We start from the raw sequence: 57671 nt of genomic DNA on the forward strand, positions 1-57671 counted from the left end.
TGTCCAGCGACGAATGGGCCAGCCTGTCGAATGCGCAGGTCGCAAGCCTCACGCCGGCTCAGGCCGGCACGCTCACCGTCACCGAGATCGCCGAGATCGCCCCGGCCCAGATCGCCAGCCTCGGCAGCGCCGACATCGCCGCCCTGACCACCAGCATCATCCGAGCCCTCGGCACCGCACAGATCCAGGCCCTTACCCAGGGCCAGGTCGGCACCCTCAGCGCCACCCAGCTCGCCGCCGTCAGCCTGGCGGATATCGCCGCCCTCGGCAGCGACCAGTCACGCGTGCTGACCAGCACGGCACTCGCCGGCCTCGGCTCGGCACAGCTCGTCGCCATGTCCTCCACCAGCGTCGAGGCACTCAACCAGATCCAGGTGCCGGGCCTCACCGTCGCCACCTTCGATGCCCTCACCACCACCGAACTCGCCGGCCTGGTGAACAACCAGATGCCCTCGGTGACGGTGGCGCAGATCGCCTCGCTCTCCACCGCCCAGGTCCAGGCCCTCGGCACCGGACAGCTGCTCGCACTCAGCACCGCACAGCTCGCCGCGCTGACTACCGCACAGATCGCAACACTGACCACCACACAGGTCGCAGGGCTCGGCAGCACCCAGTTCAAAGCGCTCACGAACCAGCAGATAGCAGCCCTCAACACGACCGATACCGCCACCCTGCTACCGGCCCAGATCGGCTTCCTGTCCAGCAGCCAGGTCGGCGCCCTCGGCTCGGCACAGGTTTCCGCCCTGCTGCCCGGCACAGTCGACTCGCTGACACCTGCCCAGCTCGCCAGCCTCGGCACCTCTGCGATCGCAGTACTGACGTCGACCGAGGTCAGTGCTCTGACGACGGGCTGCATCGCCGCGATTTCAACGCTGCAGGTGGCGGCGCTGACGACTGCCGAACTGGCGGGTCTCACGACGGCGCAGGTCCCGTTCCTGTCCAGCGCTCAGATCGGAGCCCTGTCCGCGGTGGATGTCGCCAGCCTGACCACCACACAACTCGGCGCCTTCACCTACCCGCAGGCGATGGACTTCTCGCTGAACCAGCTGCACGCCCTGAGCCAATCCCAGTTCCGGGCACTCTGACCGGCGATAGCGCTGGTTCCGCGCTACCGCCAACGACATCCGGCGCGGGGAGAACCCCCGCGCCGGATGCGTCCGTATCAGGCTGCCGGATCTTCAGCCGCCAGTCGGACCGATCGCCTTCAGCTCGCCGACATGCCGCTCGACGATGCGGTGCGTCTCGGCAGCAAACGCCCGCAGCTTCGGGTCCGTGCCATGGTGGGCCTCGGCCGCGAAGGCAGCGCCGTCCTTGGCGTGGATATCCTCCATCGCCTGCAGGTAGCTGCGGTCGAACGCCACGCCGGACAGCGACTTGAGCTTGTCCAGCCGTCCCTGGAACTGCTCGTTCAGGGTATCGGGGAAGGTGATGCCGATACCGTTCGCGATCGACTTCAGCTTGTCGCCGACCAGCGTGTGGTCGTGCATCTCGGTATTGCCCTGGTCGCGGATATCCTGGGTCGCACCCTGGTCGGCCGCCACCTGGCCGAGCTTCACCTCGAACATGCCGCCCTGGCTGACCTTGGCCACGAAGGCTTCATCGGTCGGCGATGCGGCAAAGGCGGCGGGTGCGAGCAGGGCGACGCCAAGGGCGGTGGCCAGGGTAACGCGTGCAAGCAACATCGACGGCAATCCTCATGATGACGGCGATGCAACGGCGCCAGGCGATGCGGAGTTTAGTGACGAAAGGAAGTCGGCAGCCTGCGAGCGCATTGCCTCGACCCTGCCCGGATCCATCTTCGAAAGCGTGCGCACCGGCATCGCCATGCGGTGATTGGCTTCCAGACGCTGCCGGTGGCGCGCGATGAAGTCCCAGTAGAGGAAGTTGAACGGGCAGGCACCATCCCCGGTGGCCCGCTTCACGTCGTAGGCGCAGCCTGCGCAATAATCGCTCATGCGGTTGATGTAGGCGCCCGACGCGGCATATGGCTTTGACCCCATCACACCGCCATCGGCGAACAGCGCCATGCCGCGCACGTTCGGCATCTCGACCCACTGGTACGCATCGGCATAGACGATCATGTACCACTCATCGACCTGGTCGGGATCGAGGCCGGCCAGCAGGGCAAAATTCCCGGTGATCATCAGCCGCTGGATATGGTGCGCATACGCGTTCTTGCGCGTGTCGCCGATCGCCTGCGCCATGCAATTCATCTTCGTCTCGGCCGACCAGTAGAACCATGGGAGGGCACGACGCGCCTCCAGCGCATTGCCCTCGCCATACTCCGGCATGCGCAGCCAGTAGATGCCACGTACATATTCGCGCCAGCCAAGGATCTGCCGGATGAATCCCTCGACCGCATTCAGCGGCGCGCCACCGTCGGCCCAGGCCTGTTCGGCGGCGCGGCACGCCACCAGCGGATCGAGCAGCCCGCAATTCATCGACGTCGAGATCAGGGCGTGGAACAGCACCGGATCGCCGGTGCGCATGAAATCCTGCCAGTCTCCGAACGAAGCCAGCCGCTCCGAAACGAAATGATCGAGTGCCAGCATCGCCTGTTCATGCGTGACCGGCAGATCGAAATGCGCGGTGGTTCCGAAGTGCGAGCCGAACTCGCGTTCCACCAGCTGGATGACCGACGCGGTGATCGCATCGGGCTGGAACTGCGGCGGCAACGGCGGCTGCATGTCACGCGGCATGCGCTTGCGATTTTCCGCGTCGAAGTTCCAGCGACCGCCGGCCGGCGCATCACCCTCCATCAGCACGCCATGCCGCCGGCGCATCTCGCGATAGAAGAATTCCATGCGCAATTCCCGGCGTCCCTCGGCCCAGTGCCGGAACTGGCCATGCGAGCAGAGGAACCGCGTATCGCCGACGATCTCGACCGGCAATCCGGCCGCCTCCTGCCAACCGATCATGTCCTGCATCAGCCGCCACTCGCCGGCCTCGGTGACCACGATCCGCTTCGGCTTCAGGCGCCGCACCGCGCGCAGCATCTCGCCGCGCAGCGAGTGGGTGTTGCCGGCGTCGTCGAAGGCGACATACTCCACCGTGACGCCGCGCGCGCGCAGCCGGTCGGCGAAATGCCGCATCGCGGACAGCACCAGCACGATCTTCTTCTTGTGGTGCCGAACATAGGTGCATTCGTCGCGCACTTCGGCCATCAGCACGCGATCATGCGCCGGATCGAGGTCGTCCAGGGCGGCGATCGAGTCGGTGAGCTGATCGCCGAGGATCATCCGGAGCGTCTGCATGAGCGTCGTGTCTATGCCTGTCTGAGGAGAGCAGCCTGACGCTGCGCTACCGGAGCTTGTTCTCCCGGCGACGCAGCAACACCCGTACCGATCCGGGGTTGCCCGGATGCGGATGCACCGCCGCCAGCACCAGGTGTCGCAGGTCCTGGCGGCTGAGCCAGAACGGCAGCTCGCGGCGCAGGATGCCGCCTTCCTGGCCCGATCCGACGCCGGTGATGATCTCGACGCAGCGCAGCCGGTCCCGCTGGGCGCGCAGCAGGAACCCGTGCAGGGCGACGAAGGCTGCCTGGGCGGTGCGGCCATGCAGGTCGAGCCGGCGTTCGGCGCGCAGGCGGCCGTTCGAGAGGTGTCGCCAGCTGGTATCGTCCAGGCCGGGCTGCCGGCGTCCGACCTCCACCATCTGGGTCGGCGCCACGGTCTGCGGACGCCGCTTAGGCGCCTTCGTCGCAATCGGCACGGGGGGTGCCGGCGCGGTGGGGGCCGGTGGGGGCGCCGGCGGCTCCGGCCGCCGCGGCGGAGCACGACCCTTCAATGGCCGGATCTCGCGGCTGAACACGTCCCAGAGCTGGCGCTCGCTCTCCCTCAGACCACGCGCCATGCCATTCCGTTCCCTGCCCGCTGCCTGCTCATGGTCTCATGCGACCGCTCCCGCGTGCAAAGCCGTGCCTGGAGAGACCGGGCGTGCAACCCTGGTGGACCATGGGGCGGGGCCGCCCTACAGAAGCCCGCGTGCGCCAGCCCCTCCTCGCCCTTCTCGCCATCCTCGCGGTGCTGTCCCTGCTGTGGCCGCGCGCGACGGTGATGCCACTCTCGAGCTACGACCAGCGCTTCTATCTCGGCATCGCCTACGACCTGCGCCAGCACGGCACCTTCACCGACGGCTTCTCCTATGCCGGCGGCGGCCCGGCGACGCTGCGGCCGCCCGGCATGCGCTTCACGCCGCTCTATCCGGCATTCCTTGCAACCGCGGCCAGCTTCGATCCCGGGCTGCGCCGCGGCATCGCCTGCGTCGAGGCGACGGCGGGACGCGACCCCGGTTGCCCCCTAGCCGCGCCGGTCGCACGAGGCGCGCAGTTCCTGATGCTCCTGGCCTTCTACTGGCTGCTCTGGATCGCCATCGCCGGCGCCATGGGGTCACGGCGCGCCGGCTGGATCGGACTCGGCACCGGCCTGCTCGCCGCGCCGCTGCTACTGCTGTCGGTCAACACGCTGATGACCGAGACCCTTACCCTGGTGCTCTCCGCTGCCGCCTGCACCCTGGCGGCGAGCGCGGTCCGGCAGCCGGCAGCCACAGCCTGGCGGACCTGGCTGGCGACCGGGATCGCACTCGGCCTCGCCATCCTCAGCCGCCCTGCCTTCCTCTACCTGCTCTATGCGTCCCTGGGCTGCGCAAGCCTCCTGCTGATCCGGCGCCCCGCGAACCGGCCGGCAATCGCCCGCGGCGTGGCCGCCTTCGCCACCGGCGCCGCCATGCCGGTGCTGCCCTGGGTGTTGCGCAACGCCATCGTCCTGCATCGTGCGGCGCTCAGCTTCGGCTATGCGTCGCACACCCTGGTGCAGCGCATCGCCTTCGACGCCATGACGCCACGCGAATACGGGCTGAGCTTCGTCTGCTGGCTGCCGGACGGTTCCGGTCTCGGCCGCCTGATCGCCGGGCGCCATGCCTGCGACCGTTTCGGCTGGGACGAGCATGCCGACAGCTTCTATTCGATCGGCAACGGCGCGCTGATGCGGCAGACCCTCGCCGCTGCCGGCGGCTGGCCGCATCACATGAACTATCTCGTGCACCACTACCTGCTCGCCGAGCCGCTGCGGCACCTGCTGGTGACGATCCCCCTGGCGCTGCGCGGCCTGTATGTCGACCACTGGTGGGGCGCACTCCTGGCGCCGTTCAGCCTGTGGGCGATGCTGCGCGCCTGGCGCGACCGCTCCTCCGCGGCTTCGGCGTGGCCGGTGCTGCTGCTGAGCATGCCGCCCTGGTTCCTGCTCGTGTTCAACGCCGCGGTCGCGGTCAACCAGCCGCGCTACAACCTGCTGCTGGTGCTGCCGTTCGCGCTTGCGGCGGCACTGGCGGTCGAACGCCGGCTGCCGCGACACGGAGGGGCAACCTTGCCGCCAGCCGTGTCGTAACGACTGCACCGCCGCCACGTCGGCGGCGTCCGCTTCAGGAGAAGCCACGTCCATGAGCATTTTCGGCACGATCATGTCCAAGATCTTCAGCCACCCCGCCGCCGCCGCGGCACCCGAGGCATCGGCCAGCCAGACCGACAGCCCCAGCGGTGCGGCCCCGACCCCCGGCGCGGTTGCCCCGGCGGCTGCCCCGGACGGCGTTCCGGCGTCACCGACCACCGCCAGCCAGACCACCGCCGCCGCCTCGCCGGCGCCGGTCGATGTCGGGGCCGTGCTGACCGAGATGGCCTCGAAGAACCCGCAGCAGCTGAACTGGCAGAGCTCGATCGTCGACCTTATGAAGCTGCTCGACCTCGACAGCAGCCTGAAGGCGCGCACCGACCTCGCCCACGAACTGAGCTATTCCGGCGACACCAACGACAGCGCCTCGATGAACATCTGGCTGCACAAGGAGGTCATGACCAAGCTCGAGCAGAATGGCGGCAAGGTGCCGGCAGATCTCAAGGGCTGACCGTCAGCTCAGTTCGAGCGCGTGCTCCCGGGCGCTTCCGGGAGCATGCTGGCGCGGCACGTGCCGGCCGGCGATCAGCATGTAGACCGCCGGCAGCACGAACAACGTGAACAGCGTGCCGATCGACAGTCCGGACGCGATCACCAGGCCCATGACGTAGCGCGACGCCGCTCCCGCCCCGGTCGCGAACACCAGCGGCAGCACGCCCAGCACCATCGCCGCGGTCGTCATCAGGATCGGGCGCAGCCGCAGCAGGCAGGCGCGCTCGATCGCCTCGCGCTTGGACAGGCCCAGCGCCCGCTGTTCGTTGGCGACCTCGACGATCAGGATGCCGTGCTTGCTGATCAGACCCATCAGGGTCACCAGCCCGACCTCGGTGAACAGGTTCAGGCTCGCCCCGCCGACGCCGAGCCAGACGAACAGCAGGGCGCCGGCGATCGACATCGGCACCGACACCAGGATGATCAGCGGGTCGAGCAGGCTCTCGAACAGGGCCGCCAGCGCCAGGTACGTCACCACGATGGCCAGTGCGAAGGTGGTGGCGAAGCCGCCGCTCTCCTGCACGAACTGGCGCAGCGGACCGACCGTGTCGATACCGTAACCGCTTGGCAGCGTCTGGCGAGCTAGCTGCTGCAGGAAGGCGTAGGCCTGCGCCTGGGTGACGCCGGGCATCGGCACGGCGCTGACCGTGGTCGCACCGAGCTGTTGGAAGTGCGCGATCGACTCCGGCACCACCGAGCGGCGGATGCTGGCGACCGATGACAGCGGCACCGAGATGCCGTTCACCGTGGTGATCGGATAGTCGAGGATCTGCGACGGGTTGAGCCGGAACTGCCGCCCGACCAGCGGCTCCACCTTGTATGAGCGCTCGCCGCTCGAGAAGAAGCCCACATAGTTGCCGCCGAGCATGGCGTTCAGCGTGTTGCCGACGTCGCTCATGGTGATGCCCAGGGTGGAGAGCTTGTCGCGGTCGATGACGATGGTCGCCTGCGGCTGGTCGATCTTGAGGTCCTTCTCCGCATAGGCGAACAGCCCGCTCGAGCGCACCTGGGCCAGGAAGGCATCGGACACCGTGTTCAGCGCGGCGACATTACCGGTGCCCTCGATCACGAAGCTCACCGGCAGTCCCCAGGACCCCGGCAGGTAGGGCGGCACGTAGACCGCCATCTCCGACCCGGCGACGTGCGACAGCGCCCGCTGCACTTCGGCGGCGACGACCGCGGTGGTGCGATGACGCTCGGACCACCGTTTCAACACCAGCCCGTCATCGAACGAAGGCGGCGACATCGTGTGCCAGTAGCCGCGACCTTCCTTCGGCGCTCTCAGGATGCCGAGGATCTGACTGTTGTAGAGCTGCATCTGGTCGAGCGTGGCATTGGCGTTGACCTGCCCGCTGATCACCATGACGCCCTGGTCCTCCGGCGGCGACAGTTCCGCCTTCGATCCGGTGTACAGGAACCAGATGCTGACAAGCACCGCGACGCCGAACGCCAGGACCAGTGGCCGCAGGTCCAGCGACACCCGCAGCACCGCCATGTAGGCGCCCTGCACACGTTCCAGCACCGCATCCGCAATTCCCTGCAGGCGGTCGGGGCGGCTGCTGCGCGGCCTGAGCAGCCGCGAGCACATCATCGGCGACAGCGTCAGCGCCAGCAGCGCCGAGACGGTCACCGAGCCGGCCAGCGTGAAGGCGAACTCGGTGAACAGCGCGCCGGTCAGGCCGCCCTGCAGCCCGACCGGAACGTAGGCGGCGATCAGCACCACGGTCATCGCCACGATCGGCAACGCCAGCTCGCGCGAGGCCAGCACGGCGGCGGGCAGCGGCCTCATGCCGCCGGCGACATGGCGGTTCACGTTCTCCACCACGATGATCGCATCGTCGACCACCAGCCCGGTCGCCAGCACCAGCGCCAGCAGGGTCAGCAGGTTGATGGAGAAACCCATCATCGACATCATCGCAAAGGTGCCGATCAGCGAGAGCGGGATCGTGATGACCGGGATCAGCACCGAGCGCGGCGAGCCCAGGAAGGCGAACACCACCAGCGCCACGATCAGCAGGGCCTCTGCGAGCGTCACCACCACCTCGTGCACCGAGCTGCGGATGAACTCGCCGGAATCGTGCAGGATCTCGAGCCTGATGGCCGGCGGCATCTGCGCCTGGATCTCGGCGACGCGCGTCCGCAGCGCGGTGGCGAGCGTCAGGGCGTTGGCGGACGGCGTCGGCTTCACGTCGATGTAGATCCCGTCGTGGCCGTTCGCGATCACCGCGAAATTGTCCGGATCGGAACCGAACGCGACCCGCGCCACGTCACCCAGCCGGATGATGCGGTTGCCCCTCTGGCGCACCACCAGGGAACGGAACTCGTCCGCGCTGTGCAGGCCGGAGTTGATGTCGAGCGTCACCTCGGTCATGCCGCCCAGCGTGTTGCCGGCGCCGGAGACGAAGTTGTTGGCGGCCAGCGCATTCTGCACGTCGAGACCGGTCAGGCCGTAGGCCGCCAGCTTCTGCGGATCGAGCCACGCGCGCATCACCACGTTCGGACTGCCCTGGACCTCGACCTGCTGCACGCCGGGAACCGCCTGCAGCCGTGGCGCAACCAGCCGGTGGATGTAGTCGCCCACCTGCGCCGGGGTCAGGACGTCGCTGCTGGCGTCGAGGTCCATCACCTCGCCGCCGCCGGCGGACAGCGTGATCGAGGACGCCTGCACACCCGCCGGCAGCTGCGAGGTCACCGAGGTGACATAGGACTGCACCTCGGCGAGTGCACGCGCCGGATCATAGTTCAGCAGCAGATGGATGGTGATGTCGCTCAGGCTGGTGGTGCTCGACGACGTCATGTAGTCGATGCCCTGGGTCTGCGCGATCGCACCCTCCAGCGGCGTGGTGATGAAGCCCGCGATGGTGGCCGGATCGGCGCCATAGTCCGCAGTCTGGATCTCGATCGTTCCCGACACCGTATGCGGGAATTGCCGCACCGGCAGCGACTGCTCGGCGCGCAGGCCGAAGACCAGCACCAGCGCCGAGATCACGCAGGCCAGCACCGGCCGGCGGATGAACAATTCGGTCAGGTGCATCGGCTCAGCCCCCTGGCTGCGAAAGCATCATTCGTCCACCGGCTGCGGCGCCGGCTCGCTGCCAGGCTGCACGACGTTGTTCACCACCGCCTGGATGCCGTCGCGCAGCTTGACCTGCCCGGCGGTGACCACGATCTCGCCCGCCTGCAGGCCGCGCAGGATCGCGACCTGATCGCCACGGGTGGCGCCCGCCTGCACCACGCGCGTCCGCACGGTGAAGCGGCCGGCAAAACGGTCGCTCCCGGCCGCGACGGTCGCATGCGGATCCGGCTGCAGCACATAGACGAAGTCGCCATAGGGATTATAGCTGATCGCCGCCTGCGGCAGCGTCAGCAGCGGACGCGGCGTGCCGGTCCGGATCTCGACCACCGCGAACATTCCCGGCAGCAGCGCATGGTCGTGGTTGTCGAGCTGGGCGCGGACCATGACCATGCGGCTGGCGCTGTCCACCCGGCTGTTGATCGAATTGATATGCGCCTGGAACACCCGTCCGGGCCAGGCATCGACATGCACGTCCGCCAGCAAACCAGGCTGCAGCTGCGAGAGCGCCTGCTGCTGGATGTTGAAATCGACATAGATCGGATCGAGCGCCTGCAGCGTCACGATCGGCGTCCCCGCTGTCAGGTATTGCCCGACATCGACCAGGCGCACGCCGATGCGGCCCGCGAACGGGGCGCGCACGATCTTCTCGACGGTGACCGCCTTGAAAGCCGCCACCTGAGCCTGGTCCGACCGCAACGTGCTCTCGTCGGCGTCGAGGGTGGCCCGGCTGATCGCCTGTGCGTCGAACTGCCTGCGGTCGCGGGCCAGGTTGGCGTTGGCCAGGTCGGCCGCCGCCTGCAGCTGTGCCAGATGCGCCTCGTCGTCGTTGGCGCGAAGGCGCAGCAGCACGGTGCCGGCGCCGACGTCCTGACCTGAAGTGAAGGAGATGCTGTCCACGATGCCGCTGACCTCGGCGGACATGTCGGCGCCCTGCACCGCCCGCACCTCTCCGGTTGCCCGCAGCGTGGTCTGCCACGGCTGCGTCTGCGCCACCGTGGCGGCAACGGTCTCGGGAGCGGCGGCCCCGGCCCCCGCTCCGGCCTCGGGCCGGCCGCTGGCCAATCCGTGCCGCTGCCAGTAGAGCCCGCCGCCGGCCAGCAGCAGGACGAGCGGCAGCGTGTAGAGCAGCTTCCTCAGCATGGGCGGGTCGGTCTCCGGCGGGGCGTGTCGGCAATCGGCGTCATGGCAGTCGTCTTCGAGGTGTCCGGTGTCGAGGCGTCCGGCCTCAGGGCAGGGGCGAGCTCAGCAGCCCGGGCGGCGGTGGCGGCACGTCGCTGCGGTGCCACCAGCCGCCGCCCAGGGCCTGGAACAGGGCGATGGTGTCGGTGTAGCGCAACGCGCGCGCCCGGAGCAGCGACAGGCTGGCATTCTGGTAGCTCTGCTGCGCCGTCAGCACCGAGAGATACGATACGCCACCCAGCTTGTATTGCAGGCTGGCGAGCGACAGGCTGCGCGCCGAGGCACGCTCGGCATCGACCGAGGCGCGGAGCGAGAGGGCGTCGTTCTGCAGCGCCACCAGCACGTCGGCGACATTCTGGTATGCTGTGACCACGGTGTTGCGCCAGGCATAGCCGGCGGCATCGAGTGCAGCCCGCTGGGCGCGCTGGGCGTGCAGCAGCTGGCCGGCATCGAAGATCGGCTGCGCCGCCTGGTTGACCAGCGACCACAGGCCATTGGTCGGCGAGAAGAGCTGGTGGAAGTCGGGCGACTGCGACCCGACGCTGGCGGTCAGGGTGACCTGGGGAAGCCGGTTGGAGATCGCGACCCCGAGATCGGCGGTCTCCTGATGCAACGTCGCCTCGGCCGCACGGATGTCGGGCCGCTGGTCCAGCAGCGCCGATGGCACGCTCACCGGCAGCATATCGGGCAGCACGATGGCGTCGAGATCCAGCGCCGGGATCGACACCTCGGACGGCGCACGCCCGAGGTAGGCGGCGAGCTGGTCGCGGGTCTGGGCGAGCTGGGTCTGCAGCGGTACCAGCACGGTCTGGGCAGTCGCCACCTGCGCTTCCTGGGTCGCGACATCGGTGCCGGTGGCGCCGCCCAGCTCGAACTGCCGTCGCACGGTCTGCAGCTGGCGCTGTTCGAAGCCGATCAGGTCCTGCTGCACCTTGATCTGGGCAGCCAGCGACGCGGCGGTCACGGCACTGGTGGCGACGCCGGCGGACAGCGCGAGGTCGATCGCCTCCAGCTCGTAGCGCTGGTAGTCGACATGCGCGCCGGCCGCCTCGACCGCGCGTCGCAGGCCGCCCCAGACATCAATCGTGTACGACAGGTTGAGCTGGGCATCGACGTCGCTGAACAGCAGGGACGGCGTCCGTACGCCCTCGAAGCTGAGCGGTTCCTCCTGGCGCGCGTGGGCGAGCACGCCGGTGATGTCGGGGAACAGCGTGCCTTCCTGCTGCAGCCGGAGTTCCCGTGCCTGCCGCAGGCTCGCCTGCGCCGACGCGACGTTCGGGTTCTGCGCCAGCGCCGCCCGCACCAGCGCGGTGATCGCCGGCGACCGGAACAGCGCCCACCACTCCCCCGGGATGTCGCCGCCGACGACGGTCGACTGCGATCCGCCGCCGGGCACCGGTTCGGACTGCGTGCTCCCCGCCAGCGCCGTCTCGGTATAGCGGGTAAGCGGCGCCGTCGCCGGGCGGCGATAGTCAGGCCCGACCGCACACGCGGACAGCACGGCCACGGAGCATACCGCCGGCAGCGCACGGCTGCGCAGGGCGCCCGACATGGCGGCCAGCCATCCTGGAGGGGACGCTGCGGGGCAGGCACTCGGCAAAGACATCAGGTTCCAGTCGCTCGCAGCCACTGGAGGGAATACAGCAGGTTCCGTGCCAGTCTCAATTGGCGTGAAACAGCCGGAAATCTTTAAGTAAACAGCTGTGGCATGGTGCGACGAGCCATCAAGTGGCCGGGCATGCCAATCTACCCCGGCTCGAAGCTGCGCCCGGAGCTAGGCCGCCTGGGAGGAGCGGAAGCTCGACAGCAATCGGTTTCGCGCCACCGACACGTAGGCGGCATCGACATCGATCCCGATGCCACGCCCGCCCTCCTCCTCGGCGGCGATCAGGCTGGTGCCGCTGCCCATGAATGGATCGAGCACCGTCGGCGCGGCCTTGCCATGCAGCCGGATGCACATGCGCGGCAGCATCACCGGGAAGGAAGCCGGATGGTTGAACTTCTGCGCCCGCGCCTGCACCGTCGAGTAAGGAATGAACCAGGTGTCGCCACGGCAGCGCAGGTCCTGCTGGTGGTTGCGGCGCGCGATGTTGCTCTTGTCCTTGTACGGCACGCCAACCGCCAGGCGCTTGATCGCGACGTTGCCGGTCTGCGTCAGATGAAAGATGTGCTCGTGGTTGCGGTGCAGGAAGCGGTCGGACCGGATCGGCTTGAAGTGGCCGAGGCTGTCCTCGCCCACCGAGATCGACTTCACCCAGGTGATGTGGTTCTGCAACTGGAACAGGCCACGCAACCGGACCATCAACTCGAACGGCAGCCAGGGCCTGGAGCTCGATCCGGTGATGTTGAGAAAGAACGAGGCATCCGGGGCCATCGTCCGCCGCACCTCGGTGGCGCAGGCGAGCATCCAGTCCAGGTAGTCGCCCTCGTCGCGCTGGTCCTGGTAGGTGCCGTAGTTCAACCCGAGGTTGTAAGGCGGCGAGGTCACCACGACGTCGATCTGACCCTCCGGCAGCGAGCGCAGCACCTTCAGGCAGTCGCCACGATAGAGGGTGTGCCGGCCGACCCCGTAGCGCAGCGTGCGGGCCGGAAGACGCTTGATGGACTGGTCCATCCGCAGGATGGCGGGTTTCGACGTATGCGACTCGGGACGCACCAGAAGACTCGAACTCATGCCCGCAGTATCGCCGTCCGGGCGATCCCGCCGCCAGTACCCAGCACCGCCGCAACGGCGAAATATCCCTATGTATTGCCCGCCCGGGCCGTCGCGCGAGTCGCGGGGCCCGCCGCCGCCGGAGTCGCCAAGGGGCGGGGCAGCAGGATTATGAGGCGCCCGCTCGCATGCATGGCGCCGGCCTGCTGCGCCGCCTCCTCGCCCCAGCCGAAGAACACATCAGCGCGAGCGGGACCGGTGATGTCGGTGCCGAGATCCTGTGCGAGCATCAGGCGCTGCAATTTCGTTCCGGATGGCGTCGTGCTGTCTATCCAGAGCAGCGATCCGAGCGGCACGAAACTACGGTCGATCGCCGCCGAGCGCAGCGGCGAGAGGTCGAGGCCCAGCGCGCCGGGCGGCCCCTGGTCGGGTCGCAGGTCGCCCATCACCCGGAAGAACACGTAGTTGGCGTCGGCTTCCATCACCGACTGCGCCTGCTCCGGATGCGCGCCCAGCCAGGCGCGGATCGTCTGCATGCTGATGCCATCAGCGGGCAAGTCGCCGCGCTCGAGCAGCAGCCGGCCGAGCGGCGTGTACCGGGCGCCGTTCCGGCCCGCATATCCGAGCCTCACGATCTGGCCGCCGGGCAGCCGCACGCGACCGGAGCCCTGCACCTGCAGGAAGAACAGATCGACCGGATCGGCGAGCCAGAGGATTTCCAGGCCGCGCCCTTCGAGCGCGCCATGATCGATCTGGGCGCGCGTGAAATACGGCACGACATGCCCGTCCTGTACCCGGCCGGTCACTGCGGCGCCTTGCGCATCATGTACTGTCAGGAGATCCGGGGGGCGCCGATAGACAGGCACCCGGTACGTCGCGTCGCGGGTCAGGGAGCCGTGGAACTCCGGTTCGAAATAGCCGGTGAACAAGGCGTCCTCGCGTCCGGCGTCTCCCACCGCATAGGGCTGCAGCCAGAGCGCGATGACCCGCCGCAGCGACGCCGCATCGCCTGCCGGCACCGACTGGATCGCCTGGCAGAAGCCCGCCCAATCGCCTGCCTTGCCACCTTCCGCGGCGGCCGCCCCGGCTCCACCGAGGGCAGTATCTGGCGGCAGCAGGGCAAGCCGGTGGCACTGGTCGAGCAGCGCCGGCAGTACGGTCGCGACCTGGTCGGACGACCATCCCGTCAGGGTGTCATAGCCGACCGGGCGCAAGGAGAGTGCGGGAGGGCCGGAGGGCTGCGCGGCGCATCCGGCCAGGCCGGCGAGCAGGGGCGCTGCACGCATGAGGTGTGGAATGCGACGGAACGCACGCCAGGCCGCCGAACCCGGAACGAGCACAACGCGCCCGGCGCCAGGCCGGGCCGACGCAGCCATTGCCTTCAGGCGCTGCGAGCGTTGGCCAGCCGCCAGTTCGGACCTGCGGCGCTACCGGCGGCATCGAGCAGCCGTTCGAACGTCCACAGATCGGCAAGCTCGGTGGTCGCATCCGCACCGGACACCGGTTGGCCGTCACGACCGATCACCAGGCTGACCTGGTCGGAGACGAACTTCACGTCGATGGCGGCCAGCCAGAGGCCGCCGCGCTCGTTCAGCGAGGCGTCGACGATGTCGGCATGCAGGATGTTGCGGATCTCGGCACGCTGCGTCTCACCGGCCTGTTCGCGGGAGGTGATCGCGGCGTCGAAGGCGTTGTACGCAGTCTCGGTGAGGTTGGAGCGCAAGGTGGTGCGGTCGCCTTCCGCGAAGGCCTGCACGATCTTGCGGAACGCCGCCTCGGCGCCGCGCACGAAGCCGGCCGCATCGAAACCGCGGTCGCGCTCGCGTATGCGCGCCAGCTTCAGGCCGACAGGACCCGTCGGGTCCGGCAGCGGACGCTCCGACGCCGCGGCGGCCTCGACACGGCCGTCGATCACCGGCCCGCCAGCCTTCCGGCCCCCGATATTGGGCACCGTCTGTCCGCCGGTGGGACGCTGCAGGCCGGTCTGCTTGCCCAGGATGCCGCGCAGGCGCACCACGAGGAAGGCAGCGATCAGGCCCAGCAGCACGAGGTCGACCGGAAAGTGACCTGCAGTGAAATCCATGATCGTGCCCATTCTCTCCTGCGAAACCGGTGCCACCATGTTCGCGTGATGGAGATAGGCTGTCGCTCCTTGCGAGACAACCTGTTCGCATAGACACGGCCGGTCCGCTTCCCGAAGCAAGCTCGAAGGCTCGGAAAACGGCAGTTGCGGTGGCCGGTGCGGGGGCGTATCGGCCGGTGATGATCGTGCTGCGGCATTGCCAGAGCGAGTTCAACCTGCATTTCACGCGCACGAAGTGTGATCCGGGCATCGTCGACCCGGTGCTCACGCCGCTCGGCGAGGAGCAGGCGGCACAGGCGGCGGCAGCGCTCGCCGGCCAGCGGATCGACCGCATCCTGGTGTCGCCCTACACCCGTGCCCTGCAGACCGCAGCACCCATCGCCCGCGAACGCGGGGTCGCTCCGGTGGTGACGCCGCTGATCGGCGAGCGCTGCGCCTTCGTCTGCGACATCGGCACCCCTGCCAGCCAGCTCGCCCGACGTTGGCCGGATATCGATTTCAGCCATCTCGAGGAAGTCTGGTGGCCGCAGGCGACCGAGCAGGAGGAGCATGTGGTGGCCCGCGCCGAGCAGTTCCGCCGCGAGGCGGTGGCACTGCCACAACTCGCGATGACCCTCGTGGTGTCGCATTGGGGCTTCCTGCTGGCGCTGTCCGGCTCGAGCCTGCAGAACGGCGCCTTCCTGCGCATCGATGCGCAGCAGCGCCCGCCCTCGCCGCTGGTCTGGCGCCACTGACGCGGCGGGATTAGCCGCCTTCGGACGTGGCCAGGGTGTATGGTCGGCCTGCTGGCCTCGGGCCGCCCGGCATGCTACCCGCCCGCTCCGAAGCCGAACCCTGCTTCTAAGTCTGCCTCCACTCCGCAGAATGCTCCGGGAGACCCTGATGTCCGCCACCAATGCAGCCTCCGCTCCGCCGGCCCTGCCGCTGACGATGAACCTGCAATACACCAAGGACCTCTCCTTCGAGGTGCCGGCGGGAGCCGAGATCTTCGCGACGCTGCGCTCGAACCCGCAGATCTCGGTCAACATCGACGTGCAGGCGAACCGGCTGCAGCAGGACCAGGCGGTGTTCGAGATCGTGCTGGCGATCAAGACCGAGGCGACCGAGCCCGCAGGCGAGACCGGCGCCGCCCCGCGCGTGGTGTTCATCGCCGAGCTCGCCTACGCCGCGGTGGTGACGCTGAACGAGGTGCCCGACAACATGATCGAGCCGCTGCTGCTGGTCGAGGTGCCGCGGCTGATCTTCCCTTACGCGCGCAACATCATCAGCGAAGTCACCCGCGACGGCGGCTTCCCGCCGGTGGTGCTGCAGCCGATCGACTTCGTCGGGCTGTGGCAGGCCAAGCGCGGCCAGAACAATGCGGCGCAAGTCAGCACCCAGACCGGCCACGCCTGAAACACGGTTGAGGCTGCACTACGCCGGCGGTCCGAGGCGTCTCTCGTCCGCTCCGGTGCTCACGGCCAGGAGGCCGCTCCGCTCCGGTGCTCGCAGAGCCGCCCCGGGCGTGCCGCTTTGCGGCACTCCCACTCGGCGTAGCGCAGCCTCAGCCGTGTTTCCTCGTTTCCGGGAAGGTGTCTAGCTCCTCGGGTCGGCGTGCAGCTTGAACAGCATGCCTTGCGCCTTGACCCCTAGCTCCCCGTTCATCGGGCCCTGGGCCGGGCCTCGGAGGGTCACGTGTTCGCTCGCGGCGTTGGTGGCGAGGCCGCTGCTGGTAGTGGCGTCCAGGCGGCAGCCGGCACCGGTCTCGCAGCGGAAATTGCCATCCAGGCCGGTGCTGCCGAGCCTGGAGATGCCCAGCCAGCTGTCGACCAGCGCGCCATCCTGGTCGGTCAGCAGCGACAGCCTGCCATCCAGGGCCTGGTTGTCCATGGTGAGCGTGACGGGAACGTCGTAGGAGGCGACCGGCAGCAGGTTGGGCACGTTGAGGTCCGCACCCATGCCACCCAGGGTGGCCGCCATGCCGTGCAGCGCCTGCGTCCAGAAGCCACGTGCCTGCTCTCCGAAGGCGGGGTCGCCATCGACATCGGCACCGACGCCATACGCGTAGAACACGCTCCGGCGGAGGTAGGTGCCCAGCTTCTGGCCGAGGCCGCCGAGATCGGGGCTCGCCTCCGGCGCGGCACCCGGCTTCGGGATGACCTCGCCGAGATCGCTGTCCTCGGACATGTCGGAATAGACGATCGCGCGCAGCGTGACCCGGCTGGCCGCGAAACGGCCCTCGTCGGAGGCCAGCGCACGGATGATGTCCTTGTGCGGCGGATCGCCGGCATTGATCCGGACCACATCGGCGGGGCGCTTTGACTGCTGGTAGATCGTGGTCAGTGCGGCGCCCATCGCGCCCAGGAAGAATTTCTGCTGGTCGCCGATGCCCGACAGCGGGTTGCGGCTGAACAGGAAGCTCTGGCCGGCGATGTCGGCCTTCTGCGCGGCGGTATAGGCCGGCCAGCACGCGGTCCAGATCTCGCTGCTCTGGCCATTGGCGGGCGACAGCCGTACCACGGTGACCCGCTCTCCCGGCGAGAGCGTTGCGCGCAGCTTGACGGCGAGCTTGCGGGCCCAGTCGGTCTGGCCGTCGACCATCATCATGTCGTCGACATAGACCACCGTCTGGCGCACGCTCGGTGTCTTGCAGAACGCCGGATCGAGCCCGTCCGGGCCGAACAATGCGGCACGCGCCGGCACCGGCGCAAAAGCCGGGGCGAGCAACGGCAACAGGGCCAGCAGCCAACCGCCGCGCATCTCAGGACTCCAGTTCGGACAGCAGGCCGCGATCGACGGTGAGACGCGCGGGCTCCGGCGGCCGCTCGCCGGGCACCGTCAGCGCGCCCCCGGTGGCGGCTGCCGTGGCGGTGCCGGTCGCTGCCTGGGCCGTCGCCAGCGCCGCCCGGTACTGCTCGGCGTTGCTGCGTACGGCGGCGGTGATGGCGTCGCGCAAGGCACGGTCACGTGCCTCGACCTGGTCGAGCAGCGCCTTCGCCGGCAGAGCCGCATCGATGCGGCTGCGCGACGCCAGTTCGGTCTCGCGCAGTTCCTTGGCGGTGCGGCTCTCGATCTGCAGGATGCGGGCATCGGCGGGCTTGCGCAGCCGGTGGTAGCGACGCCAGGCGACGCGCCGCTGGCCGGTCGCGTCCATGTAGTCGGGATCGCTGTCGTGCGAGACATAGGCGAGGAAGATGCCGACCAGCCACGCCGCCAGGTTGGCCAGCAGCGACAGCAGCACGTCGATGCCGGGATCGCTCTGTACCGCGACGTCGCTGCCCAGGATGTTCGGGCCGCCCTGCTCGCGGATGACGTGCAGCGCCGCCATGTAGCGCGAGCCGCCGGCCGCCCCGAGCACGACCACCAGCGCCAGGGTGGAGAGCCCGAGGAAGCGCCAGTCCGCGATCCGCCTGGTGCGCTCGGCATGGTGGCCGAAGCGGTGCGTCCACTGCTTGAGGATGGCGCCGTGGCCGTGCGAGGCGAAGGCCAGCAGGCAGGCCAGGATCAGGGTGGTGCCGGCGGCGATCGCCGGAACGCCGAAGAACAGGAAGAAGGTGGTGTAGTTGATCAGCCACTCGGTCAGCCCGACGCAGAACAACGCCAGCAGATAGACCGGCTGGCGGGCGATCATCACCGCGCCACGGTTGCCGTTGGCGTCGCTGTAGCGGCGGAACCGGGCGTCGGCCTCCTCGAAGCGGGTGCGGCGCTCGCGGTAGCGATGGTTCTGCTCCATCTCGCGCTCGACCTGCGCCATGTCCTCGTCGCGCCGGCGGCCCAGGTCGGCAAGCTCCTGCTGCAGCCGCGACGCGCCGTCCAGGGCGTCGCGATGCGGCCCGAGCCTGGCGTCGAAACCCGCGCGCACCTGCTTCCACTCAGACAGCAGCGCCCGCGCCGGCTCCAGCACGGCGCCGCGCATGCCGGGGGTGAAACCACGCGCATCGGCCTGCACCGGCGAGCCTCCTTGGCGGACCTCTCGCTGCGCCGCCTCGGCAAGCAGCGCCGGCGGCACCAGCAGGCGCCCGGCCCGGTCGGGCCCGAACGCCATCGCCTCTTGGAAGGCAGCCTGCAGCGGGTCCGGATGGCCGGGCTTGCCGGGAAAGCCGATCGCCATGCTCAGTCTCCGGATCGGTTCAGTAGGAGACCGGCGCGCCGAGCGGAGCCCGGCTGACGCCGTCGGGAACGCGTGGCTGCACCCGCACCACTTGCAGGCGGTTTGGATGCAGGCCGAGCGGCGACGGATGACGCGCCGCCAGCACGCCGTCGATGGCATGACGGCTCGCCCCGATCAGCACCTCGACGCGCCGGTTGCGGGCGCGGGCGTCGGCATCGTCCTGGCCGCCCGGCAACGGCTCGCGCAGCCCGACGCCGATCGCCTGCAGCCCGGAGGCCGGCAGCCCGGCGGCCACCAGTTCGCGGACGATCTCGCGGGAGCGGCGCCGCGACAGCGCGAGGTTGTAGGCATCGCTGCCGACATCGTCGGTGTGGCCGACAACGGCGATCTGCCTGGCGTTCGGGCCGGCAGCGCGGAGGCGGGAAGCCAGCGCGGCGAGCACCGGAGCGGCATCCGGACGCGGATGGTCGCGGTTGGTATCGAAGAACACGCGGGAGTCGTAGGTCAGGCTGGTGACCCGCGTGGTGCCGCCTCCGGCCGCCGGCACGGTCAGCTCTGCCACGACCGGCTCGAACGGCTGGCCGGGCGCGGCAGCGGCTGCAGCGGCCGGTGCAGGACGTCCGGCCTGCGCCACCGGCGTGGATGGACCGGGCGAATTGCAGCCGACGCAGCACGCGCACAGCAGGACAGGGAGAAGGATGCGCGCGGCACGGCTCATGCCCCGAATATGCGGATCGAGCCCAAAGACTCCAAGCGTCGCGAAGGGTTCGTTTCGATAATAGAACGTACCTGTGTCAGCTGCAAGCAGCGTCAGAGCGCTCAGCTCGCCAGCGAGGCGGCGATATTGACGCCGAGCGCAATGATCGCGGTGTTGAACAGGTAGGCCACGAGCGAGTGCGCCAGCACCAGCTTGCGAATGCCGGCGCTCTGCGTGGTGACGTCGCTGACCTGGCTCGCCACCGCCATGCAGAAGGAGAAATAGAGGAATTCCGGATAATCCGGGCGGTCGTTGCCTGGGAACAGCAGCCCCTTCGCGTCCCGCCAGAACTCGTGCGCGTAGTGGGTCGCGAAGATCGTGTGGATGAAGAACCACGACAGCAGCACGGTACCGCCGGCCAATGCCTCGCTGTACGGCGCATGCGGCTTGCCATGCGACTGCGCCAATTCGACGACGATGGCACCGAGGGAGGCCACCGCCGCCACGATGGTGCCCAGCAGCACACCCCAGTTGCCCTCGTCGAGGAGGTCCGCGATGCGTGCCAGCCCCTCGGTGGTGGAGCGTCGTACCACCACCACGAAGGCGACCCCGTAGGCCAGCACCCCGAGGTTCCAGCCGATCAGGCCCGATGTGATCGGCCGCAGGTGGGGTGCCGCGAGTGCGGCCGCCAGCAGGCCGACCGCAAGGCCGATCAGCAGCGCGGGACGGTAGCGAAGATGGCGCAGCATGAGCCGGATCCGGAGCCTTCTGACCTGGGAAGCCGGAGCAATAGAGGCTTCGCGCCGGGGGCGGTAGCTGCCAGGGCATGATCCGATCGATGATGCGCTGCCTGTCTCGTGGTAAAGCTGCTCAGGCCGATTGCCGGGCCGGCGCCTCCTCTTCCTCGAGCGTCAGGGTGTGCAGGATCTCGAACAGGTCGTTGGCGGTCAGCGTCACGGGGTCGAACCCGGTGCTGCCGGCGATGCCTCCATAGCGGGCGGCGCCGGCCGTGGACCGGCCGACATAGGCCATGGACCAGTTGTCGAAGGCACGCGCCGTGACCGGCTCGCAGGCCAGCAGCAGGACGTCGCCATGGTTCGGGTCCTGCTGGATCCGCTCGAAGGTCTGCTCGACCGCCACCGTCGGGCCTTCGAGCACCTGGGCAAAGCAGCCGTCGTTGAACATCAGCGCACCGGTCACCCCGACCCGCTCGTTGTTGCGCCGGCTCACCTCCAGGATGTGTGCGATGATCACGTCGATCTGTTCCGGCGGACCGGCGATCCGGTTCCGGCTGTAATACACCAGGCGATGCAGGACGTCGTTCAAGCTGCGAACTCCTTTTGCGACGCAAGGTGCAAGGCTGGCGAGTCGTCGGGACCTGCCGGTTCGAGCAGGATGCCGGCCGCCGCCGCGGCGCTCATCGGCCTGCCGGTCAGGTAGCCCTGCACCTCGCTGCAGCCCTCCGCGCGCATGCGGGCCAGCTGCTGGTGGGTCTCGATGCCCTCCGCGGTGGTGCGCATGCCGAGGCTGGCGCCAAGTGCCGCCACCGCCCGCACGATGGCGACGGCGTGCGCATCCTCGGAACCACTGACGAAGGACTGGTCGATCTTGATCTTGTCGAACGGGAACCGCCGCAGGTAGCTCAGCGAGGAATAGCCGGTGCCGAAATCGTCCATCGAGATGCGCACCCCGAGCGCCTTGAGCGCGTGCAGGATCTCCAGGGTGCGATCGGTGTCGTTCAGGAGCACGCCCTCGGTGATCTCGAGTTCCAGCCGGGACGGCTTCAGGCCGGTGGCGTCCAGTACCGATCTGACCGTCGCCAGCAGCGAGGCGTCGCTGCGGAACTGCATGGCGGAGACGTTCACCGCGATCGAGACCTCACGTGGCCAGCCGGCAGCCTCGCGGCACGCGGTGCGCAGCGTCCACTCGCCGATCGAGGTGATGAGGCCGATCTCCTCGGCAAGCGGCACGAACTCCCCGGGGGAGACCAGGCCGCGAACGGGATGGTTCCAGCGCAGCAGCGCCTCGAAGCCCACCAGCGTGTTGTGCTCGAGATCGAACTGCGGCTGGTAGACCATCTCGAACTGCTTCAGCGCGACCGCGCGGCGCAGATCGAGCTCCAGGGTGCGTCTCGCCTCCATCGCCTCGTTCATGCCGGCGCTGAAGAAGCGGTAGCGGCCGCGGCCGCCGCTCTTGGCGCGGTAGAGCGCGAGATCCGCGTGCCGGAGCAGTTTTTCCGCCTCCTCGCCGTCTTCGGGGATCAGCGCGATGCCGATGCTGACGCCGATATTGGCCATGTGGCCGGCGACCACATAGGAGCGCCCGATCAGGTCGACGAGCCGCGCCGCCAGCGCCTCGACCGCCGCCGGCTGCGGCCGTTCGGGCAGCAGGACGGCGAACTCGTCGCCGCCGAGGCGCGCCAGCACGTCGCCCTGTCGCACCGCACTGCGAAGACGCTCCGTCACCTTGACCAGGAGCGCGTCGCCGACCGGATGGCCGAGCGTGTCGTTCACCGCCTTGAAGCGATCCAGGTCCAGCACAAGGAGTGCCGCGCTGCCGGGGTCCCGACGGTGCACCGACAGCAGCGCCTCGATCCGCTCGCTCATCTCGAGGCGATTTGCGAGGCCGGTGAGAGGGTCGCGCGACGCCCGCTGGGTCTCGTGCACGTAGCGCGTCACGTCGATCAGCGTTATCGCCTGGCCGCCGCACGACGCGGGCCTGCTGCGCGCCTCCAGGACGCGGCCGTCGAGCAGGCGAATGCGCGCGCCGTCAGCCTCGACAGCCTCCGCCAGCGACTCCGGATCGGCAACGCCAGCGAGGCTGAACAGCGTGCGCAGCCTCAGCCCTACCGGGTCGACGGGCGAGAAGAAGCCAGCCGCGCACGGGTTGGCGAGGACGATCGCGCCGCCCGGATCGACGGCGATCACGCCGGCCGCAAGATCGGCCAGAGCCCTTGCGACGGGATCGGCGCCGCCGTCCGAGAAGTTGTCTTTGTCCATCCTGCAGCCTCGCCCCTGATACGGTCAGGGCGTCCAGGTGTCAGCCAATACGCTCAAGTCGTTAACGTAATGTTAGAGCGCGCAGGATGGAACCAAAAACGTCAGGCCGAGACGGCCTCCGAGGTGGCCGAGCCACGCCACAGATCGATGCCGCTCTCGACCGCGTGGCTGTCGATCTCGCGCAGTTCCTCGTCGCTGAAGCCGAGCGTGCGCAGGGCGTCGAGGCTGTCGTCGAGCTGCTTGACCGAACGGGCGCCGATCAGCGCCGAGGTGACGCGGCGGTCGCGCAGAACCCAGGCGATCGCCATCTGCGCCAGGCTCTGGCCACGCCGCTTCGCGATCGCATCCAGCGCCCGCACCCGCGCGAGCAGGTCGTCGCTCAGCAGGTTCCTGGAGAACGAGCTGCCCTTGGCGGCGCGGGCGTCCTCCGGCACGCCGTTGAGGTACTTGCTGGTGAGCAGTCCCTGGCCGAGCGGCGAGAAGGCGATGCAGCCGGCACCGATCTCGTCCAGCGTGGACAGCAGCCCGTCCTCGATCCAGCGGTTCACCATCGAATAGGACGGCTGGTGGATCAGCAGCGGGGTGCCGAGGCCGCGCAGGATGGCATGCGCCTTGCGCGTCATCTCCGGCGAGTAGGACGAGATGCCGACGTAGAGGGCCTTGCCCTGGCGCACGATGTGGTCGAGCGCCCCCATGGTCTCCTCGAGCGGCGTGCTGGTGTCGAGCCGGTGCGAATAGAAGATGTCGACATAGTCGAGCCCCATGCGGGCAAGGCTCTCGTCGAGGCTGCTCACCAGGTACTTGCGCGAGCCGCCGACGCCGTACGGACCGGGCCACATGTCCCAGCCGGCCTTGCTCGAAATCACCAGCTCATTGCGGTGCGACTTGAGGTCGGTGGCCAGCATGCGGCCGAAATTCTCCTCGGCGGAGCCGTACGGAGGACCGTAGTTGTTGGCGAGGTCGAAATGGGTGACGCCGCGATCGAAGGCGCGGCGGACCACGGCGCGACCTGTCTCGTAGACGTCGGTGCCGCCGAAATTGTGCCACAGGCCAAGCGAGATCGGCGGAAGGTCGAGCCCGCTGCGCCCGCAGCGACGGTATCGGGCCTCGGCGTAGCGTTCGGGATTGGCGAGATAGGTCATGACTGCCTCCTGGCTGTTGGACCGGTCCGCCGAAGGAGTGCCACCACCGCATCGGCGTCCGGACGATCGGCAACCTGTATGCCCCGCCATGGTAGCGCTCCCAAGACCCCGGCGGCGCCCTGGCCTATCACCATTGCGTCGACGGTGGCCAGGACCGGCAGCAGGGCGGCCGGATACCGGCGTACGAAGCTGTCGGCGGTTTCGGCGGACAGGAACAGGCAGGCCGTGACCGCGCCGGCCGCAAGCGCCGCTCGTGCCTCCGCCGCGAGCGCCGGCGCCGGCCTTGCCGCATACACCACCCGCCGGTGCACGGTGAGGCCATCCTGGCGCAGCCGCGCGGCGAGGGCGTCACCCTGCCGGGCGCCACTGGCCAGCAGGATGGCGGCGCCCGGCGGCAGGCTCGCCCTCACCAGCGCCGCCAGCGTTGCGGCGTCGCCTTGTGCGCTGTCCACGCTGGTGAAGCCGGCATCGCGGGCGCGCCGCGCGGTGCGATCGCCGACGGCGAGCAACCGTGTCGCAAGCCAGGCCGGCTCGGTCCGGGCGGCGCCGGCCAGCGCGTCGACCGCTTGGCCGCTGGTCAGCACGATGGCGTCCAGGCGTCGGGGCGACGGCAGGCGGGGTCGGCGCATCACGATGCGGAGCATCGGGCAGGCGACCGGGCGGTAGCCGAGGCCGGCAACCGCCTGCATGGTCTCGCGCAGGCCGGGCTCGGGGCGGGTGACCAGCACCGCACCACCGCAAGCTGCGGCCGGGTTATTCGGCAAAGATGTCGGGCGGGCTGTCGAGGCGCAGGCTGTGGCCGAGTTCGCGGCCGAGCCGCTCGGCATCCGCCGGCGCGCCGCTGATCGCGCGCTTCAGCAGGAACGAGCCGTCCGCGCGTGCCACCAGGCCGGTCAGATGCAGCTCCGGCGTGCCGCCGGCCACCACCGGGATCAGCCTGGCATAGCCACCGATCGGGGTGCGGCAGGAGCCGTCGAGCTCGGCAAGCAGGGCGCGCTCGGCGGTGGCGACCGCCCTCGCCTCGTAATCCTCGATCGCCGACAGCAGCTCGCGCAGCTCGGTATCATCTTCACGAACCGTCACGCCGACGATGCCCTGGCCGGCGGATGGCACCATCACCTCGGGATCGAGAACGAGGTCGGCACGATCCTCCATGCCGAGGCGCCTGAGGCCGGCGAGCGCCAGCAGGCTGGCATCGCAGCGGCGCGAGGCCAGCTTGTCGAGCCGGCTCTGCACGTTGCCGCGCAGCATGGTGATGCGAAGATCCGGCCGCGCATGCAGCAGCTGCGACTGCCGGCGCACCGACGAGGTGCCGATCAGCGCGCCCTGCGGCAGGCTGCTGAACGGGTCGGTGGAATCCGGCAGCACGCAGTCCTGGCCCAGGATCAGCACGTCGCGGGCATCCTCGCGGCGCAGCGTGCAGGCCAGCACCAGGCCGGGCGGCAGCGTGGTCTCCAGGTCCTTCAGGCTGTGCACCGCGAAATCGATGCGGCCGTCCAGCAGCGCCTCGTGGATCTCCTTGGCGAACAGGCCCTTGCCGCCGATCTCGGCCAGCAGCCGGTCCTGCACGCGGTCGCCGGTGGTGCTGATCGGGTGTTCCTGGAAGGCGCCCATGTCGCGCAGCACCGGACAGAACCGGGTGAGCATGGTCAGGAAGGCACGCGTCTGCACCATCGCCAGCGGCGAGCCGCGGGTGCCGACGCGCAACGGAAGCAGGCGCCGGTGCGAGGCGGCCGCCGGCGCCTGGATGGACAGGCCGCGCGCGGCGGCGGCGGCGGCGGCCTTCTGGAGCGCCGATGAAGGCTGTGCGGGACCCATTTGCATGTCCTATTACCGGCCCGAGGTTAAAGAAAGACTGACCGCTGGAGCAGAGCCCGCTGCCGAACCATCCTGGCGGATACGTCTTCGCCATCGAAAGTTCCTGCGACGAGACCGCTTGCGCGGTGCTCGACGGCAACGGGCGCGTGCTGGCCGAGGCGGTGCTCAGCCAGGCCGGCCATGCCGAGTTCGGCGGCGTGGTGCCCGAGATCGCCGCCCGCGCCCACCTGCTGCACCTGCCGGAGCTGGCGCGACGCGTGCTGGCGGAGGCCGCCATCGCCGAACCCGGCTTCGTGCCGGCCGATCTCGTGGCGGTCGCCGCCAGTACCGGTCCCGGACTGATCGGCGGCCTGATCGTCGGCAGCGGGCTGGGCCGCGGGCTGGCGCTGTCACTCGGTGTTCCATTCGTGCCGGTCAACCATATCGAGGCGCACGCCCTCACCGCGCGCCTGCCCGGGCTGGTGCCGGGGGGCGCCGAATTCCCCTACCTGCTGCTGCTGGTGTCGGGCGGCCACTGCCAATGCATCGCCGTCGACGGGCTGGGGTCGTACCGCCGGCTCGGCGGCACCATCGACGATGCCGCGGGCGAGGCGTTCGACAAGGTCGCCAAGCTGCTCGGGCTCGGCTGGCCCGGTGGCCCGGCGCTGGAGCGCCTCGCGCTGGAGGGCGATCCCGCCGCGATACCGTTGCCGCGCCCGCTGCTCGGGCGTGCCGGCTGCGACTTCTCGTTCAGCGGCCTGAAGACCGCGGTGGCGCAGCGTCTTGCCGGCAGGCCGGCGGACCAGGCGCTTGACCGTCGCGAGGCGGCCGACCTGGCGGCGAGCTTCCAGGCGGCGGTGGCCGACGTGATGGCCGACCGGGTGCGCCACGCGCTGGGCATGATGCCGGAGGCGACCCTGCTGGTTGCGGCCGGCGGCGTCGCGGCCAACGCCACCTTGCGGTCCCGGCTCGCAGCGGTCGCATCGGCGCAAGGAGTACGGTTCGCGGCGCCGCCGCTGCGGCTGTGCACCGACAATGCGGTGATGGTCGCCTGGACCGCGATCGAGCGACTGCGGGCCGGGGCCGTGGAAGGCGGCGTCTCCGGCGACCTGCTGACACCGGCGCGGCCGCGCTGGCCGTTGCAGGAGATGGCGGCGACGCCAGGGTCGCCAGGATGAACTACCGTCACGCCTACCACGCCGGCAATTTCGCCGACTGCATGAAGCACGCCCTGCTGGTCTGGCTGCTGCGCGCCCTCGCCCGCAAGCCGGCGGCCTTCGGTGTGCTCGACACCCATGCCGGCGCCGGCGGCTACGATCTGCAGGCAGACGAGGCGACCAGGACCGGCGAGTGGCAGCAGGGCATCGGCCGGCTGCTCGCGTCTCCCCCCGACGAGGCGCTGGCGGACTATCTCGGCCTGGTGCGGGCGGCGGGCGCGCCGGCGTACTATCCGGGCTCGCCGCGGCTGGTGCGCGCGTTGCTGCGGCCGCAGGACCGGCTGGTCTGCTGCGAGATGCACGGCGAGGATCATGCAGGCCTGCGCCGGCTGTTCGCGCGTGATCCGATGGTGGCGGTGCATGCCCGGGACGGCTGGACGGCGATCGAGGCGCTGCTGCCGCCCCGCACTGCGCGTCGTGGCCTCACCCTGATCGACCCGCCGTTCGAGCAGCCCGGCGAGTTCGACCGCATCGTGGCGGCGATCGGCGCGGCGCGGCGCCGGTTCGCCGCCGGGGTGGTGGCAGCGTGGTATCCGATCAAGCATCGCGCCCCGGTCCGCGACATGCAGGACCGGCTGCGCGCCGGCGGCGAGCCGGACCTGATCTGCGCCGAGCTACTGCTGCGGCCACCGCTCGATCCGTCGCGCCTGAATGGCTGCGGGCTGCTGGTGGCGTCGCCGCCCTGGGGCTTCGAGGCGGCGGCGGCGGCGATCCTCGATGCCATCGCCGACCGGCTCGGCCGCGACGAGAGTGCCGCGCATGGCAGCGTGACCCGGCTCACCCCGGAGCTGCCGGAAGCCCCGATGAGGACCCGGGGTTGAGCGAGGCGATCGCGGTGGTCGGCGCCGGCGCCTGGGGCATCGGCCTCGCCATCCAGGCTGCCCGCACCGGCCATCCGGTGACCCTGTGGGGCCGCTCGCCGCAGCGACGCGGCGCGGATGGTGCCCTGCCGCGGCTGCCCGGCATCGCCGTGCCGGACAGCGTGGCGCTCTCCGACCGGCTGCCGGCCTCGGCGCGGCTCGTGCTCCTCGCGGTGCCGGTGCAGAACCTGCGCGCGGTCGCCACCGGCATCGGCTCGCGGGCGCCGATGATCGCCTGCTGCAAGGGGATCGAGCGCGGCACCCACCGGATGCCGCTGGAGATCCTGGCCGAGCTGCATCCCGGCGTGCCGCTCGGCGTGCTGTCCGGCCCGAACTTCGCGCACGAGGTGGCGTCCGGCCTGCCGGCGGCGGCCGTGCTGGCCTGCGCGGACGCGTTGCTTGGCGCCCACCTGGCCCGGATGGTGGCGAGCGAGAATTTCCGCGTGTATCCCAGCGACGACGTGGTCGGCGTGCAGCTCGGCGGCGCCGCCAAGAACGTGATCGCAATCGCCGCGGGGGCCGCGTCCGGCAACGGTCTCGGCGAGAATGCGCGGGCGGCGATCATCACCCGCGGCATCGCCGAGATCTCCCGCCTGATCGTGGCGCTCGGGGGGCGCGCCGCGACCGCCGCCGGCCTGTCCGGCCTGGGCGACCTGGTGCTGACCTGCACCGGCGCCACCTCTCGCAACTACAGCCTCGGCGTGGCGCTCGGGCGGGGCGAGAGCCTGACCTCGATCCTGTCGTCGCGCAGCACGGTGGCGGAGGGGGTCGAGACGGCGCCGGCGCTGGCGTCGCGCGCGGCGCTGCTTGGCGTCGGGGTGCCGGTGATCGAGGTGGTGGCGTTGCTGCTGGCCGGCAGCCTGACGCTGGACGAGGCGCGCGCGCTGCTACTCGCGCGCCCGATCGGACCGGAGTGAATCGCATGAATTGCAAGATGCGCGGCGTGTGGGCCGCCCTCGCCGTGCTGCCCGGCATCGCGGCGGCCGCTCCGGCGCCGACCCCGGTCGAGATCGTCGCCGCCGCGCCGGCCGGCGCCTGGAGCACGATCCCCGCCGGCCAGCTGATGCTGGTCGATCTCGGTGGCGCATCGCATCGCCGGGTGACGATCCAGCTGGCACCCGACTTCGCGCCGGTTCATGTCGCCAACATCCGCCGCCTGATCGCCGCACGCGCCTTCGAACACACCGGCGTCGCGCGGGTGCAGGACGACTACGTCGTGCAGTGGGGCGATGCGACCCGGCCGCCGCCGGCGGGGCTGGTGGCGCATCCGCCCGCCGAGTACGAGCGCACGCTGCGGGGCCTGGCGGTGACGCCGCTTCCGATGCCCGACGCCTACGCGCCCGCGGTCGGCTTCGCGCTGGGCTGGCCGGTCGGCATCGATCGCGCCGCCGGCTCCGCCTGGCTGGCGCATTGCTATGGCATGGTCGGCGTCGGCCGCGACATGCCGCCGGATACCGGCTCGGGCGCCGAGCTGTATGCTGTGATCGGTCAGGCGCCGCGTCAGCTCGACCGCAACATCGCGCTGGTCGGGCGCATCATCGACGGCATCGACGCGCTGGATACGCTGCCGCGCGGCAGCGCGGCGCTCGGCTTCTATGCGCAGGCCAGCGAGCGCACGCCGATCCTGCGCGTCCGCCTCGCGAGCGAACTGCCGCCGGGCGAGCGTCCGCAGTGGCAGGTGATGCGGACAGGCACGCCAGCTTTTTCTGCCTATGTTCAGGCCCGTGCCAATCGGCGCGACCCCTTCTATGTCCGGCCAGCGGGCGGCGTTGACCTCTGCAACGTTCCGCTGCCGGTGCGCAGGATGAATTTCTAGAGCTTTATCCGTTCGAGTGGTAGATCGATCGGATGATGCTCTGATCGATGACGGCAGCTCGGATTATCCCGATCCAGCGCCCTCGGCCGGATCATCGGATCCGGCGCAGCAGGCTCTCGAGCCGCCGGCGCAGCAGCGGCGTCGCGTGGTCGATGAAGGCACGCACGACGCCGTCCTGCCTGATGCCTCCATCGAAAAGAAGATGTACCGGAAGCGGATCGATTTCATGTCCGGGCAGAAGACGGACCAGGCGCCCCGAGGTGACATCATCGGCAACCTGGTATGCCATGTAGCGTCCGATCCCGCGCCCCGAACGCGCGACATCGCGTGACGTCACCAGGCTGTTCAGCCAGAGACGTGACGGAACGGCAATCGAGCGGACGCGGGCGCGCCCGGCGGTCTCGAAGCGGAACGGCCACGTATCGCGGTCGCCAGCCACGTCGCGGCCGATGCAGGCATGGTGTCGCAGGTCGGCGGGAACCTGCGGGGTGCCGTGGCGCCGCAGGTAGTCGGGAGACGCGCACAACATCTGTCGCATCGTGCCCAGCTTCACCGCGCTCAGCCCGGAATCCGGAAGCACCGCGATGCGGATCGCAACATCGGTGCCATCGTCGACGAGATTGGTGATCTCGTTGTGCAGGACCATCCTGATCGAGGCGCCCGGATGCGCGTCGAGGAAACTCTCGATTACCGGCAGCACCTCCAACCGGCCGAACATCTCGGACGCGGCAACTCGCACGGTTCCACGTAGCTGCTTCTGCGGCGCCTGATCGCGGCCGAGGCTGTCCAGGTCGGACAGGATGTGGCGGAACACGGCCAGGTGCCGCTCCCCCGCATCGGTCAGCTTCATCCCTCTCGCCGACCGGTGCAGCAGCCGCTCGCCGGCGATCGTCTCCAGCCCGGAAATCGCCCGCGAGACCGAGGCCGGAGAATGCGACAGCCGGTGACCGCCCTTGGCCAGCGACCCTTCCTCCACCACGGCGACGAACAGCCGCATCGCGTCGATTCGGTCCATGCTTCCCCGTCCTGCAATCACAGCTGCCAGGATAGCCGGCTACTGCCGGCAGATGGGTGTCACATATTGACTGTCAGGATGCTCCTGGAGATTGCCATGAAAAATACCTTCCATACGACGCAGGTCGGCGACGTCGAGATCTTCCACCGCGAGGCTGGCCCCAGTGATGCGCCGGTGATCCTGCTGCTGCACGGCTTCCCGACCGCCGGGCACATGTTCCGCGAGTTGATGCCGAAGCTTTCGGACCGCTACCGCGTCATCGCCCCCGACCTGCCCGGGTTCGGCAACACCAGGGCGCCCGCGCGTGGCAGCTTCGACTACAGCTTCGAGCAGCTCGCGGCGGTCATCGAAAAGTTCGTCGATGCGATCGGCCTTGCGCGATATGCGCTCTACATCTTCGACTATGGCGCCCCAATCGGACTGCGGCTGGCGATGCGTCATCCCGAGCGGGTGACCGCGATCGTGACGCAGAACGGCAACGCCTATGCCGAGGGGCTCAGCGATGCGTGGGGCCCGTGGCAGGCGTATTGGCGCACACCCTCGCCGGCCACCCGCCAGGCTTGTCGCGCGTCACTGGACGATGCCGCGATCCGCATGCAGTACTTGCAAGGCGCGCCGCCAGGCCTGGTCGCGCCAGACGGCTACCTGCTCGACAGCTTCTACATGCACCGGCCGGAAGCCTACGAGATCCAGCTGGACCTCGTGCTCAGCTATCGGACCAACGTCGCGCTCTATCCGGATTTCCAGCGCTATTTCCGTGAGCACCGGCCGCCCCTGCTGGCGGTGTGGGGCAGGCACGATCCATTCTTCCTGCCGGCCGGAGCTGAAGCCTACCGCCGTGACCTGCCGGACGCGGAGGTGCATCTCCTAGAGACCGGTCATTTCGCGCTCGAGACGCACCATGCGGAGATCGCGGCGCTGATGCGCACGTTCCTGGCCCGGGTCTGACGTCAGGGCCGCCGAGCCAGGAACGAGGTCATGCCGCATTGCGCGACCGGACCGAACACCCTGGCGTCCGACCGCTGGTAGGTCGTGCTGTGCAGCAGCGCCTCGCGCACCGCGCCCAGCCCGGCATCCGGGTCCGCGATGCCGTTGCGGTAGTCGGACTTCTCCGGCGTATCGAGCACCATCACCAGATCGGCACCGGCACGGGCGGGATCGGCCCGGTCCGGGCGCGACAGGTCGATCGATGCCACGTCGGCGAGGATGCCCTGGCGCAGGAAGGCAGCCTGGATCTGGACATGGTTGATCGCCGCGGTGATGCCGTAGAACCGCACCTGCGGCCGCGCCACGTGCGCAGCCACGGCGCGGATCGGCCCGGTGAAGTCGCAGGTCGGGTTGTTGCGCCACGAGTTGGTCAGCAGCGTGGTGCCGTAGAGCGTGTCGGAGCCGTCCACCGCATAGGGACCGGTGGCGATGAAAACGAGCATGATCGCCGCCTGCACCGAGGCCACGCCGGCCATCGCGAGGCCCAGAAACGGCCCGCTCCCGGCGGCCAGCAACAGCGCCAGCACGGGCAGTGCGCCCAGCATGTAGCGGGCATTCTGGTTATGGCCGAAGATGTGCGGCAGCACGGTCAGCACCAGCATTGCGCCGCACGCGATGGCGATGAACCGGCGGGGCGATGGGCGGTGCGCATCGGCGGTCGATCTTGTTGGCAGCAGGTTGCGAACTACCAGAACAAGCGCCACCGGCAGCAGGATCAGGGCGGGCAGGCCGACAGCGCTGAGCGCAAGTTCCTCCAGGTAGTTGCGGACATAGTCGAACCCCTACCCCTGCATCTCGTCGAGCGGCCAGAGCACCGCGAAGCGGCCGTAGGCGGCATAGCGCAGCCCGTTATAGGCATAGAAAGGCCAGGCCAGCAGCGACGAGACCAGCAGCGTGACGAGGCAGCCGTGCCAGCTGCGGCGTTTCCATGACGCGACTGCCAGCATCAGCAGGAACACCGCCGCCAGCGGGGCGAAGCTGAACTTCGCGAGCATGCCGAAGCCGAGCGCCACTCCCATCGTCACCGACAGGACGCGTGGCGGGTGGGGCCCGGCATCGCGCACCAGGCACCACAGGGCCAGGGCCAGCGCCGGGATCAACGCGGTCTCCGACATGAACTCCTCGCTGCCGCGCACCCAGATCGGTGCGACCGCGACCATGGCGGCAGCACCGGCCGCGGCGGCGATGCCGGACATCCGGCGGCCGGCATCGAACACGAGCAGGATCGAGACCACGAAGAGGAGCAGCGAAAGCAGTCGGAAGGCGGCGTTGCTGTCATGGTGCAGCGAGACCAGCGGCAGGCCAAGGAAGCGCGTGCCCGGCGGCATCCAGCGATAGTCGTTGAACAGGGAGTCAGGCAGCGCGCCGGCACCGTCTAGGCGCCTGGTCAGGCCGTCCTTGAGCGAAATGTCGATATACTGGACTTGGTCCCAGCCGGAAACGCCGGGATGCAGCAGGATCCAGCGTAGCGCCACTGCACTGATCGTCGCCACGACGAACGCGAACGACAGGAACGCTAGGCCATCGGTGACAGCCAGACCGAGTTGTGCGAGCGGCCCCGCGGGGCGCTTCTTTGTTGTCGTCAAGCCCGCCATCCATCCGCTGCGGAATATCTGCAGCGGGGATGGCAGACGGGCTAGCCTATCGCAACCGAGGCGTGACCCTGCTGCCCGGCTGCCGGCCGGCCCGACGCGGGCAACCGCTCAGCGCTTCGTTCCGGTTGCGATATCCAGCCAGACCGCGAGCAGCAGGATCACGCCCTTCACGATCATCTGCCAGAAGGTGTCGACGCTGAGCATCGACATGCCGTTGTCCAGGCTCGCCATGATCAGCGCGCCGATCAGCGCCCCGAACACGGTGCCGGAGCCGCCGCGCAGCGAGGTGCCGCCGATCACGCACGACGCGATGGCGTCGAGTTCCTGCAGGCTGCCGGCCGAAGGCGAGCCGGCGGCGAGGCGCGCGGTGGTGGTGATGCCGGCGAACGCCGCCATCAGGCCCATCAGGGCGAACACCAGCAGCTTGACCCGCTGCACGTTCACGCCCGAAAGCCGGGTCGCCTCCAGGTTGCCGCCGATGGCGTAGATGCGCCGGCCGAACACCGTGCGGCGCGCCATCAGGGTGAACACGCCGAGCAGCACCAGCAGCACCAGCACCGGGGTCGGCATGCCGCGATAGGAGTTCACCGCATAGACGAAACCGCCGATCGCCGCAGCCGCGACGAACAGCTTCAGTCCGTCGAGCCAAAGCGCCGGCACCTCCAGCTGGTGATGCTGGCGACGGTTGCGCCCCTGTGCCGAGACGAACACCAGCAACCCCAGCACCGCGGCCGCCATCACGTAGGTCACGAGGTCCGGCAGGTAGCTTTGCCCGATGGCGATCAGCGGCGCACTGGTCGGAGAGATGGTGACGCCGCCGGTGATGCCGAGCAGGATACCGCGGAACACCAGCATTCCAGCCAGCGTCACGATGAAGGACGGCACCCGCAGGTAGGCGACCCAGTAGCCGTTGAACATGCCCGCCGCGATGCCGAGGATCATCACCACGAGCAGCGTGACCGGCAACGGCATGTGGTAGGTGACGTCGAGGATTGCGGCGACGCCACCGAGCAGGCCGAGCAGCGATCCGATCGAGAGGTCGATCTCGCCCGAGACGATGACGAACACCATGCCGGCTGCCAGCATGCCGGTGATCGACATCTGGCGCAGCAGGTTCGAGAAGTTGCGCGCGGTGAGGAAGTCGCCGTCGGTGAGCTGCCAGAACAGCGCCCAGATGACCGCGATCGCCAGCAGCAGGGCCAGGATCTTGTAGCGCGAGAAGGCGCCTTTCACGTGGTCGAGCTTCACGCCGAAGCCGGGGTTCCTGGCGGCTCCCGAGGGCGCGGTGGCGGTCGCGGTGCTGGCGAGGGCAGGCTTGTTCATGGTGGTAACTCGGTCCCTCAGATCAGGCAGTCAAAATCACTCGGCGGCGTGCTTGTGGGCGGGCAGGATCGCGGCCGACAGCACCTGCTCCTGGGTCAGCCCCTGGTTCGCGAAATTGCCTCGCAGCTCGCCCTCGCCGATCACCAGCACGCGGTCGCTGATGCCGAGCACCTCGGGCATCTCGGACGACACCATGATCACCGCGGTGCCGGTGCGGGCGAGCGCGAAGATGAGCTTGTAGATCTCGTACTTGGCGCCGACATCGACGCCGCGGGTCGGCTCGTCGAGGATCAGCACCTTGGGCGCCGGCGCCAGCATCTTGGCGATCACCGCCTTCTGTTGGTTGCCGCCGGAGAGGTTCGAGATCGGCAGGATCGGCGAAGCGGTCTTGATCCGCATGCGGGCGATGTCGCGGCCGATGGCGTTCATCTCGGCGGCCTCGTTGATCAATCCGCCCGGCGCGAACGAGTTCAGCACCGCCATCGTCATGTTCTGGCCGACGCCCATATCGGGGACGATGCCGTGGGCCTTGCGGTCCTCCGGAACCATGCAGATACCGGCCCTCACGGCATCGCTCGGCGAGCGGATGCGGAGCGGCTTGCCGTCGAGGATGACGCTGCCCTCGCTGGTGCCGCGCCAGGCGCCGAAGATTGCGCTGACCAGTTCGGTGCGTCCCGCGCCGACCAGGCCGGCGATGCCGAGGATCTCGCCGCGCCGGACCGAAAAGGAGATATCGTCGACCCGCTTGCGCTGGCGGTTCTCGGGGTCCCAGACGGTGAAGTTGCGGGCCTCGAACACCACCTCGCCGATCTCGTGCTCCTCGCGAGGGAACAGGTTGTTCATCTCGCGGCCGACCATCATGCGTATGATGTCGGACTGCTTCAACTCGGCCATCGGCGCCGAGCCGACGAAGGCGCCGTCGCGGATCACGGTGACGCTGTCGGCGATCGCCTCGATCTCGTCGAGCTTGTGCGAGATGTAGACGCACGCGGTGCCACGCCGCTTGAGGTCGCGCACCAGGTCGAGCAGCACGTCTATCTCGCGCCTGGTCAGCGAGGAGGTCGGCTCGTCGAGGATCAGCAGGCGGGCATTCTTGCTCAGCGCCTTGGCGATCTCGATCAGCTGCTGCTCGCCGCCGCCATAGTTCGACACCGGCTTGGCCGCGTTGATGTGCGGCATACGCAGGTCGTTCAGCATCGCGGTGGCGCGCGCGAACATGGCGTCGAAATCGATCAGGCCGCTGCGGGTCTTCGGCTCCCGGCCGAGGAATATGTTCTCGGCGACCGAGAGCTGCGGCACCAGCATCAGCTCCTGGTGGATGATGACGATACCGGCATCCTCGGTCGCGCGCACGCCGCTCGCCTGCAGCGGTTGCCCGTCCCACAGGATCTCGCCCTGCCAGGTGCCGTACGGATAGACCGCCGACAGCACCTTCATCATGGTCGACTTGCCGGCTCCGTTCTCGCCGCAGAGCCCGACGCATTCGCCGGGCTTCACCGCGAGATCGATACCGTTGAGCGCGCGGACCCCCGAGAACTCCTTGATGATGCCACGCATCTCGAGAAGATACTCGCTCATCCGCACGCCCTCGCCATCAGCAGACTATGTTACTCGCCGATCTGGGACTGCGTGTAGAAGCCGTCCTTGACCAGCAGGTTGACGTTCGACTTGGTGACCAGGATCGGCGTCAGCAGGATGGTCGGCACATCCTTCTTGCCGTTGTTGATCGAGGAGTTGTAGGGCGGCTTCTGACCCTTGGCGAGCTCGACCGCCACCTTCGCCGCGGTCGAGGCGATCAGCTTCAGCGGCTTGTAGACGTCGCTGCTCTGGGTGCCGGCAACCACGCGCTTGATCGCCGAGAGATCCGCATCCTGGCCGGATACGCCGACCTTGCCCGCGAGACCCTGCGCGTTGAGCGCCTGGATGGCGCCGCCGGCGACCGCGTCGTTGGAGGCGACGATGCCCTGGATATTGTTCTTGTTGGCGGTGAGCGCGTTCTCGGTGATCGACAGCGCCTCGGTCGCCGACCATTCCGGGACCCACTGCGAGCCGGCGATCTTGATGTCGCCCTTGTCGACCAGCGGCTGCAGCACCTTCATCTGGCCTTCGCGCAGCAGCTTGGCGTTGTTGTCGGTGGGCGCTCCGCCGAGCAGGTAGTAGTTGCCCTTCGGCACGGTGTCGACCACGCCCTGCGCCTGCATCTCGCCGACGCGTACGTTGTCGAACGAGATGTAGGCGTCGATGTCGGCATCCAGGATCAGGCGGTCGTAGGAGATGACCTTGATGCCGGCCTGCTTGGCCTCGTTGACGACGTTGCCGAGAACCTTGCCGTTGAACGGCACGATGACGATCACGTCGACGCCGCGCGAGATCATGTTCTCGATCTGCGAGATCTGCGTGGCCTCGGAGGCATTCGCGGAGGTCACGGTGACGGTGGCGCCGAGCGACTTGGCGGCGGCGGTGAAATAGTCGCGGTCGCGCGACCAGCGCTCGATGCGCAGGTCGTCGATGGAGAAGCCGATCTTGGGATGGGCGGGGCTGGCATGCGCGGGCGCGGACAGCAGCGCGGGGGCCGAGGCGCTGGCCAGCAGCGAGGCGAGGGCGGCAGCGACGGCGCGGCGACGGTTCAGCATTGGCAACAGACGCAAGGGATCCTCCTGTGACGGCGTGGATGCGAGGACGCCCTTGTGGGCCGCTCTTCTGTGGCATCCGTGCGGCAATGCCTAACAGCATGAGGCACGTGCAGCAACTCCGTTTCGGTGTTGCAAACGGCTTTTATGCCGCCTGTGCTCGTCGAGCAAATTTTTGCGCTGCAGCAATACTGCCAGGCTTCGTAACAACTGAAATAATGTGGCCGTCGCGAAAACTGACTATCGTACATCAACGACCTCGCTATGCTGTCGGCGATGAAGCGGATCACCGTGCATGATGTGGCGGCGCAGGCCGGCGTGTCGCTCGCCACCGTCGACCGGGTGCTGAACGGCCGGCGCGGCGTCAGCGAGGCGATGAGCCAGCGCGTGCACTCCACCATCGACCGGCTCGGCTTCACCCGCGATCATTACGCCGCCAGCCTTGCCACCAGCCGCCGCCATCGTTTCGTCTTCGTGCTGCCGCAGCCGGATGGCAACAGCTTCATGCACGCCCTGCATGACGGCGTGCTCGCCCAGCGCCCGGTATTCATGGCGCGCCGCATCCAGCTCACGGTGCAGGCCTACCCGGCCTTCCAGGCGGCCGCCCTCGCCCGCCTGCTCGACCGCATCGACCGGCAGCAGACCGACGGCGTGGCGGTGGTCGCGGTCGACGCGCCACGCGTGCGGGCCGCACTCGAGGCGCTGCATGCGCGCGGGGTCGCCGTCATCACCCTGGTATCGGATGTCGCAACACGGGGTGCGGCCTCCGGGCGGCTGCATTGCATCGCCATCGACAACGTCGCCGCCGGGCGCGTCGCCGGCTCGCTGATCGGCCGGTTCAATGCCCGCCGCCGCGGCCGCGTCGCCGCCATCGCCGGCAAGCTCACCCTGCGCGACCATAGCGAACGACTTCTCGGCTTCTCGCAGGTGATCGGCCAGGAGCATGCGCAGCTCGAACTGCTGCCGCCGCTCGAGGGGCTCGATGACGGCCAGGCGACCGGCGCCATCGTGCGCCGGCTGCTCGATGCGCATCCCGACCTGGTCGGGCTGTATTCGATCGGCGCCGGCAATCGCGGCATCATCGAGGCGCTCGAGCAGTCCGGCCGGCAGCACGACATCGTCGTGGTCGGCCACGAGCTTACGCCGCACACGCGGGCCGCCCTGCTGCGTGGCGCCTTCGACGCGGTGCTGCACCAGTCGGTGGAAGGCGAGATCGCCACCGCCGTCGAGGCGCTGCGCGCGGTGGCCGATGGCGATACCGGCCATGTGCCGGAGCCGATCCGGATCGACATCTTCATGCGCGACAACGTCTGAACGGAGCCGGCAGACCATGTTCATCGGAATCGATATCGGCACATCCTCGGTAAAGGCGGTGCTCATCGACGAGCACCAGGCCGTGCTGGCCACCGCCAGCGAGGCGCTCGCTGTCAGCCGTCCGCATCCGGGTCATTCCGAGCAGGACCCGCAGGCCTGGTGGGACGCGACGCTCGCGGTCCTCGGAGCGCTCGCCCGCACGCAACCGGAGGCGATGCGCGCGGTCGCCGGCATCGGCCTGTCCGGCCAGATGCACGGCGCGGTGCTGCTCGATGCGGACCACAAGGTGCTGCGCCCGGCGATCCTCTGGAACGATACCCGCAGCGAGGCGGAATGTCTCGCCCTCGAAGCCGATTGCCCAGAGCTGCGCACGATCTTCGGCAACATCATGATGCCGGGCTTCACCGCGCCGAAGCTGCGCTGGGTGGAGACGCACGAGCCGGAGATCTTCGCCCGCACCCGGCTGGTGCTGCTGCCGAAGGACTACGTGCGCCTGCAGCTGACCGGCGAGACGGCATCCGACATGTCGGATGCCGCCGGCACCGGCTGGCTCGACGTGGCGGCGCGCGACTGGTCCGACGCTGCGCTGCAAGCCGGCCATCTCGACCGCTCGCACATGCCTCGCCTGGTCGAGGGCAGCGCGGTATCCGGCCTGCTGCGGCCGGCGCTCGCCGACCGCTTCGGCATCAGCGGCGCGGTGGTGGTGGCCGGCGGCGGCGGCGACAATGCGGCGTCCGCCTGCGGCATCGGCGCGGTCCGGCCGGGCACCGCCTTCGTATCGCTCGGCACCTCGGGCGTGCTGTTCGCCAGCACCGACCGGTTCGCGCCCAACACCGCCTCCGCGGTACATGCCTTCTGCCATGCGGTGCCGGACACCTGGCACCAGATGGGCGTGATCCTGTCGGCGACCGACAGCATCGAGTGGCTGGCCCGGCTGTTCGGCAGCGACGCCGCCAGCCTGACCACGGCGCTCGGCGAGCGCGTCGCGGCACCTTCGCGCGCGCTGTTTGCCCCCTACCTCGCCGGCGAGCGCACTCCGCACAACATGGCCGGCCTGCGCGGCGGCTTCGCCGGCCTCGGTCACGAGGCCGATCGCGCCAGCATGACCCAGGCCGTGCTCGAAGGCGTCGCCTTCGCCTTCCGCGACTGCCAGGAAGCGCTGACCGATGCCGGCACCGGCTACGACCGCGCCTGGGCGGTCGGCGGCGGCGCACGCTCGCCGGTCTGGTTGTCCATCGTGGCGAGCGTGCTGCGCCGGCCGCTCGACCTGCCCGCCGGCGCCGACAGCGGCGGCGCGTTCGGCGCGGCGCGGCTCGCGATCTGCGCGGCGCGGCACGCCGACCCGCTGGAGGTCTGCACCCCGCCCGGCATCGCCGCCACCATCGAGCCGGACCCGGCGCTCGCCGACGCCTACGATCTTGCCTATGGCCGCTACCGCATCCTGGCGGACGGCCTCAAGCAACTCGCCCGATAAGCAAAGGACGCCTTCCATGACATCGATCTTCGGCAACCTGCCCACCGTCGCCTACGAAGGGCCAGAGACGCACAACCCGCTGGCCTATCGCTGGTACGACAAGGACCGCGTCGTGCTCGGCCGCACCATGCGCGAGCATCTGCGCTTCACCGTGTGCTACTGGCACAGCTTCGTCATGAACGGCTCGGATCCGTTCGGCGCGCCGACCATCATGCGCCCCTGGAGCGGCCGCGACGGCCTGGACGCGGCGCGGCAGAAAGCCGATGCGGCGTTCGACCTGTTCCGCGTTCTCGACGTGCCGTTCTACAGCTTCCACGACCGCGACGTGGTCTCCGAGGGCGCCACGTTCCAGGAATCTGTCTCCAATCTCGATGCCATCGCCGACGTGCTCGGACAGAAGCAGGACGAGACCGGCGTCCACCTGCTGTGGGGCACCGCCAACCTGTTCAGCCATCCGCGCTACATGGCGGGTGCGGCGACCAATCCCGATCCGGAAGTATTCGCGTACGCCGCCGCCACGGTGAAGCACTGCCTCGACGTCACCCGCCGCCTGGGCGGCGCGAACTACGTGCTGTGGGGTGGCCGCGAGGGCTACGAGACGCTGCTCAACACCGATCTCGGCCGCGAGCTCGACCAGATGGGCCGCTTCCTCAACCTGGTCGTCGAGTACAAGCACAAGACCGGCTACACCGGAACCATCCTGATCGAGCCGAAGCCGAAGGAGCCGACCAAGCACCAGTATGATTTCGACACCGCCACGGTCTACGGCTTCCTCAAGCGCTACGGTCTCGAGAACGAGGTCAAGCTGAACCTCGAAGCCAATCACGCCCAGCTTGCCGGTCACAGCTTCGAGCACGAGATCGCGCTGGCCTCCGCGCTGGGCATCCTCGGCTCGCTCGACGTCAACCGCGGCGATCCGCTGATCGGCTGGGACACCGACCAGTTTCCGAACTCTCTGCCGGACACCGCGCTCGCGCTGTACTACGTGCTGAAGTCGGGCGGCCTCGGCAACGGTGGCCTGAACTTCGACGCCAAGATCAGGCGGCAATCGATCGACGCCGAGGACCTGGTGCATGCGCATGTCGGCGGCATCGATCTCTGTGCCCGCGCATTGCTGGTGGCGGCCGGGATGATCGAGGATGGCCGCCTCGCCCGGCATGTCGAGGATCGCTACGCCGGCTGGAACAGCGCGCGCGGCAAGGCACTGGCGTCATCGATGTCGCTCGAGGACATCGCCCGCGATGTCGCGGGTCGCAGCGACGGGCCGCAGCCGAAATCGGGCCGGCAGGAATATCTCGAGAACCTGCTCAACAGCTACTTCTGACGCCTGCCCGGGCAAGGGGCGCTGCTCCTTGCCCGCCAGCCTCGCCGACCTTCAGTGAAGATGTGGCTTCGATGCCTCGCGGATGAGGTGCGGGACGGCGGCGACGACCTGATAAATGGCGAACGGCTTCGGCAGGATCAGGCTGCCCGGGGCGCCATGGGCCTCGAAGGTCGCCGAAGTCATATCGCAATCCTTCGCAAGGCGGCTGCGACTACCGGCAAGAGCGGCATAGCCGCGTCGGACCTCGCGGCGTCCGGACTACCAGGCATGTGACCGGGAGGGGTGAAGCGGGCCCAGGTCAGCCCGGAGCCTGCGGAGGCGTCAGGCGGATGACGTGATCCCCGGGCAGCGGCTTGAAGGCGGAGACGTCCTCGCCCGACCTGATGACGATGCTTTTGCCGCCGCGGACCAGGGCGAAGTCCAGCGCCTTGTGGTCGTTCGTTGTCTTCACCGGCAGGTCCGCATCGGGCTCCAACGCCACCTCGAAGCGCCAGCCGCCCCCGTGGCGTGCCTCGATGCCCCCGACCGTCCAGTCCGCCTCCCCGAGCAGCTTGCCGCGGGCGTCACGATTGAGACCGCGGTAGCGGTCCACGCCATCCGCGCCCGGGCTGCACTGGAACACCCGTTCGCGTCCGAGCTCCGGTCCCATCCGGGCGCATATCAGGCCGTTGTAGATGCTGTCGGGGGTGGCCGCGATCAGGTACTCGACCGGGCTTTCCTCGAAGCGTTCGCCGCCGTGCTGGGAAAGGATCTCCGCCTGCAGCACCGGGATGCCGCGCGCCCGCGCGCCTGCCAGCGCGCCGGGAAAGGTGTCCACCAGCAGAACGCGCGCACCGGCCTGCTGCAACGCGTCGGCGAGATCGGTCGACCAGGGCGAGGCGCCGACGATGGCGATCCCGGGTTCGTCGGACAACGTCAGCTTCAGCCGTCGCGCCAGCGGACGCAGCGAGAAGCCATGCAGCACCATGGTGGCGGCGATCACGGCGAACACCGAGGGCGTTACCAGGGACGCGCTCGCGTATCCCGCCTGTTGCAGCCGCAGCCCGGCGACACCGGCGACCGCGGCGGCGACGATGCCGCGCGGTGCGATCCAGGCCGCAAGCAGGCGCTCGGCCGTGGTGAGGTTCGAGCGCAGGGTGGACACCACGATCGCCGCCGGGCGCACCACGAACAGGATCGTCGCGGTGAGCCCGAGGATCGGCCAGGACAGCCGCCCCAGCACGTCGCGCTGGAGGTCTGCGGTCAGGGTGATGAACAGCGCCGACACCACCAGCACCACCAGGCTCTCCTTGAAGCGCCGCAGGTCGGCGAGGCCCGGCACGCCGAGATTGGCCAGCGCCATGCCGAAGGCGGTCGCAGACATCAGGCCGGCGCCGTCCATGATCAGGTTGGCGACCGAGGCGACCGACAGCGCGAGCGCAAGCAGCACCGGCGTCTTGAGGATCTCCGGCATCAGGTCGCGCAGGAACAAGGCGCGCACCAGCAAGGCCGGCAGGATCCCGAGGGCGGCCGAGGCGGCGATGCTGAGCAGCAGCCGGCCGGCGATGTCGCCGAACTGGGTGGCGTGCGCGGTTCCGGTAACCAGCAGGATCTGCAGCACCAGGGTGGCAAGGATGGCGCCCACCGGATCGTTAAGGATCGCCTCCCAGCGCAGGAACGAGGCGGTGCGCTGCTGCAGCCTGGTATGGCGCAGCAGCGGCAGCACGACGGTGGGGCCGGTGACCACGGTGATGGCGCCGAACAGCAGCGCCGGACCCCAGCCGAGCTGGCCGACGAAGTGCGCGGCCATCGTGCCGAGGAACCAGTTGATCGGCAGCGCCAGGGCGGTCAGCCGCAGCACGCCCTCGCCGGCGGCGCGCAGCTCGCGGAAGTCGAGCGCCAGGCCGCCCTCGAAGACGATGATCGCCACCGCCAGCGAGACGATGGGCTGCAGGTAGGGTCCGAGCGAGGCGGACGGATGCAGCAGGCCGAGCCCCGGCCCGACCGCGAGGCCGAGTGCGAACAGCAGCACGATCGCCGGCAGCCGGTAGCGCCACGCAACCCATTGCGCGACCACGCCGCCAAGCACGATGCAGAGGATGCCGGTGGCGGCACTGTTCATCCGGAGCCCCGATGGCCTGTGTTCAAGAGCGGTCCTGGACGGTCCGGCGCGTATCTTCACGGTCGCGTAACTTCACGTCCAAGTGTTTCCGGACCCTGAAGTTTCGTCCACTCCTTTCGCATCCGAATGCGTTGGGCAGAAGTAGATGACGAGGATGGTGGCGATGCTGCATCCCTTCATTCCGACCACCAGCCCGGGATCTTGTCCTGGGCAACGCTCCAATGGGACAGGAAACACGATGATCGATGTGAACAAGGCTGCTGGCGAGTGGGGTGAGATCGGTCGCCGCAAGCTGATGAAGCAGGCCGGCATGGGTGCGGCAGCGATCGGCGCCATGAGCGCGATCGGCGTTGCAGCGACGTCCGAGCCGGCCGCCGCGGCGACCTACACCGACGCCGATATTCTCAACTTCGCGCTTAATCTCGAATATCTCGAGGCGGAGTATTACCTGCGTGCCGTCACCGGCTCGGGCCTGAGCGCGTCGCTGGTCGGTGCGACTGGCGGCGTGACCGCTCCGTCGAACACCCTGGTGCCGTTCCAGATCCCGGCCCTCGCCTACTATGCCCAGCGCATTGCCAACGACGAACTCGCCCACGTCGTGTTCCTGCGCACCGCCCTCGGCAGCGCCGCCGTCGCCGAACCCGCCATCGACTTCGTCAACAGCTTCACGACGCTGGCCGTCGCAGCCGGCCTGATCTCGGCAGGGCAGACCTTCAACCCGTTCGAGAGCGAGGTGAACTTCCTGCTGGGCTCCTACATCTTCGAGGATGTCGGCGTGACCGCCTATGCCGGCGCCGCCAATCTGCTGACCAATCCCGACAATCTCTCGTATGCCGCCAGCGTCCTGGCTGTCGAGGCGTATCACGCCGGCGCGATCCGCGGCTACCTGTCGACGATCGGTGCGGGCGTCGCCACCAATGCGATCTCGGCGCTGCGGGCGACCCTCTCCGGCGTGGCCGACGACAACGGCACGCAGTCCGCGACCAATCCCTACCAGTTCAACAATGTCGACTATAACGGCCAGGTCTTCCGCCGCACGCCGCAGCAGGTGCTGAACATCGTCTATGGCGGCGCCTCGCCGACCGCCGGGTTGTTCTTCCCCAAGGGCGTCAACGGGATGTTCACCAGCTCGGCGACCTGAGCGAGCCAGATCTGATCGGGGCGCAGGCCCCGTCGACGCAGAAGCATTTCATTCCGGGCCGCCTGAAGGCTCGCTGGAGATCTCCAAAATGTTGGACGAAACCACTATCGCGGCGGTCAAGGACGACGCCGTCGAGGCGACCAAGAACGAGGCTCCCCGCCGCTCCATGCTACGCCGCGCCGGACTGGGACTGGCTGGTGTCGCGGCAGCGGGCGCGCTGACCAGCAAGAAGGCCAATGCGCAGGCCATCACCGACGCCGTGATCTTCAACTTCGCGCTGAACTTCGAATATCTCGGCGCCGAGTATTATCTGCGGGCAGCGACCGGCAAGGGCCTTAGCAGCTACAGTGCCGTGACCGGTACCGGCACCCAGGGAACCGTCACCGGCGGCTCGGCGGTGCCCTTCCAGACCACGGCGCTCGCCTACTATGCCCAGCAGCTCGCCAACGACGAGCTCGCGCATGTCCTCACCGTGCGCGAGGTTCTTGGCTCGGCGGCGATCGCCGAGCCCTCGATCGACCTCGCCGACAGCTGGACCGTTCTCGCAACCGCGGCCGGCCTGATCGCGCCCGGCCAGAGCTTCAATCCGTTCGCCGACGAGGTCTCGTTCCTGCTCGGCGCGTACGTGCTCGAGGATGTCTGCGTCACCGCCCTCGCCGGTGCCGCGGCTCTGCTCACCAACCCGACCAACATCGCCTACGCCGCCAGCTTCCTCGGCGCCGAAGGCTACCAGGCGGGTGCGATCCGTGGCTTCCTCTCGAACATCGGGGCGGGTGCCGCGACCGACGCGATCTCGGCGCTGCGGGCGAAGCTGTCAGGCGTTGGTGACAACGGCACCAGTGTCGCCGGAAACCCGTTCAACCTCACCAACGTCGACACCAACGGGCAGAACTATCGTCGCACCCCGCAGCAGGTGCTGGCGATTGCGTATGGCAGCAGTGCCGCCGGCACCGCGGGTGGGCTGTTCTTCCCGAACGGCGTGAACGGTTCCGTCACCGTCGTCTGATCGATCGAGATACCTTGATCCAGGCCGGAGCCCTCGTGGCTCCGGCCTTTTTCATGACCCCTGATCGAGAGTTCGCGTGCGGATCAAACCGGCGATCATACCGGACAGGCGTCGACCGATATCCGGCCACTGGCGGGCCGCGATCCAGTCCCGGCTGCGATACTGCTGCGCCATCCGGAGGTCCCGATCGGCGAGCAGGCTGGCAATCCCCCTTGCCACCGCGTCCGCAGTGGTGTCGTCGAAGCGGTAGACCGCCTCCCCGGCTTCCTCGAAAAGATCGACCGGGGTGACCGCGACCGCGACTCCACTGGTGAGGGCGGTACGCATCGCGGCGCTCGACGCCTCCTTGGACGGACGATACGGCAGGGCCACCACGTCACAGGTCGAGAGAAGTTCGAGCGAGCGGCGGTGCGTCAGGAAGCCGGTCTCGAAGGTCACCGCCCCGTCTATGCCGAGATCGGCCGCCAGTGCCTGGCAGCGGTGGATCTCGCCAAGCGAGTCAGGATGGTCGTATTCGGCGTTCACCAGCAGCAGCCTCGCGCCCGGCCAGCGCCTGCGCAGCATGGCAAAAGCACCGATCAGGATGTCGATGCCCTTGCCCGGCAGGAAAAATCCGTAGCAGCCGATGATCGGCCGATCGTCTTCTCCGATTTGCCGCGGCGCCGGCGGCGGCGGCGAATGCGCGACGCCGTGCGGCAGCAGCACGATATTGTCGACGAGGCCGAGCGACTGCAGCCTTTCGAGGTCGGCTACGGTATGCACCAGGACCCGGTCTGCGCGTCGCAAGGCGACGACTGCCGATTGCAGCGCTTGGTCGGCGAGGTCGAGCAGGTGGCTGGTGTTGTGCAGCGTCACCAGCACGATCCGGCCCCGCATGGCCCGATGATCGAGCAGTCGACCCAGGTTCTCGAAGGACAGCAGGCCGGGCTGGTGCTGCAGCACGACGGCCTGCGCGTCGTCGGCCGCGATCGCCAAGGCCAGGGGCTCGACGGTTCGCCGGTCGCCGGAGTTCCAGCAGGGCCAGACCTCGATCTTCCGGTCGTCGTCGGCAGGTGCGTCGTGGTCGATCACGGTGCGCCGGTCGCACAGGACACGGACGTGTAATCCGGCCCCCTCGCCCGGCCGATCCAGCATCCCATCCAGCATCTGGCGCGAATATTCGGCGACACCGCAGCGGATACCCCAGCTGGAAACCCAGGTGACGCGTGGGATCGTGGCCGGCGCCGCCAGCAGCAGGTCACGGGCGAGACCGGACCAGGCAGCTGCGAGATGGTTCGCGTCGGGCAGGCGCAGTCCCTCCGCTGCCGGCCGGATGGTCGCGATGCGTTCCCGCAGCGCGGCGACGAGATCGTCATGCGCCGGTTCCAGCCAGAGCGAATGCGGCGTCGCAAGATGGGTTCGCGAAGGCGCCGCCCGGTAGTGCACCAGCCGCACGCCGGGCAGCGGACCATCCGGCCCGGTGCAGAAATCCATGTGGCCGCCACGCCCGGTGACGATCAGCCCGAGACCGGCGGCCAGCGCTTCCGCCGCCGGCAGATTATAGCCCTCGCCGCGGGTCGGCAGGACCATCGTGTCGGCATCCCGGTACAGCGCCAGCAGGGCGTCGCCTTCCAGGTCGGCATCGATCAGCTCCACGGGGGCAAGGCCGGGTTCGGCCGCGCGCAACGCCTCCAGCTGCTGCGCCACGTCGTTGTGCGGGTTGGGAAAGCCCTTGATCACCAGCCTGACCGGATCGCCGGCGCGGAACGCGACGGCCCAGGCGCGCAGCAGCGCGTCGACCCCCTTGCGCGGAAAGCACGACGACACGTGCAGGAAGCGGTGCACCGGCGAGGGCGTGCGCGGCGCGGCGCGCAGCGCCGCGAACCGCTCCAGCCGTACCGCCGGCGGGATCACCCGGACCGGCACACGAAGCCCGCTCTGCAGCAGCGCATCGCGCACGAAGCATGTCGGTGCAACCACGGCATCGAAATGCCGGCCCAGCAACTCGATCGTGCTCGATGGCAGCAGCGTCTCTTCCCAGAACAGCATCGCCACCGTGACATCGCCGCGACGCGGTGGCACGTGCACCGGATAGTGCTGGCTGATCACCAGTCCGGGCCCGGTCGCATGCGGCGGTCGATGCGCCAGCGCCGTGAGCTCCGGCATCTCGTCAGCCGGCACGCCGGACAGGTCCATGGTCGGCGCGCCCTCGACCGGCAGTACGCGCACGGCGCCCGGACGCACGGATTCCAGCGCGCGCGCAAGGTCGCGGTTGATCGCCGCCAGGCTGTAGCTGCCATTCACATGCCCGGTGATCGAGAACCGCAGGTTGGCTTCCAGCAACGTCGCGGTCGTAGAGTCGGCCGGCGGCGCCGCGCCGGCGCGCAGCAGCGCCTGCGCCAGAACCCCGCACTGACGGTCGAGCGTGAAACGATCCAGGCAGGCAGCCTGTGCCAGGGTGACCGCGGCACGCGCGTCGGCATCCTCGGCCAGGCTGAACATGCGCCCGGCGACAACCGCCGGCGCGCGATCCTCCAGCAGGCCGCTTGCGGTGCCGAGCGTGTACGGCACCGCACCCCCCGGCCAAGCCAGCACCGGCACGCCATGCGCCACCGCCTCGACCAGCGGCACCCCGAAGCCTTCATGCCAGCTCAGCGAGACATAGAGATCGGCCGCCGCATACCATTCATGCAGCATCGTGTCGCTGACGCCGCCCGCCAGCACGATGTCCGCCTGCAGGCCGTGCCGCTCGATCGCCTGCCGCACCATGGCGACATAGCGTCCGTCGGCGGCATCCTCCTCGCCGACCAGCACCAGCCGCGCCGGCCGCGACAACCGTGACCGGAAGGCGGCGAACGCCTCGACCAGTTCGAGCTGGCCCTTCGACGAGTTGATGCGTCCGACGAATAGAACCGTGAACACCGCGCCGTCGCGCAGCTTGGCTTTCGCGTCCGCGGCGCTGCGCCGCAACCGCTCCGGATCGAACAGCAGCGTGCAGGCGCGCACCGGAGCGAGGCCGAGGCCACGCAGCTCGTTGGCGTTGTATTCGCTGTCCGCCAGCGCCGCCGCGACCCGGCCGCGGAAGGTGGCAAGCTGCCGTCGACCCAGCTTTGCATAATGCGCGAGATGCGGATGCCGCAGCAGCAGCTCGGGCGGCGTGATGTTGTGGTACAGCAGCAGCTTCGGCGCCGGCAGGGCCAGGATCTGCTCGAAACGGTCGTAGCCCATCGAATGGCGGACGATCAGCACGTAGCCGTCGTGACGCGGCAGCGCCTCCATCGGCAACAGCTCGTCCGCCAGCGCCTCCGGCGGCTGTTCGGTATAGATCTCGCTGTGATAGCCCATGCCGCGCAGCAGCCCGCGCGTGAGCAGCATCGCGTTGGTGATGGCGTCGTGCACGGCGGAACCGGAATGAAACTGGTGCACCGCGGTCAGCCCGCCGGACTGCAGGGCCGTCGCGGTCAGCGGCGGCGGCGGCGTGATCGGCAGCGGCGGCAGCGATGCCAGGAACAGCTCCTCATCCTGCTCCCCAGGCTCGTCCGTTGCCTCGTCCGCGGCATGGTCATCCGCAAGCGGCGCGAGCGTGGCCGGCACCGGGCCCGATGACGGCGCCACTGCCTGCGGCGACGCCGGTGGTGCGCCACCGCCGGCAAACCGGCGTGCCTGGCGGATGGCCACCCGCACCGGCCGGGTCAGCTTCCACGAGCTGCTTTCGTGCAGGGCCTCGACTTCCTGCAACGCCCTCTGCAGGCGCAGATGCGTATGCTGCAGCTCATGGCGGCTGAGATGCAGCGCCGCCTGCTCGGCGGCGAGATCGCGCGCCAGTTCCTGCTCGGTCTGCGTGGCCTGGTTGCGCAGTCGTCCGAGGCTTTCGAGCAGCCGTTCGCTGTCGTGCAGCGCAGTCTCGCGCCATCGCCGCTCGGAACCGGACGCCGCCTGCGCCTGCGCTTCGGCGAGGCCGATCCGCTCGCGCAGCATGGCAACCTCGGTTTCCAGGGCAGCCGCGCGTCCGATCAGCGCGCTGTCCCGGTCACGCATGAAATCATCGAAGACGTTGGGCTGGCTGCTGAACGCAGGCGCCAGCCGGTCATGACGCTCATGCGCGACGTAGTAGCGGTTCAGCCCGTCGAACCAGACGAAGTCATACTCGGCCTCGAGCAGCAACGGCTCCCAGCCGGCATGCGTCGGCCGACTGGTAGTGGGCGCAGTTGCCTCGACCAGCACGATCCACGGCCGGAACCGCACCAGATCGGCGCCCTCCAGCACGGCGCGCTCGGCACCCTCGACATCGATCTTGAGGAAATGGATCTCGGGCTGTGCGTGCAGCGTGCAGATCTCGGCCAGGGTCGATACGCGTACACGGCCCGGCGTGACCCGCAGTCCAGCCGCCTCGTGCTGCGCCGCGATCTCCGGATCCAGCGTCGACAGGCCGCTGCCGTCGATGCGATAGAACGGCATCTCGCCGGCCTCGGCGCCGATGGCGACCTGCAGCGTGACGTCGCGTGGCCTTGCTGCGATCAGGCGCCGCGCCGCCTCGGCCAGCGGCTCGATGTTGAGGCCGCTCCAGCCGCGGTCGTAGAAGGCACGGGTCACGCTGTCGCTGTCGGGATGATAGGCACCGACATCGACATAGAAGCCGCGCTCGATCCCGCCGAGGGCACGCCACAGCAGGACGTCCTCGAGATTCTGCGCGTAGGAGATGAAAGTCATACCGAAACCATACCGGAACTTTTCAGAAACCAATCCATGTTCCAGGGTAACGTCTGGATCAACCCGACGGATGATCGCACGGCCTCGTTTTGCCCCGCCTGTCTGCGAGCTAGCCGATCTTGTACGGGCCGCCGCGTTCGAGCGCACGTGCGTATGCCGGACGGACACGCAGCCGGTCGAGCCAGCCTTGCAGGTTGGGCCGCGCCGCGCCAAGCGCCTTCAGGCGCAGGCCGGCGATCTCGATCGGGAAGCTCATCTGCGCATCGGCCACCGTGAATGTGTCCCCGGCAAAAAATTGCCGGCCCTCCAACTCACGGTCGAGGAAGTTCAGGTGCAGGTCGAGCTGGGGACCGAGGAATTGCCGGTCGACGCCCCCGACGATGCCGCGCAGAAGAGGTCGCAACAACGGCCGCAGCGGCTTCGGCGGAGACTGCGGCAGGCGCGAGACGACCAGCTGCAGCAGCATCAACGGCATCAGCGAGCCCTCGGCATAATGCAGGTAGTACGTGACCCGCTCGCGCTCCTTCGAGCCGGGCGCACCCATCAGCGTGCCATCGCCATGATGGCTTGCCAGGTACTCCATGATGGCGCCGGTCTCCGCCAGCGTACGCTCGCCGTCGGTGACCAGCGGCGACTTGCCGAGCGGATGCACCGCGCGGAGTTCGGCCGGCGCCAGCATGGTCCTGGGATTGCGCCGGTAGCGACGCACCTCGTAAGGCACGCCAAGTTCCTCGAGCAGGAACAGCACGCGCTGCGAGCGGCTGTTCTCGAGATGATGCACGGTCAGGGTCATTCGTAATCGATCCGCATGGTTCGGGGCAAAGGCGTCAGGAGATGAACATGCCGGCGATGGTGGCACTGGCGAGGTTCGACAACGTGCCGGCCAGTACCGCGCGCAGGCCGAGCCGCGAGACCTCGGCGCGGCGCTCCGGGGCGACGCTGCCGAAGCCGGCGAGCAGGATGCCGATCGAGGAGAAGTTGGCGAAACCGCACAGCGCGAACGACGCGATCGCCAGGCTGCGGTTGTCCAGCGCGTGCGCGTGGATCAGCGGCGACAGATGCACGTAGGCGACGAACTCGTTGAACACGATCTTCTGTCCGATGATGCCGCCGACCAGCACGCAGAGATCCGACCGCACGCCGATCAGCCAGGCCAGCGGCGCGAACAGCCAGCCGAGGATGCCTTCGAGCGACAGGCCGGGATGGTGCGCGAGGCCGCCCAGCCAGCCGACCAGCCCGTTCAGGCAGGCGATCAGGCCGATGAAGGCGACCAGCATCGAACCCACCGCGACCGCGACCCGGACGCCGTTGGTGGTGCCGATCGCCACCGCCTCGAACACGTTGGCCGGACGGCGCTCCTCGAAGTCGAGATCGAGCGTGGTGACCGGCGACGGCTCGCTGCTCGGCAGCAGCAGCTTCGCGAACAGCAGGCCGCCGGGGATCGCCATGAAGGAGGCCGCCAGCAGATAGTCGATCGGCACACCTAGGCCGGCATAGCCGGCGAGCACCGAGCCCGCCACCGAGGCGGTGCCGCTCGACATCACCGCGAACAGTTCGGCCCGGGTCAGCAGCGCCACGAAGGGCCGGATCGCCACCGGCATCTCGCTCTGGCCCAGGAAGATCGTGGTGACCGCCGAGAAGCTCTCGATCGCCGAGGTGCCGACCACGGCTCGCAGCGCACCGCCGAGGATGCGCGCCAGGGTCTGCATGATGTGGAAATAGTACAGCACCGCGATCAGCGCCGAGATGTAGATGATCTGCGGCAGCACGCGCAGCGCGAACACGAAGCCGCCGTCGGGAAACACCGTGAACATGCGCGGTCCGACCAGGCCGCCGAACAGGAATTCTATGCCGTCGTTGCCGTAGCCGAGCACCTGGTTCACGACCAGGGAGACGCCGTGCAGAGCCTGCCGTCCGGCGGGCACGAACAGGATCAGCGCGCCGATCGCGAACTGCAAGGCGAGGGCCGCCGCCACCGTGCGCAACCGGATCCGCCTGCGATCGAACGAGCAGGCGACCGCGATTGCGATCAGCACCGCGATGCCTGAAACGCCATGCAGGATGGCGGTCAGGGCCGGCATGCCGGGATCCGGAAGAGCATGCGGCCGCGGTTCATGGCATGGTTATGGCCGAAGAACCCGTCGCCACCAATCCTGCCGCCAAGATCCCTCGTCGGATCCGGGCGTTGCCCCGTCTCGCCCGACCGCACCACCCGAGCATGGATATGCCGATGCCCCAGCAGACCGCCCACGACTACAGCCTGGACCTCCTCGAAGGCGGCGCCTTGCCGCTGAGCCGCTATGCCGGCCAGCCGGTGCTCCTGGTTAACACCGCGTCGAAATGCGGCTTCACGCCGCAGTACGAGGAGCTGCAGGCGGTCTGGTCGCATTACCGCGGCCGCGGGCTGGTGGTGATCGGCACGCCCTGCAATGATTTCGGCCGCCAGGAGCCGGGCAGTGCCGAGGAGATCCAGGCCTTCTGTGCCCGCAACTACGGGGTCTCGTTCCCGATGGCTGCGAAGCTGCACGTGAGCGGTCCGGAGGCGCACCCGCTGTACCGGTGGCTGGCCCAGCAGGGCGGCGTGCTGTCGAAGCCGCGCTGGAACTTCTACAAATACCTGATCGGCCGCGACGGCCGGCTGCAGACCTGGTTCACCAGCGTCACCAAGCCGATGAACCACCGCGTGCGGACCGCGATCGACCGGGCCATCCTGTCGGAGTGAGGCCAGCTCCCCAAGGCCGGCGCCAGGGCTTCCGGTCAGGCGCTGGCGGGGTTTCGCATCGAGCGGTATTCGCGGCGCACGATCTCCATCAGCTCGGGCACCGAGGTGGCGGCGGCATGGTTCTCGTAGGTCACCGCACCCCGCTGCATCAGCATGATGCGGTCGGCGATCTCCAGCGTCTGCGCGTAGTTGTGCATGATCATGATGATCGACAGCGAACCCTTCGCCTTCAGGCGCAGGATCAGGTCGATGATCAGGCCGGCCTCGCGCGCACCCATCGCGGCCAACGGCTCATCCAGCAGCAGCACCCGGGCGTTCGAATTCACCGCACGCGCCACAGCGATCGCCTGCCGCTGGCCCCCCGACAGACGCTCGACCGGCAGGTCCACCGACGGCACGTGCACGCCGATCTCGTCGAGCAGCTCCTGGGTGCGCCGGCGCATGGCACGGTTGTTGAGCAGCCGGAACGGGCCCGGATAGACGATCTCGCGGTTGAGGAACATGTTGTGGAAGATCGACAGCCCGTTCGCCAGCGCGAGATCCTGGTAGACGCACTCGATGCCGAGCGAGCGCGCATGGTCGACCGAGCGCAGCTGCACCGCCTGCCCATCGATGAAAAGCTGGCCCTCGGTCGGCGCCTGGAAGCCGGTGATGATCTTCATCAGCGTCGACTTGCCGGCGCCGTTGTCGCCGAGGATACCAAGGATCTCGCCGCGCTTGAGGTCGAGCGACACGCCGCGCAGGGCGGTGAGCGCGCCGAACTTCATCACGATGTTCTCGGCGCGGATGATTTCCGAATTCACCTGCGTCACGTCGGCGGTCATCGCGCACCACCCAGGCGGGACAGCCGCGTCATGTGGATGTTGAAGACCATGGCGATCAGGATCGCGGCCCCCAGGATGATGTTGAAGGTGAAGGCGTTGATGCCGATCAGCGTGAAGCCGTCGTTCAGCACGCCCAGCACGGTGGCGCCGATCAGGCCGCCGATGATGGTGCCCGAACCGCCGGCGAGCGAGGTGCCGCCGATGACGCCGGACGCGACCGCCAGGAACATGATCTGGCTGCCGCCCGCCTGCGGATCCACCGACGAGATGCGACACCCTTCGAGGATGCCGACAAACCCCGACAGCACCGCGCTGAGGATGAAATTGCCGATCTTGAGGCGCCTCACGTTTATGCCGGTCTCCGCGGCGCCGTGCGGATTGCCTCCGGAGGCGACGGTGTGCAGGCCCCAGCGGGTGTTGCGCAGCAGGACGTGCATCATGAGCCCGATGACGATCGCCCAGCAGATCTCGCTATAGCCCCAGTGGCCGAAGAAGGCCTGGAAGCCCGGCGACCCCGGCACGTCGACCGGGGTGCCGGCAGACAGCGTCAGCGTCAGGCCGTTGAGCAGGAACATGGTGCCGAGCGTGGTGACGAAGCTCGGCACGCGCAGGAACAAGGTGACGACGCCGTTGACGACGCCGATCAGGCCGCTCGCGAGCAAGGCGAGCAGCAGCCCGACCGGCGCCGGCATTCCGGCAACGACCGCGAAATGCATCACGAACGGCGCGAAGGCGAAGATCATGCCGGCGGAAAGATCGATCTCCCCGCCGATCATCAGCATGATTTCGCCGAACGAGATGATCGCTGCCGGCGCGATGAATTGCGACAGGTTCTCCAGGCTGGCCGACGTCAGCAGGAAGTCGCGGTTCTCGGCTTCGAAATAGGCGATCAGCAGCACCGCCACCAGGAGGATGCTGATCTCGCGCCACTTGAGCACGCTCTCCAGCAGCACTCCTGTCGAGGAGCGCCGGACCGGCTGGGTGACGCCTGTCGTTGCCATCGACGGGTACCGTCAGCCGCCGATGGCGCCGGTCATCGGCACGATCTGCGCCGTCGCCGATTTCCCCTCGTACCGGGTGGAGGTGGAGAGATACGGCTTGACGTTGTCCTTGGTGACGAACTTCAGGCCAGTGTTGATATCGGCAGGACCGGTAAGGCCGCCGGAGACCAGGAAGGTGAACATCTCCATGCAGGTATAGAAGCCCTGCAGGTAGGCCTGCTGGTCGATGGTGAAGTCGAGCGCTCCCTTCTGGATCAGCTCGAGGGTGCGCGGCAGCAGGTCGAAGCCGCCGCCATGCACGCCTTTGGACGCCAGCGAATACTGGTCCATGGTCTCGGCGATGCCCTGGGTGCTGCCGGCATCGACCGCGAACATGCCCTTCACGTGTTGGTGGCCCAGATAGTACGACTTGATCTTCGACAGCTCCTCGTTGACCGTCGCACCGGTCGCGACGACGTCGATGGTGATCGACTTGCCGGACTTCTTGATGGCGCTGGTGGCGCCGTCGAGTCGTGGCTGGATGTTGAGCTGCCCGGGGGTTGCGATGAACATCGCGATCGTTCCGCTATCGACCAGGCTCACGATCCGCTCGCCGAGCAGCACGCCCGCCTCGAACAGGTCCTGGCCGATATAGGCAAGACGCTTGCTGCCGCTGTTGGCAGGTGCGTCGGCATTGTAGGCGAACACCGGGATGCCGGCGGCGAGCGCCCGCTCGATCGGGTCGTTGAACGCCTTCGGGTCGACGATGCAGACGCCGATCGCGCTCGCCTTGGCGGCGATCGCGGAGTTCATCGCGTTCACCATCTCGCTGACGTCGGCGGTCGCGGACCCGGTCCACTGGTAGCTGCAGCCGAGCAGCGCGGTGGCGTCGTGGATGCCGTACTGGGTTGGCGTGAAGAACGGATTGGTCGTCACGTGGTTCACGAAGACGAAGCGCCAGTTCGGATGGCTCGGGAACGGGCCGGCCGGGGCGGCCGTCGCACGGCCACCGGCCAGCAGCGCCGCCGAAGAGGCCAGGCCGGCGAGCCCGGCGCTATGCAGAAGGCCGCGCCGCAGGCGATCTGCGGGCGGCGCATCGTCGTCGTGAGACATGGGTATTCCTCCGGATGCGCCTCTTGAACGGGCGCCGCCGCGAGATTTGCGCGGTTGCCGTCGGTTGTCAAAGCGACCCGCGGGGTTTTTGCGTAACATCGTATCGGGACTGCCGGAATATCGCACGCAGTACCTCCCGGGACACCGGCAGGCTGCCGTAATGATCGTCGGCCGCCAGCGTCAGCGCCTGGCTCGACAGCGCGTGGTCCATCTCCCAGCCCGCCCAGCTCGGCTGCTTGGCCAGCCCGAACACCAGCATGCGCCCGACCCGCTCGACCATGGACTGCTCGGCCTGGTGCTGCGCACGCTCCCGGAGCGTGTCCTGGTCTGCCATCCAGCCGAACTCGCGCTCGAGCACCGACTGCATGGCCGCCACCGCCGCATAGAGGCAGTTCACGAACAGCTGGTGGGTCTCGGGATAGTAGCGCGCGGCCCGCTCCCGCAGGCCGCGTGCCGAAACCTCGACCTCGTCGCGCAGCATGACGATCTGCGGCGCCGACTCGAAGTCCGCGCCTTCCGGTTCGATCTCCTCGTGCCCGTCCGGCTGGCCGGCATCGGGTGCCGCTACGGCCGGATCGGCGGCCTCCCCCGCATCGAGTTGCACCGCCTCTGCGTCCGGTGGTGGCGACACGTCCGCCGCCCGCCGCGTCGCTGCCCGGCTCCGGCGCGGCACCCCGAGGTCGCGCAGCAACTGTGCGAGGGTGGCGGCGATTTCCGGCGAGGCTGCGCTGCCCGGCGCCCGCGCCTGGATCAGCGCCACCAGCCAGCCGGGCCGGTTTGCAGCCACCAGGCCCGCATAGTCGCGCAGCGAGACCTGCTGCTGCAGCCCGCCGCGATGCCGCAGGAACTGGCGGTAGCCGTCGGGCAGCACGGGGAAGTCGTCCGGAAGCTCGACATAGACGGATATGTTGCGGCCTGCGAACGGGATGCCGAACACCGGCCCGGCGTGCAGCCAGTCCTGGTTCCAGGCGAGGTCGTAGATCTCGTCCCTGAACACCAGCCCGCCGGCGCCGTGAACGAAATACGGCATGCCGTTGCCGGCGCACGTGACCGTCGTGCTGCCAGGCAGGAACTCATCGAAGAGGTAGTGCACCACGATGCCGTCGCCGACCGCCACGCTTTCGGCACGGCTGTAGTCATGGCCGGGACCGGAACCGAACCGTTCCGCGATGGCACGAAAGCGGAAGCACCCGGGCGCGGTGGTGGCACCCGGCTGCAGCAGCACCTCGATGCCGTCCGGCAGCCGGAAGAATTTCTTGGTCAGCTCCTCGGCAACCCAGTAGGCGGGCATCGCGGGCGCACCATCATACGGGTCGGCGAGCGTGTCCTGGCCGGCCCGGTTGCCGAGCAGCACCACCTCGGTCCAGTCGGCCGCCAGGCTGCGTCCGTCCGCCCGCGCCTGGGCAGTGGCATCCTGCATGTCGTGCCAGCCCTCGACGCCGTCGACGCTGCGCCTCAGGCGGCCATATACGCCGTTGCGCTGGCCGATCTGCACCTCGTGCACACGTCCCTGGTGGCAGGAGCGGTAGCGCATGCCGTGCCGGTTCGATGGCAGCGAGGCGACCTTGGCGCCCATGCCGAAATTCTGCTCCAGGCTGTTCTGCTTGCGGATCGAGGATGCGATGTCGCACATGCGGTGCAGCTCATCTGCCGTCATGCCGCGGCCGCCGTTCCAGATCGCAAGCTTCCGCACGCCATTGACGAGGATGGCGGACAATTCGACCCGACGCTGGTTTCCCGGGCCGGTGTCGGGGGATGTGCCCGGCACGGTCTGGGCCGCCTCGATCGCGTTGCGCACCAGCTCGCGCAGCATCATCGATTTCGGGCACCGGTCGATCATGCTGGTGACGAGAAAGCCCTCGTCGCCGACACGCAGCTGCGTGACCTG

The 57671-nt window shown here is 68.8% G+C and carries 49 protein-coding genes (1 of these 49 running past the window's edge); 16 read left to right on the plus strand and 33 right to left on the minus strand.

Features of this window, described 5'->3' with window-relative positions:
- The coding region (locus FE263_RS21940; RefSeq protein WP_456306558.1) for a hypothetical protein at positions 1 to 1085 on the plus strand (1085 nt) is incomplete at its 5' end.
- A 93-nt stretch (positions 1086 to 1178) separates the two neighbouring features.
- Here FE263_RS21940 and FE263_RS00005 read toward each other — a convergent pair.
- The 3 genes from FE263_RS00005 to FE263_RS00015 are packed head-to-tail and all read right to left on the minus strand — an operon-like array spanning position 1179 to position 3852.
- Positions 1179 to 1682 (minus strand): DUF4142 domain-containing protein, encoded by a 504-nt coding sequence (locus tag FE263_RS00005; RefSeq protein ID WP_138323917.1) that lies wholly within the window; start codon positions 1680 to 1682, stop codon positions 1179 to 1181.
- 12 nt (positions 1683 to 1694) lie between these two features.
- Positions 1695 to 3254, minus strand: coding sequence for a cryptochrome/photolyase family protein (locus tag FE263_RS00010; protein ID WP_138323918.1), 1560 nt, complete (start codon positions 3252 to 3254; stop codon positions 1695 to 1697).
- Positions 3255 to 3300: 46 nt separating this feature from the next.
- Positions 3301 to 3852 carry a Smr/MutS family protein gene (locus FE263_RS00015; RefSeq protein ID WP_138323919.1) on the minus strand — a complete coding sequence of 184 codons (552 nt, stop codon included), beginning with the start codon at positions 3850 to 3852 and terminating at the stop codon, positions 3301 to 3303.
- Between the two features lie 131 nt (positions 3853 to 3983).
- Between FE263_RS00015 and FE263_RS00020 the strand changes: the two genes are divergently transcribed.
- Both FE263_RS00020 and FE263_RS00025 read left to right on the plus strand, forming a co-directional pair.
- Entirely contained in the window at positions 3984 to 5384 is a 1401-nt protein-coding gene (locus tag FE263_RS00020) for a hypothetical protein (protein WP_138323920.1), read from the plus strand.
- Between the two features lie 52 nt (positions 5385 to 5436).
- Positions 5437 to 5895, plus strand: a complete 459-nt coding sequence (locus tag FE263_RS00025; RefSeq protein ID WP_138323921.1) for a DUF3597 domain-containing protein — start codon at positions 5437 to 5439, stop codon at positions 5893 to 5895.
- Positions 5896 to 5898: 3 nt separating this feature from the next.
- On the opposite strand, the gene FE263_RS00030 is transcribed toward FE263_RS00025, so the two are convergent.
- The 6 genes from FE263_RS00030 to FE263_RS00055 all read right to left on the minus strand — a co-directional run bounded on the left by FE263_RS00030 (position 5899) and on the right by FE263_RS00055 (position 14927).
- Positions 5899 to 8970 (minus strand): efflux RND transporter permease subunit, encoded by a 3072-nt coding sequence (locus FE263_RS00030; protein ID WP_138323922.1) that lies wholly within the window; start codon positions 8968 to 8970, stop codon positions 5899 to 5901.
- A 27-nt stretch (positions 8971 to 8997) separates the two neighbouring features.
- Complete coding sequence (locus FE263_RS00035; RefSeq protein WP_138323923.1) at positions 8998 to 10152, minus strand: efflux RND transporter periplasmic adaptor subunit; 1155 nt, start codon at positions 10150 to 10152, stop codon at positions 8998 to 9000.
- Positions 10153 to 10237: 85 nt separating this feature from the next.
- On the minus strand, positions 10238 to 11743 hold the full coding sequence (locus FE263_RS00040; RefSeq protein WP_171033852.1) for an efflux transporter outer membrane subunit: 1506 nt from the start codon (positions 11741 to 11743) through the stop codon (positions 10238 to 10240).
- Between the two features lie 222 nt (positions 11744 to 11965).
- Positions 11966 to 12805, minus strand: a complete 840-nt coding sequence (locus tag FE263_RS00045) for a DNA-methyltransferase (RefSeq protein ID WP_138324841.1) — start codon at positions 12803 to 12805, stop codon at positions 11966 to 11968.
- 128 nt (positions 12806 to 12933) lie between these two features.
- Positions 12934 to 14130, minus strand: a complete 1197-nt coding sequence (gene mltA / locus FE263_RS00050; protein WP_138323925.1) for a murein transglycosylase A — start codon at positions 14128 to 14130, stop codon at positions 12934 to 12936.
- Between the two features lie 95 nt (positions 14131 to 14225).
- Positions 14226 to 14927 carry a Tim44/TimA family putative adaptor protein gene (locus tag FE263_RS00055; protein ID WP_138323926.1) on the minus strand — a complete coding sequence of 234 codons (702 nt, stop codon included), beginning with the start codon at positions 14925 to 14927 and terminating at the stop codon, positions 14226 to 14228.
- 149 nt (positions 14928 to 15076) lie between these two features.
- Here FE263_RS00055 and FE263_RS00060 point away from each other — a divergent pair, with 149 nt between their 5' ends.
- Entirely contained in the window at positions 15077 to 15661 is a 585-nt protein-coding gene (locus tag FE263_RS00060; RefSeq protein WP_338086620.1) for a histidine phosphatase family protein, read from the plus strand.
- Positions 15662 to 15809: 148 nt separating this feature from the next.
- Positions 15810 to 16322 (plus strand): protein-export chaperone SecB, encoded by a 513-nt coding sequence (gene secB, locus FE263_RS00065; protein ID WP_240758909.1) that lies wholly within the window; start codon positions 15810 to 15812, stop codon positions 16320 to 16322.
- Positions 16323 to 16502: 180 nt separating this feature from the next.
- Here secB and FE263_RS00070 read toward each other — a convergent pair whose 3' ends face one another.
- The 9 genes from FE263_RS00070 to hemC all read right to left on the minus strand — a co-directional run bounded on the left by FE263_RS00070 (position 16503) and on the right by hemC (position 25679).
- Complete coding sequence (locus FE263_RS00070; protein WP_138323928.1) at positions 16503 to 17666, minus strand: hypothetical protein; 1164 nt, start codon at positions 17664 to 17666, stop codon at positions 16503 to 16505.
- Position 17667: 1 nt separating this feature from the next.
- Positions 17668 to 19017 (minus strand): GtrA domain-containing protein, encoded by a 1350-nt coding sequence (locus FE263_RS00075; protein ID WP_138323929.1) that lies wholly within the window; start codon positions 19015 to 19017, stop codon positions 17668 to 17670.
- A 19-nt stretch (positions 19018 to 19036) separates the two neighbouring features.
- Positions 19037 to 19735 carry an OmpA family protein gene (locus FE263_RS00080; RefSeq protein ID WP_138323930.1) on the minus strand — a complete coding sequence of 233 codons (699 nt, stop codon included), beginning with the start codon at positions 19733 to 19735 and terminating at the stop codon, positions 19037 to 19039.
- A gap of 101 nt (positions 19736 to 19836) precedes the next feature.
- Positions 19837 to 20463, minus strand: a complete 627-nt coding sequence (locus tag FE263_RS00085) for a DUF1345 domain-containing protein (protein WP_240758910.1) — start codon at positions 20461 to 20463, stop codon at positions 19837 to 19839.
- A 121-nt stretch (positions 20464 to 20584) separates the two neighbouring features.
- Positions 20585 to 21040 (minus strand): BLUF domain-containing protein, encoded by a 456-nt coding sequence (locus FE263_RS00090; RefSeq protein ID WP_138323932.1) that lies wholly within the window; start codon positions 21038 to 21040, stop codon positions 20585 to 20587.
- Positions 21037 to 22713: a putative bifunctional diguanylate cyclase/phosphodiesterase gene (locus tag FE263_RS00095; RefSeq protein ID WP_138323933.1), complete on the minus strand. Its 1677-nt coding sequence runs from the start codon at positions 22711 to 22713 to the stop codon at positions 21037 to 21039. The genes FE263_RS00090 and FE263_RS00095 overlap by 4 nt, the downstream gene beginning before the upstream one ends.
- A 101-nt stretch (positions 22714 to 22814) precedes the next feature.
- Positions 22815 to 23855: an L-glyceraldehyde 3-phosphate reductase gene (gene mgrA, locus FE263_RS00100; protein WP_138323934.1), complete on the minus strand. Its 1041-nt coding sequence runs from the start codon at positions 23853 to 23855 to the stop codon at positions 22815 to 22817.
- Positions 23852 to 24583 carry a uroporphyrinogen-III synthase gene (locus tag FE263_RS00105; RefSeq protein ID WP_240758911.1) on the minus strand — a complete coding sequence of 244 codons (732 nt, stop codon included), beginning with the start codon at positions 24581 to 24583 and terminating at the stop codon, positions 23852 to 23854. Before FE263_RS00105 ends, mgrA begins: the two co-directional genes overlap by 4 nt.
- Positions 24584 to 24608: 25 nt before the next feature.
- Positions 24609 to 25679, minus strand: coding sequence for a hydroxymethylbilane synthase (hemC, locus tag FE263_RS00110; RefSeq protein WP_138323936.1), 1071 nt, complete (start codon positions 25677 to 25679; stop codon positions 24609 to 24611).
- A 38-nt stretch (positions 25680 to 25717) separates the two neighbouring features.
- Between hemC and tsaD the strand changes: the two genes are divergently transcribed.
- From tsaD to FE263_RS00130, 4 genes are read left to right on the plus strand one after another with little or no spacing between them, the layout of a single operon-like run.
- A complete protein-coding gene (gene tsaD / locus FE263_RS00115) occupies positions 25718 to 26830 on the plus strand; it encodes a tRNA (adenosine(37)-N6)-threonylcarbamoyltransferase complex transferase subunit TsaD (RefSeq protein ID WP_138323937.1) in 1113 nt (370 codons plus the stop codon).
- The gene (locus FE263_RS00120) at positions 26827 to 27690 is read left to right on the plus strand and encodes a 23S rRNA (adenine(2030)-N(6))-methyltransferase RlmJ (protein ID WP_138323938.1); all 864 of its coding nucleotides are present in this window, start codon (positions 26827 to 26829) and stop codon (positions 27688 to 27690) included. The genes tsaD and FE263_RS00120 overlap by 4 nt, the downstream gene beginning before the upstream one ends.
- On the plus strand, positions 27687 to 28646 hold the full coding sequence (locus FE263_RS00125) for an NAD(P)H-dependent glycerol-3-phosphate dehydrogenase (protein ID WP_138323939.1): 960 nt from the start codon (positions 27687 to 27689) through the stop codon (positions 28644 to 28646). The genes FE263_RS00120 and FE263_RS00125 overlap by 4 nt, the downstream gene beginning before the upstream one ends.
- A 5-nt stretch (positions 28647 to 28651) precedes the next feature.
- Positions 28652 to 29545, plus strand: coding sequence for a peptidylprolyl isomerase (locus FE263_RS00130; protein WP_138323940.1), 894 nt, complete (start codon positions 28652 to 28654; stop codon positions 29543 to 29545).
- A 91-nt stretch (positions 29546 to 29636) separates the two neighbouring features.
- Here FE263_RS00130 and FE263_RS00135 read toward each other — a convergent pair whose 3' ends face one another.
- Positions 29637 to 30560: a LysR family transcriptional regulator gene (locus FE263_RS00135; RefSeq protein WP_138323941.1), complete on the minus strand. Its 924-nt coding sequence runs from the start codon at positions 30558 to 30560 to the stop codon at positions 29637 to 29639.
- 96 nt (positions 30561 to 30656) lie between these two features.
- Here FE263_RS00135 and FE263_RS00140 point away from each other — a divergent pair, with 96 nt between their 5' ends.
- A complete protein-coding gene (locus tag FE263_RS00140; RefSeq protein ID WP_138323942.1) occupies positions 30657 to 31508 on the plus strand; it encodes an alpha/beta fold hydrolase in 852 nt (283 codons plus the stop codon).
- 2 nt (positions 31509 to 31510) lie between these two features.
- Here FE263_RS00140 and FE263_RS00145 read toward each other — a convergent pair whose 3' ends face one another.
- The 5 genes from FE263_RS00145 to xylF form a co-directional block, all read right to left on the minus strand.
- Positions 31511 to 32251, minus strand: coding sequence for a hypothetical protein (locus FE263_RS00145; RefSeq protein WP_171033853.1), 741 nt, complete (start codon positions 32249 to 32251; stop codon positions 31511 to 31513).
- Between the two features lie 78 nt (positions 32252 to 32329).
- On the minus strand, positions 32330 to 33133 hold the full coding sequence (locus FE263_RS00150) for a glycosyltransferase family 39 protein (RefSeq protein WP_171033854.1): 804 nt from the start codon (positions 33131 to 33133) through the stop codon (positions 32330 to 32332).
- Positions 33134 to 33250: 117 nt separating this feature from the next.
- Complete coding sequence (locus tag FE263_RS00155) at positions 33251 to 34465, minus strand: sugar ABC transporter permease (protein ID WP_138323945.1); 1215 nt, start codon at positions 34463 to 34465, stop codon at positions 33251 to 33253.
- A gap of 36 nt (positions 34466 to 34501) precedes the next feature.
- Entirely contained in the window at positions 34502 to 36043 is a 1542-nt protein-coding gene (locus tag FE263_RS00160; protein WP_138323946.1) for a xylose ABC transporter ATP-binding protein, read from the minus strand.
- Between the two features lie 29 nt (positions 36044 to 36072).
- Positions 36073 to 37113 (minus strand): D-xylose ABC transporter substrate-binding protein, encoded by a 1041-nt coding sequence (xylF, locus tag FE263_RS00165; RefSeq protein ID WP_240758912.1) that lies wholly within the window; start codon positions 37111 to 37113, stop codon positions 36073 to 36075.
- A gap of 258 nt (positions 37114 to 37371) precedes the next feature.
- Between xylF and FE263_RS00170 the strand changes: the two genes are divergently transcribed.
- Genes FE263_RS00170 through xylA form a run of 3 tightly spaced genes read left to right on the plus strand, consistent with a single transcriptional unit; the run spans position 37372 to position 41207 of the window.
- Positions 37372 to 38409: a LacI family DNA-binding transcriptional regulator gene (locus FE263_RS00170; RefSeq protein ID WP_171033855.1), complete on the plus strand. Its 1038-nt coding sequence runs from the start codon at positions 37372 to 37374 to the stop codon at positions 38407 to 38409.
- 16 nt (positions 38410 to 38425) lie between these two features.
- Positions 38426 to 39883, plus strand: a complete 1458-nt coding sequence (gene xylB, locus FE263_RS00175) for a xylulokinase (RefSeq protein ID WP_138323948.1) — start codon at positions 38426 to 38428, stop codon at positions 39881 to 39883.
- Between the two features lie 16 nt (positions 39884 to 39899).
- Positions 39900 to 41207, plus strand: coding sequence for a xylose isomerase (gene xylA / locus FE263_RS00180; RefSeq protein ID WP_138323949.1), 1308 nt, complete (start codon positions 39900 to 39902; stop codon positions 41205 to 41207).
- Between the two features lie 51 nt (positions 41208 to 41258).
- Here the strand turns inward: xylA and FE263_RS22760 are convergent, their stop codons facing one another.
- Positions 41259 to 41390, minus strand: coding sequence for a hypothetical protein (locus FE263_RS22760; protein WP_276611154.1), 132 nt, complete (start codon positions 41388 to 41390; stop codon positions 41259 to 41261).
- 115 nt (positions 41391 to 41505) lie between these two features.
- Complete coding sequence (locus FE263_RS00185) at positions 41506 to 43308, minus strand: cation:proton antiporter (RefSeq protein ID WP_138323950.1); 1803 nt, start codon at positions 43306 to 43308, stop codon at positions 41506 to 41508.
- Positions 43309 to 43546: 238 nt separating this feature from the next.
- On the opposite strand from FE263_RS00185, the gene FE263_RS00190 reads away from it, so the two are divergent.
- Entirely contained in the window at positions 43547 to 44449 is a 903-nt protein-coding gene (locus FE263_RS00190; RefSeq protein WP_138323951.1) for a ferritin-like domain-containing protein, read from the plus strand.
- 88 nt (positions 44450 to 44537) lie between these two features.
- Positions 44538 to 45455 carry a ferritin-like domain-containing protein gene (locus FE263_RS00195; protein WP_138323952.1) on the plus strand — a complete coding sequence of 306 codons (918 nt, stop codon included), beginning with the start codon at positions 44538 to 44540 and terminating at the stop codon, positions 45453 to 45455.
- A gap of 51 nt (positions 45456 to 45506) precedes the next feature.
- Here the strand turns inward: FE263_RS00195 and FE263_RS00200 are convergent, their stop codons facing one another.
- The 3 genes from FE263_RS00200 to FE263_RS00210 all read right to left on the minus strand — a co-directional run bounded on the left by FE263_RS00200 (position 45507) and on the right by FE263_RS00210 (position 52225).
- A complete protein-coding gene (locus tag FE263_RS00200) occupies positions 45507 to 50144 on the minus strand; it encodes an FkbM family methyltransferase (RefSeq protein ID WP_138323953.1) in 4638 nt (1545 codons plus the stop codon).
- Positions 50145 to 50253: 109 nt separating this feature from the next.
- The gene (locus FE263_RS00205; protein ID WP_138323954.1) at positions 50254 to 50937 is read right to left on the minus strand and encodes a glutathione S-transferase family protein; all 684 of its coding nucleotides are present in this window, start codon (positions 50935 to 50937) and stop codon (positions 50254 to 50256) included.
- Positions 50938 to 50971: 34 nt separating this feature from the next.
- Positions 50972 to 52225, minus strand: a complete 1254-nt coding sequence (locus tag FE263_RS00210) for a NupC/NupG family nucleoside CNT transporter (protein WP_138323955.1) — start codon at positions 52223 to 52225, stop codon at positions 50972 to 50974.
- A 149-nt stretch (positions 52226 to 52374) separates the two neighbouring features.
- On the opposite strand from FE263_RS00210, the gene FE263_RS00215 reads away from it, so the two are divergent.
- A complete protein-coding gene (locus FE263_RS00215) occupies positions 52375 to 52866 on the plus strand; it encodes a glutathione peroxidase (RefSeq protein ID WP_240758913.1) in 492 nt (163 codons plus the stop codon).
- Positions 52867 to 52901: 35 nt separating this feature from the next.
- On the opposite strand, the gene FE263_RS00220 is transcribed toward FE263_RS00215, so the two are convergent.
- The 4 genes from FE263_RS00220 to FE263_RS00235 form a co-directional block, all read right to left on the minus strand.
- A complete protein-coding gene (locus FE263_RS00220; RefSeq protein ID WP_171033856.1) occupies positions 52902 to 53690 on the minus strand; it encodes an ATP-binding cassette domain-containing protein in 789 nt (262 codons plus the stop codon).
- Positions 53687 to 54691, minus strand: coding sequence for an ABC transporter permease (locus tag FE263_RS00225; protein ID WP_138323957.1), 1005 nt, complete (start codon positions 54689 to 54691; stop codon positions 53687 to 53689). The genes FE263_RS00220 and FE263_RS00225 overlap by 4 nt, the downstream gene beginning before the upstream one ends.
- Before the next feature lie 12 nt (positions 54692 to 54703).
- On the minus strand, positions 54704 to 55783 hold the full coding sequence (locus FE263_RS00230) for a sugar ABC transporter substrate-binding protein (protein WP_138323958.1): 1080 nt from the start codon (positions 55781 to 55783) through the stop codon (positions 54704 to 54706).
- A 67-nt stretch (positions 55784 to 55850) separates the two neighbouring features.
- Positions 55851 to 57671: the 3' portion of an ATP-binding protein gene (locus tag FE263_RS00235; protein WP_138323959.1), read on the minus strand. It continues 12 nt past the right edge of the window; the window shows 1821 of its 1833 coding nt (coding positions 13-1833); its start codon lies beyond the right edge, outside the window — the gene reads right to left on this strand; the stop codon is at positions 55851 to 55853.

Origin of the sequence: Lichenicoccus roseus, from assembly GCF_005844085.1 — a bacterium.
GTDB lineage: Bacteria > Pseudomonadota > Alphaproteobacteria > Acetobacterales > Acetobacteraceae > Lichenicoccus > Lichenicoccus roseus.

Excerpts from the sequence above, each read along its gene's own strand:
- FE263_RS00005 (WP_138323917.1), bottom strand. The coding sequence starts at position 1,682 with ATGTTGCTTGCACGCGTTACCCTGGCCACCGCCCTTGGCGTCGCCCTG.
- FE263_RS00010 (WP_138323918.1), bottom strand. The coding sequence starts at position 3,254 with ATGCAGACGCTCCGGATGATCCTCGGCGATCAGCTCACCGACTCGATC.
- FE263_RS00015 (WP_138323919.1), bottom strand. The coding sequence starts at position 3,852 with ATGGCGCGTGGTCTGAGGGAGAGCGAGCGCCAGCTCTGGGACGTGTTC.
- FE263_RS00025 (WP_138323921.1), top strand. The coding sequence starts at position 5,437 with ATGAGCATTTTCGGCACGATCATGTCCAAGATCTTCAGCCACCCCGCC.
- FE263_RS00030 (WP_138323922.1), bottom strand. The coding sequence starts at position 8,970 with ATGCACCTGACCGAATTGTTCATCCGCCGGCCGGTGCTGGCCTGCGTG.
- FE263_RS00035 (WP_138323923.1), bottom strand. The coding sequence starts at position 10,152 with ATGCTGAGGAAGCTGCTCTACACGCTGCCGCTCGTCCTGCTGCTGGCC.
- FE263_RS00040 (WP_171033852.1), bottom strand. The coding sequence starts at position 11,743 with ATGTCGGGCGCCCTGCGCAGCCGTGCGCTGCCGGCGGTATGCTCCGTG.
- FE263_RS00045 (WP_138324841.1), bottom strand. The coding sequence starts at position 12,805 with ATGGACCAGTCCATCAAGCGTCTTCCGGCCCGCACGCTGCGCTACGGG.
- mltA (WP_138323925.1), bottom strand. The coding sequence starts at position 14,130 with ATGCGTGCAGCGCCCCTGCTCGCCGGCCTGGCCGGATGCGCCGCGCAG.
- FE263_RS00055 (WP_138323926.1), bottom strand. The coding sequence starts at position 14,927 with ATGGATTTCACTGCAGGTCACTTTCCGGTCGACCTCGTGCTGCTGGGC.
- secB (WP_240758909.1), top strand. The coding sequence starts at position 15,810 with ATGTCCGCCACCAATGCAGCCTCCGCTCCGCCGGCCCTGCCGCTGACG.
- FE263_RS00070 (WP_138323928.1), bottom strand. The coding sequence starts at position 17,666 with ATGCGCGGCGGTTGGCTGCTGGCCCTGTTGCCGTTGCTCGCCCCGGCT.
- FE263_RS00075 (WP_138323929.1), bottom strand. The coding sequence starts at position 19,017 with ATGGCGATCGGCTTTCCCGGCAAGCCCGGCCATCCGGACCCGCTGCAG.
- FE263_RS00080 (WP_138323930.1), bottom strand. The coding sequence starts at position 19,735 with ATGAGCCGTGCCGCGCGCATCCTTCTCCCTGTCCTGCTGTGCGCGTGC.
- FE263_RS00085 (WP_240758910.1), bottom strand. The coding sequence starts at position 20,463 with ATGCTGCGCCATCTTCGCTACCGTCCCGCGCTGCTGATCGGCCTTGCG.
- FE263_RS00095 (WP_138323933.1), bottom strand. The coding sequence starts at position 22,713 with ATGGACAAAGACAACTTCTCGGACGGCGGCGCCGATCCCGTCGCAAGG.
- mgrA (WP_138323934.1), bottom strand. The coding sequence starts at position 23,855 with ATGACCTATCTCGCCAATCCCGAACGCTACGCCGAGGCCCGATACCGT.
- hemC (WP_138323936.1), bottom strand. The coding sequence starts at position 25,679 with ATGCAAATGGGTCCCGCACAGCCTTCATCGGCGCTCCAGAAGGCCGCC.
- FE263_RS00120 (WP_138323938.1), top strand. The coding sequence starts at position 26,827 with ATGAACTACCGTCACGCCTACCACGCCGGCAATTTCGCCGACTGCATG.
- FE263_RS00130 (WP_138323940.1), top strand. The coding sequence starts at position 28,652 with ATGAATTGCAAGATGCGCGGCGTGTGGGCCGCCCTCGCCGTGCTGCCC.
- FE263_RS00135 (WP_138323941.1), bottom strand. The coding sequence starts at position 30,560 with ATGGACCGAATCGACGCGATGCGGCTGTTCGTCGCCGTGGTGGAGGAA.
- FE263_RS00140 (WP_138323942.1), top strand. The coding sequence starts at position 30,657 with ATGAAAAATACCTTCCATACGACGCAGGTCGGCGACGTCGAGATCTTC.
- FE263_RS00155 (WP_138323945.1), bottom strand. The coding sequence starts at position 34,465 with ATGAACAAGCCTGCCCTCGCCAGCACCGCGACCGCCACCGCGCCCTCG.
- FE263_RS00160 (WP_138323946.1), bottom strand. The coding sequence starts at position 36,043 with ATGAGCGAGTATCTTCTCGAGATGCGTGGCATCATCAAGGAGTTCTCG.
- FE263_RS00170 (WP_171033855.1), top strand. The coding sequence starts at position 37,372 with ATGAAGCGGATCACCGTGCATGATGTGGCGGCGCAGGCCGGCGTGTCG.
- xylB (WP_138323948.1), top strand. The coding sequence starts at position 38,426 with ATGTTCATCGGAATCGATATCGGCACATCCTCGGTAAAGGCGGTGCTC.
- xylA (WP_138323949.1), top strand. The coding sequence starts at position 39,900 with ATGACATCGATCTTCGGCAACCTGCCCACCGTCGCCTACGAAGGGCCA.
- FE263_RS22760 (WP_276611154.1), bottom strand. The coding sequence starts at position 41,390 with ATGACTTCGGCGACCTTCGAGGCCCATGGCGCCCCGGGCAGCCTGATC.
- FE263_RS00185 (WP_138323950.1), bottom strand. The coding sequence starts at position 43,308 with ATGAACAGTGCCGCCACCGGCATCCTCTGCATCGTGCTTGGCGGCGTG.
- FE263_RS00190 (WP_138323951.1), top strand. The coding sequence starts at position 43,547 with ATGATCGATGTGAACAAGGCTGCTGGCGAGTGGGGTGAGATCGGTCGC.
- FE263_RS00195 (WP_138323952.1), top strand. The coding sequence starts at position 44,538 with ATGTTGGACGAAACCACTATCGCGGCGGTCAAGGACGACGCCGTCGAG.
- FE263_RS00200 (WP_138323953.1), bottom strand. The coding sequence starts at position 50,144 with ATGACTTTCATCTCCTACGCGCAGAATCTCGAGGACGTCCTGCTGTGG.
- FE263_RS00205 (WP_138323954.1), bottom strand. The coding sequence starts at position 50,937 with ATGACCCTGACCGTGCATCATCTCGAGAACAGCCGCTCGCAGCGCGTG.
- FE263_RS00210 (WP_138323955.1), bottom strand. The coding sequence starts at position 52,225 with ATGCCGGCCCTGACCGCCATCCTGCATGGCGTTTCAGGCATCGCGGTG.
- FE263_RS00215 (WP_240758913.1), top strand. The coding sequence starts at position 52,375 with ATGCCCCAGCAGACCGCCCACGACTACAGCCTGGACCTCCTCGAAGGC.
- FE263_RS00220 (WP_171033856.1), bottom strand. The coding sequence starts at position 53,690 with ATGACCGCCGACGTGACGCAGGTGAATTCGGAAATCATCCGCGCCGAG.
- FE263_RS00225 (WP_138323957.1), bottom strand. The coding sequence starts at position 54,691 with ATGGCAACGACAGGCGTCACCCAGCCGGTCCGGCGCTCCTCGACAGGA.
- FE263_RS00230 (WP_138323958.1), bottom strand. The coding sequence starts at position 55,783 with ATGTCTCACGACGACGATGCGCCGCCCGCAGATCGCCTGCGGCGCGGC.